Origin of the sequence: Micromonospora sp. NPDC052213 (assembly GCF_040679695.1) — a bacterium.
Lineage (GTDB): Bacteria > Actinomycetota > Actinomycetes > Mycobacteriales > Micromonosporaceae > Micromonospora.
This window is the reverse complement of sequence record NZ_JBFAVI010000002.1, coordinates 76703-130387: the sequence shown is the minus strand read 5'-3', so window position 1 is coordinate 130387 and position 53685 is coordinate 76703. Positions and strand designations below refer to the sequence as shown.

The 53685-nt window shown below is 74.6% G+C and carries 54 protein-coding genes, 1 tRNA gene and 1 pseudogene (1 of these 56 running past the window's edge); 35 read left to right on the top strand and 21 right to left on the bottom strand.

Annotated features, from left to right (window positions below; translation table 11 throughout):
* Positions 1-90 precede the first annotated feature (90 nt).
* Genes hisC through hppD form a run of 4 tightly spaced genes read right to left on the bottom strand, consistent with a single transcriptional unit; the run spans position 91 to position 4067 of the window.
* Entirely contained in the window at positions 91-1194 is a 1104-nt protein-coding gene (gene hisC, locus AB0L34_RS01370; RefSeq protein ID WP_363700911.1) for a histidinol-phosphate transaminase, read from the bottom strand.
* Positions 1191-2111, bottom strand: a complete 921-nt coding sequence (locus AB0L34_RS01365; protein WP_363700909.1) for an RDD family protein — start codon at positions 2109-2111, stop codon at positions 1191-1193. Before AB0L34_RS01365 ends, hisC begins: the two co-directional genes overlap by 4 nt.
* Before the next feature lie 22 nt (positions 2112-2133).
* Positions 2134-2850, bottom strand: a complete 717-nt coding sequence (locus AB0L34_RS01360) for an RDD family protein (protein ID WP_363700907.1) — start codon at positions 2848-2850, stop codon at positions 2134-2136.
* A gap of 11 nt (positions 2851-2861) precedes the next feature.
* Positions 2862-4067 carry a 4-hydroxyphenylpyruvate dioxygenase gene (gene hppD, locus AB0L34_RS01355; RefSeq protein WP_357463385.1) on the bottom strand — a complete coding sequence of 402 codons (1206 nt, stop codon included), beginning with the start codon at positions 4065-4067 and terminating at the stop codon, positions 2862-2864.
* Positions 4068-4225: 158 nt separating this feature from the next.
* Here hppD and AB0L34_RS01350 point away from each other — a divergent pair, with 158 nt between their 5' ends.
* The 3 genes from AB0L34_RS01350 (at position 4226) to AB0L34_RS01340 (ending at position 8012) form a co-directional block, all read left to right on the top strand.
* Positions 4226-4714, top strand: a complete 489-nt coding sequence (locus tag AB0L34_RS01350) for an Lrp/AsnC family transcriptional regulator (RefSeq protein WP_350706769.1) — start codon at positions 4226-4228, stop codon at positions 4712-4714.
* Positions 4715-4843: 129 nt separating this feature from the next.
* Entirely contained in the window at positions 4844-6277 is a 1434-nt protein-coding gene (locus AB0L34_RS01345; protein WP_363700904.1) for a PQQ-binding-like beta-propeller repeat protein, read from the top strand.
* A 67-nt stretch (positions 6278-6344) separates the two neighbouring features.
* Positions 6345-8012, top strand: coding sequence for a fumarate hydratase (locus AB0L34_RS01340; RefSeq protein WP_363700902.1), 1668 nt, complete (start codon positions 6345-6347; stop codon positions 8010-8012).
* Positions 8013-8076: 64 nt separating this feature from the next.
* On the opposite strand, the gene AB0L34_RS01335 is transcribed toward AB0L34_RS01340, so the two are convergent.
* Complete coding sequence (locus AB0L34_RS01335) at positions 8077-9804, bottom strand: hypothetical protein (protein ID WP_363700900.1); 1728 nt, start codon at positions 9802-9804, stop codon at positions 8077-8079.
* A 348-nt stretch (positions 9805-10152) separates the two neighbouring features.
* Between AB0L34_RS01335 and AB0L34_RS01330 the strand changes: the two genes are divergently transcribed.
* A complete protein-coding gene (locus AB0L34_RS01330) occupies positions 10153-11562 on the top strand; it encodes a class II fumarate hydratase (protein ID WP_363700898.1) in 1410 nt (469 codons plus the stop codon).
* A 248-nt stretch (positions 11563-11810) separates the two neighbouring features.
* On the opposite strand, the gene AB0L34_RS01325 is transcribed toward AB0L34_RS01330, so the two are convergent.
* Entirely contained in the window at positions 11811-12356 is a 546-nt protein-coding gene (locus tag AB0L34_RS01325) for a CGNR zinc finger domain-containing protein (protein WP_363700896.1), read from the bottom strand.
* A gap of 76 nt (positions 12357-12432) precedes the next feature.
* Between AB0L34_RS01325 and AB0L34_RS01320 the strand changes: the two genes are divergently transcribed.
* Positions 12433-13398 carry an EamA family transporter gene (locus AB0L34_RS01320; RefSeq protein WP_363700894.1) on the top strand — a complete coding sequence of 322 codons (966 nt, stop codon included), beginning with the start codon at positions 12433-12435 and terminating at the stop codon, positions 13396-13398.
* 134 nt (positions 13399-13532) lie between these two features.
* Here AB0L34_RS01320 and AB0L34_RS01315 read toward each other — a convergent pair whose 3' ends face one another.
* On the bottom strand, positions 13533-14447 hold the full coding sequence (locus AB0L34_RS01315; RefSeq protein WP_363700892.1) for a hypothetical protein: 915 nt from the start codon (positions 14445-14447) through the stop codon (positions 13533-13535).
* A gap of 260 nt (positions 14448-14707) precedes the next feature.
* Positions 14708-15355, bottom strand: coding sequence for a helix-turn-helix domain-containing protein (locus AB0L34_RS01310; protein ID WP_357463360.1), 648 nt, complete (start codon positions 15353-15355; stop codon positions 14708-14710).
* 63 nt (positions 15356-15418) lie between these two features.
* Between AB0L34_RS01310 and cysS the strand changes: the two genes are divergently transcribed.
* Together cysS and rlmB are read left to right on the top strand one after the other, a co-directional pair.
* Complete coding sequence (gene cysS, locus AB0L34_RS01305; protein WP_363700890.1) at positions 15419-16834, top strand: cysteine--tRNA ligase; 1416 nt, start codon at positions 15419-15421, stop codon at positions 16832-16834.
* Positions 16834-17967, top strand: coding sequence for a 23S rRNA (guanosine(2251)-2'-O)-methyltransferase RlmB (rlmB, locus tag AB0L34_RS01300; RefSeq protein ID WP_363700888.1), 1134 nt, complete (start codon positions 16834-16836; stop codon positions 17965-17967). The genes cysS and rlmB overlap by 1 nt, the downstream gene beginning before the upstream one ends.
* 75 nt (positions 17968-18042) lie before the next feature.
* Here the strand turns inward: rlmB and ugpC are convergent, their stop codons facing one another.
* The gene (gene ugpC, locus AB0L34_RS01295; RefSeq protein ID WP_350706790.1) at positions 18043-19134 is read right to left on the bottom strand and encodes a sn-glycerol-3-phosphate ABC transporter ATP-binding protein UgpC; all 1092 of its coding nucleotides are present in this window, start codon (positions 19132-19134) and stop codon (positions 18043-18045) included.
* A gap of 333 nt (positions 19135-19467) precedes the next feature.
* On the opposite strand from ugpC, the gene AB0L34_RS01290 reads away from it, so the two are divergent.
* From AB0L34_RS01290 to AB0L34_RS01270, 5 genes are all read left to right on the top strand, one after another.
* Positions 19468-19544: transfer RNA gene (locus tag AB0L34_RS01290), tRNA-Thr, on the top strand.
* A gap of 396 nt (positions 19545-19940) precedes the next feature.
* A complete protein-coding gene (locus tag AB0L34_RS01285; protein ID WP_350706794.1) occupies positions 19941-20345 on the top strand; it encodes an AraC family transcriptional regulator in 405 nt (134 codons plus the stop codon).
* A 35-nt stretch (positions 20346-20380) separates the two neighbouring features.
* A complete protein-coding gene (locus tag AB0L34_RS01280; protein WP_350706796.1) occupies positions 20381-20800 on the top strand; it encodes a VOC family protein in 420 nt (139 codons plus the stop codon).
* Positions 20801-21024: 224 nt separating this feature from the next.
* Entirely contained in the window at positions 21025-21798 is a 774-nt protein-coding gene (locus tag AB0L34_RS01275; protein WP_363700923.1) for an enoyl-CoA hydratase/isomerase family protein, read from the top strand.
* Positions 21799-21888: 90 nt separating this feature from the next.
* Positions 21889-23613, top strand: coding sequence for a serine/threonine-protein kinase (locus AB0L34_RS01270; RefSeq protein ID WP_363700885.1), 1725 nt, complete (start codon positions 21889-21891; stop codon positions 23611-23613).
* 96 nt (positions 23614-23709) lie between these two features.
* Here the strand turns inward: AB0L34_RS01270 and AB0L34_RS01265 are convergent, their stop codons facing one another.
* The 4 genes from AB0L34_RS01265 to AB0L34_RS01250 form a co-directional block, all read right to left on the bottom strand.
* Positions 23710-24153 carry an HNH endonuclease gene (locus AB0L34_RS01265; RefSeq protein ID WP_350706799.1) on the bottom strand — a complete coding sequence of 148 codons (444 nt, stop codon included), beginning with the start codon at positions 24151-24153 and terminating at the stop codon, positions 23710-23712.
* A gap of 258 nt (positions 24154-24411) precedes the next feature.
* On the bottom strand, positions 24412-25581 hold the full coding sequence (locus tag AB0L34_RS01260) for a hypothetical protein (RefSeq protein ID WP_363700883.1): 1170 nt from the start codon (positions 25579-25581) through the stop codon (positions 24412-24414).
* Between the two features lie 177 nt (positions 25582-25758).
* Positions 25759-27291: an FAD-dependent oxidoreductase gene (locus AB0L34_RS01255; protein WP_363700881.1), complete on the bottom strand. Its 1533-nt coding sequence runs from the start codon at positions 27289-27291 to the stop codon at positions 25759-25761.
* A gap of 148 nt (positions 27292-27439) precedes the next feature.
* Entirely contained in the window at positions 27440-27928 is a 489-nt protein-coding gene (locus AB0L34_RS01250) for an MSMEG_6728 family protein (protein WP_357462108.1), read from the bottom strand.
* A 112-nt stretch (positions 27929-28040) separates the two neighbouring features.
* Between AB0L34_RS01250 and AB0L34_RS01245 the strand changes: the two genes are divergently transcribed.
* Positions 28041-29831: an NAD-binding protein gene (locus tag AB0L34_RS01245; RefSeq protein WP_363700879.1), complete on the top strand. Its 1791-nt coding sequence runs from the start codon at positions 28041-28043 to the stop codon at positions 29829-29831.
* A gap of 40 nt (positions 29832-29871) precedes the next feature.
* On the opposite strand, the gene AB0L34_RS01240 is transcribed toward AB0L34_RS01245, so the two are convergent.
* Positions 29872-31110, bottom strand: coding sequence for an APC family permease (locus AB0L34_RS01240; protein ID WP_363700877.1), 1239 nt, complete (start codon positions 31108-31110; stop codon positions 29872-29874).
* A 10-nt stretch (positions 31111-31120) separates the two neighbouring features.
* Positions 31121-31888 carry a phosphatase PAP2 family protein gene (locus tag AB0L34_RS01235; RefSeq protein ID WP_363700875.1) on the bottom strand — a complete coding sequence of 256 codons (768 nt, stop codon included), beginning with the start codon at positions 31886-31888 and terminating at the stop codon, positions 31121-31123.
* 111 nt (positions 31889-31999) lie between these two features.
* Here AB0L34_RS01235 and AB0L34_RS01230 point away from each other — a divergent pair, with 111 nt between their 5' ends.
* The gene (locus AB0L34_RS01230) at positions 32000-33211 is read left to right on the top strand and encodes a DUF4032 domain-containing protein (RefSeq protein WP_350706813.1); all 1212 of its coding nucleotides are present in this window, start codon (positions 32000-32002) and stop codon (positions 33209-33211) included.
* A 58-nt stretch (positions 33212-33269) separates the two neighbouring features.
* Here AB0L34_RS01230 and nagA read toward each other — a convergent pair whose 3' ends face one another.
* From nagA to AB0L34_RS01215, 3 genes are read right to left on the bottom strand one after another with little or no spacing between them, the layout of a single operon-like run.
* Positions 33270-34379, bottom strand: coding sequence for an N-acetylglucosamine-6-phosphate deacetylase (gene nagA / locus AB0L34_RS01225; RefSeq protein WP_363700873.1), 1110 nt, complete (start codon positions 34377-34379; stop codon positions 33270-33272).
* Entirely contained in the window at positions 34379-35299 is a 921-nt protein-coding gene (locus AB0L34_RS01220; RefSeq protein WP_363700871.1) for an ROK family protein, read from the bottom strand. The genes nagA and AB0L34_RS01220 overlap by 1 nt, the downstream gene beginning before the upstream one ends.
* Entirely contained in the window at positions 35296-36225 is a 930-nt protein-coding gene (locus AB0L34_RS01215; protein ID WP_363700869.1) for an SIS domain-containing protein, read from the bottom strand. Before AB0L34_RS01215 ends, AB0L34_RS01220 begins: the two co-directional genes overlap by 4 nt.
* A 195-nt stretch (positions 36226-36420) precedes the next feature.
* Between AB0L34_RS01215 and AB0L34_RS01210 the strand changes: the two genes are divergently transcribed.
* From AB0L34_RS01210 to AB0L34_RS01120, 19 genes and pseudogenes are all read left to right on the top strand, one after another.
* On the top strand, positions 36421-37206 hold the full coding sequence (locus AB0L34_RS01210) for a DeoR/GlpR family DNA-binding transcription regulator (protein ID WP_350706821.1): 786 nt from the start codon (positions 36421-36423) through the stop codon (positions 37204-37206).
* Between the two features lie 151 nt (positions 37207-37357).
* Complete coding sequence (locus tag AB0L34_RS01205) at positions 37358-38368, top strand: ATP-binding cassette domain-containing protein (RefSeq protein ID WP_363700867.1); 1011 nt, start codon at positions 37358-37360, stop codon at positions 38366-38368.
* Positions 38365-39381 (top strand): ABC transporter permease subunit, encoded by a 1017-nt coding sequence (locus AB0L34_RS01200; RefSeq protein WP_363700865.1) that lies wholly within the window; start codon positions 38365-38367, stop codon positions 39379-39381. The genes AB0L34_RS01205 and AB0L34_RS01200 overlap by 4 nt, the downstream gene beginning before the upstream one ends.
* A gap of 285 nt (positions 39382-39666) precedes the next feature.
* Positions 39667-40125, top strand: a complete 459-nt coding sequence (locus AB0L34_RS01195) for a DUF3263 domain-containing protein (RefSeq protein ID WP_363700863.1) — start codon at positions 39667-39669, stop codon at positions 40123-40125.
* A gap of 191 nt (positions 40126-40316) precedes the next feature.
* On the top strand, positions 40317-41048 hold the full coding sequence (locus AB0L34_RS01190; protein WP_363700861.1) for a hypothetical protein: 732 nt from the start codon (positions 40317-40319) through the stop codon (positions 41046-41048).
* A complete protein-coding gene (locus tag AB0L34_RS01185) occupies positions 41045-41440 on the top strand; it encodes a phage holin family protein (RefSeq protein ID WP_363700859.1) in 396 nt (131 codons plus the stop codon). Before AB0L34_RS01190 ends, AB0L34_RS01185 begins: the two co-directional genes overlap by 4 nt.
* A gap of 22 nt (positions 41441-41462) precedes the next feature.
* On the top strand, positions 41463-42125 hold the full coding sequence (locus AB0L34_RS01180; RefSeq protein WP_363700857.1) for a DUF3618 domain-containing protein: 663 nt from the start codon (positions 41463-41465) through the stop codon (positions 42123-42125).
* Entirely contained in the window at positions 42094-42993 is a 900-nt protein-coding gene (locus AB0L34_RS01175) for a hypothetical protein (RefSeq protein ID WP_363700855.1), read from the top strand. Before AB0L34_RS01180 ends, AB0L34_RS01175 begins: the two co-directional genes overlap by 32 nt.
* Before the next feature lie 159 nt (positions 42994-43152).
* Positions 43153-43662, top strand: a complete 510-nt coding sequence (locus tag AB0L34_RS01170; protein ID WP_363700853.1) for a GNAT family N-acetyltransferase — start codon at positions 43153-43155, stop codon at positions 43660-43662.
* A gap of 271 nt (positions 43663-43933) precedes the next feature.
* The gene (locus AB0L34_RS01165) at positions 43934-44317 is read left to right on the top strand and encodes a hypothetical protein (RefSeq protein WP_363700851.1); all 384 of its coding nucleotides are present in this window, start codon (positions 43934-43936) and stop codon (positions 44315-44317) included.
* Positions 44318-44319: 2 nt separating this feature from the next.
* Entirely contained in the window at positions 44320-45588 is a 1269-nt protein-coding gene (locus AB0L34_RS01160) for an SRPBCC family protein (RefSeq protein WP_363700849.1), read from the top strand.
* 2 nt (positions 45589-45590) lie between these two features.
* A pseudogene (gene gvpJ, locus AB0L34_RS01155) lies at positions 45591-45800 on the top strand (gas vesicle protein GvpJ); the annotation flags it as partial.
* Between the two features lie 253 nt (positions 45801-46053).
* Positions 46054-46809, top strand: coding sequence for a GvpL/GvpF family gas vesicle protein (locus tag AB0L34_RS01150; protein ID WP_363700847.1), 756 nt, complete (start codon positions 46054-46056; stop codon positions 46807-46809).
* A gap of 3 nt (positions 46810-46812) precedes the next feature.
* The gene (locus AB0L34_RS01145) at positions 46813-47151 is read left to right on the top strand and encodes a gas vesicle protein GvpG (protein WP_363700845.1); all 339 of its coding nucleotides are present in this window, start codon (positions 46813-46815) and stop codon (positions 47149-47151) included.
* Positions 47111-47470: a gas vesicle protein gene (locus AB0L34_RS01140; RefSeq protein ID WP_357462088.1), complete on the top strand. Its 360-nt coding sequence runs from the start codon at positions 47111-47113 to the stop codon at positions 47468-47470. Before AB0L34_RS01145 ends, AB0L34_RS01140 begins: the two co-directional genes overlap by 41 nt.
* A 1-nt stretch (position 47471) precedes the next feature.
* A complete protein-coding gene (gvpJ, locus tag AB0L34_RS01135) occupies positions 47472-47840 on the top strand; it encodes a gas vesicle protein GvpJ (RefSeq protein ID WP_357462087.1) in 369 nt (122 codons plus the stop codon).
* On the top strand, positions 47824-48663 hold the full coding sequence (locus AB0L34_RS01130; RefSeq protein ID WP_363700843.1) for a GvpL/GvpF family gas vesicle protein: 840 nt from the start codon (positions 47824-47826) through the stop codon (positions 48661-48663). The genes gvpJ (AB0L34_RS01135) and AB0L34_RS01130 overlap by 17 nt, the downstream gene beginning before the upstream one ends.
* 40 nt (positions 48664-48703) lie before the next feature.
* Positions 48704-48961: a gas vesicle protein gene (locus AB0L34_RS01125; protein WP_363700841.1), complete on the top strand. Its 258-nt coding sequence runs from the start codon at positions 48704-48706 to the stop codon at positions 48959-48961.
* On the top strand, positions 48958-49392 hold the full coding sequence (locus AB0L34_RS01120) for a gas vesicle protein K (RefSeq protein ID WP_363700839.1): 435 nt from the start codon (positions 48958-48960) through the stop codon (positions 49390-49392). The genes AB0L34_RS01125 and AB0L34_RS01120 overlap by 4 nt, the downstream gene beginning before the upstream one ends.
* A 60-nt stretch (positions 49393-49452) precedes the next feature.
* Here the strand turns inward: AB0L34_RS01120 and AB0L34_RS01115 are convergent, their stop codons facing one another.
* Both AB0L34_RS01115 and AB0L34_RS01110 read right to left on the bottom strand, forming a co-directional pair.
* A complete protein-coding gene (locus AB0L34_RS01115) occupies positions 49453-49698 on the bottom strand; it encodes a flavin reductase (protein ID WP_357462083.1) in 246 nt (81 codons plus the stop codon).
* Complete coding sequence (locus AB0L34_RS01110) at positions 49695-49928, bottom strand: hypothetical protein (RefSeq protein WP_363700837.1); 234 nt, start codon at positions 49926-49928, stop codon at positions 49695-49697. The genes AB0L34_RS01115 and AB0L34_RS01110 overlap by 4 nt, the downstream gene beginning before the upstream one ends.
* Positions 49929-50336: 408 nt before the next feature.
* Here AB0L34_RS01110 and AB0L34_RS01105 point away from each other — a divergent pair, with 408 nt between their 5' ends.
* Both AB0L34_RS01105 and AB0L34_RS01100 read left to right on the top strand, forming a co-directional pair.
* On the top strand, positions 50337-51143 hold the full coding sequence (locus AB0L34_RS01105) for a helix-turn-helix transcriptional regulator (protein ID WP_363700835.1): 807 nt from the start codon (positions 50337-50339) through the stop codon (positions 51141-51143).
* Positions 51134-51325, top strand: a complete 192-nt coding sequence (locus AB0L34_RS01100; RefSeq protein WP_357696242.1) for a DUF397 domain-containing protein — start codon at positions 51134-51136, stop codon at positions 51323-51325. The genes AB0L34_RS01105 and AB0L34_RS01100 overlap by 10 nt, the downstream gene beginning before the upstream one ends.
* 109 nt (positions 51326-51434) lie before the next feature.
* Here the strand turns inward: AB0L34_RS01100 and AB0L34_RS01095 are convergent, their stop codons facing one another.
* A protein-coding gene (locus tag AB0L34_RS01095; RefSeq protein ID WP_363700833.1) for an AAA family ATPase crosses the window boundary here: on the bottom strand, positions 51435-53685 show its 3' portion. Its footprint extends 143 nt past the window's final position; the window shows 2251 of its 2394 coding nt (coding positions 144-2394); its start codon lies off the right edge, out of view; it ends in the stop codon at positions 51435-51437.

Here is a 53685-nt window from a genome sequence, read left to right as displayed (position 1 = left end):
GGGGAGGGCGGACCGACCCGGTCACCGCCGGGCGCCCGACCCGGCCGGCCGACGGGCGTCCCGCGGCCGGCCGGATCGGGGCGACCCGGCTCAGGCCAGCGCCGCCTCGGCGACGGCGAGGAAGGCGTCGTTCTCGGCCGGGGTGCCGATGGTGACCCGGACCCCGTCGCCGGGGAACGGCCGGACGATCACGCCCCGGGCCTCGCACGCCTTGCCGAAGTCCACCGCCCGGTCGCCCAGCGGCAGCCAGACGAAGTTCGCCTGGCTGCCCGGCACGTCCGGGACGAGCTTGCGCAGCGCCTCGGTCACCCGGTCGCGCTCCGCCACGACGAGGCCGCACCGCCGCCGAACCTCGTCGGCCTGGCCGAGCGCGGCGAGCGCGCCCGCCTGCGCGGCCATGCTGGTGGAGAACGGCGTGACGACCTTGCGCACGGCCGCCGCCACCGCCGGCTGGGCGACCAGGAAGCCGATCCGCAGGCCGGCCAGGCCCCAGGCCTTGGAGAGCGTCCGCAGCACGACCACGTTCGGTCGGTCGAGGTAGGTGAGACCGTCCGGCACCTCGGGGTCGGTGACGAACTCCCGGTACGCCTCGTCGATGACCACGAGCACGTCCTCGCCGACCGCGTCGAGGAACCGGTCCAGCTCGGCCCGGCGGACGGACGTCCCGGTCGGGTTGTTCGGGTTGCAGACCAGGATCATCCGGGTGCGGTCGGTCACCGCCGCCGCCATCGCGGCCAGGTCGTGCCCGTGCCCGGCGTCGTTGGGCACCCGTACGCTGGTCGCGCCGCTGGTCGCCGCGATGATCGGGTACGCCTCGAAGGAGCGCCACGAGTAGAGCAGCTCGTCCCCGGGCAGGCAGGTGGCCCGGACGAGGTGCTCGGCCAGCGCCACCGAACCGCAGCCGGTGGCGATCCGGTCGGCGTCCACGCCGTACCGCTCGGCCAGCGCCTCGCGCAGCGCGACCACGCCCATGTCCGGGTAGCGGTGCACCCCGGCGACGGCCTCGGCGACGGCCTCCACCACGCCGGGCAGCGGCCCGTACGGGACCTCGTTGCTGGCCAGCTTGATCGCCTCGGGGAGCCCGAGCTCGCGGGCCAGATCGGCCGGGCTGCGGCCGGGCACGTAGTTGGGCAGCGCGTCCAGGTCGGCGCGGGTCAGCCGCAGCGCCGGCTGGTGGCGTCCGGTGTCGGTCATGGGGTGTCTCCCGAGGGGTCGGTTCGGTCGTCCGGGTTGGTCCGGCGGGTGCGGGGGAGCTGGACCACCACGGTCTGCGCCCGCTTGTCGTGCAGGGCCTGGCGCAGCGGGTGGTCGAAGAGCGGGGAGATCGCGTCGACGAGCTGGAGCAGCAGGCCGAGGCCGCAGCAGTACCACAGCAGGGTGGGCAGGCCGAGGGTGTTCCACCGGCGCAGCGCCCGGCCGAAGCCGAGCGGCTCGTCGGCGGCCAACGGGAGCACCTTGATGCCCACCACCCGCTTGCCGAAGGTCTGCCCGCCGGCGGCCGTCGTCGGCACCTCGTACGCGAGCCAGAGCGCGGTGGCGATCAGCAGGATGACGACCTGGAGGCCGCCGGCCTGCTCGCTGGGCTGCGGCAGCCCCTCGGTGGAGGTGTCGCCGGCCAGCGCCCGCCGGAACACCTCCCGCCAGTACGGGGTGACCTCCTCGACCAGCCGCCACACGAACCAACCGTTCACCACGGCGTTCAGGGCGAGCACGATGGCGAAGTCGATCATTCGGGCGATCAGCCGGGCGCCGAACCCGGCCAGCGGGAGCCCGTGCGGTCGGGGCTCCGGCGGCCGTCCCGGCCAGTTCCCCGGCGGCCAACCGGGCGGCGGCCCCTGCGGGTGACCGTGGCCCCGCGGCGGCTGCCAGGGATGAGGCTGCCCGGGGTACGGCTGCCCGGGGTGGGGTTGCCGGCCCGCGGGCGCGCCCGGCGCGGAGACCGGTGCCGCGGGTGGCGTCGGGGCGGGCGCGGGCGGCGGCTCCGGCGGCGGTGGTCCCTCGGGCGGGGTGGCGTCGACGGGGATCGGCGCGCCGATCCAGCCCTCGCCGTCCCACCAGCGTCGGGTGTCCGGATCGGCCGGGTCGACGTACCAGCCCGGTTCGATGCTCACGGCCTGGCCTCGTTGCGCTCGCTCACGCAGACACCTTAACGACGACGGTGCCGGCGAACTTGTCGTGGAGGCACTGCTGCCAGGGCTTGTCCCACAGTTGCCAGAGCCCGTCGAGGTAGCTGAGGCCGGGGAGGAACACCGCGGCGACGTGCTGCACGGCGTACCGCTTGCCAGCCATCCGCCGGTCCAGCGTGGCGGCCGGGTCGAGCGGCACGACCCGCAGCTTCATCACCCGCTTGCCGAAGGTCTGCCCCGTGCGCTTCATGTACTCCACGTGGTAGAGCCAGTAGAGCCCGAGCATGAGCACGAACAGGCCCAGTTCGAGCAGGAGTATCGGCAGCATGAAGTCGGTCATGAAGGACCCGGGGTCCGGCTCGACGAGGGTGCCGTCCGGGTTGGTCCGGGTCAGCTCGCCCATCATGTTCCACCAGAGCAGCAGGATCGCCGGCAGGAAGAGGACCATCGCCACCAGCGTGCTCAGCCCGACGTCGATCAGCGCGGCGAGCAGCCGGTCGGCGAAGCTGGCGAGCGGCTGACCGCCGGGGCCGGTCGGCGGCGGCGCGGGGTGCGGGGTCCAGCCGGGTGGCGGGGCCCAGCCCGGCGGGACGTGCCCGGGTGGGGCGTACTGCGGTGGCACCGCGTACCCCTGGCTGGTCGGGCCGGAGGGCGGCGCGAAGCCGCCGGCGGCGGGCGTGGGCCCACCGGCCGGCGGCGTCGGGTACGACGGAGGCTGCGTCACGCTCGACAGTGTTACAGGTTGCCGCGCTTCTCCTGCTCGCGCTCGATGGCCTCGAAGAGCGCCTTGAAGTTGCCCTTGCCGAAGCCGAGCGAGCCGTGCCGCTCGATCAGCTCGAAGAAGACGGTCGGACGGTCCTGCACCGGCTTGGTGAAGATCTGCAGCAGGTAGCCGTCCTCGTCCCGGTCCACCAGGATCTTGCGGGCCTTCAGCTCCTCGATCGGCACCCGCACCTGGCCGATCCGGGCGCGCAGCTCCGGGTCGTCGTAGTACGAGTCCGGGGTGTCCAGGAACTCGACGCCGGCGGCGCGCATCGCGTCGACGCTGGCCAGGATGTCGTTGGTGGCCACGGCGATGTGCTGGGCGCCCGGGCCCTGGTAGAACTCCAGGTACTCGTCGATCTGAGACTTCTTGCGGGCGATCGCCGGCTCGTTGAGCGGGAACTTCACCTTGCGGGTGCCGCTGGCGACGACCTTGCTCATCAGCGCGGAGTAGTCGGTGGCGATGTCGTCGCCGACGAACTCGGCCATGTTCGAGAAGCCCATGACGCGCTTGTAGAACTCGACCCACTCGTCCATCCGGCCGAGCTCGACGTTGCCGACCACGTGGTCGACGGCCTGGAAGAAACGCTTCGGCTGGACGCCGGCGTCGATCATCGGCTGCCGGTCCACGATCGGCTTGCGGGCCACGAAGCCGGGCAGGAACGGGCCGGTGTAGCGGGACCGGTCGACCAGCGTGTGCCGGGTGTCGCCGTACGCGGCGATGGCGGCCAGCCGGACGGTGCCGTGCTCGTCGCTGACGTCGTGCGGCTCGACGAGGCCGGTCGCGCCCTGCGCGGTGGCGTGCGCGTACGCGGCGTCGACGTCCGGGACCTCCAGCGCGATGTCGGAGACGCCGTCGCTGTGCTTCGCGACGTGCTCGGCACCCTCGGCGTCGGGGCGGACCGCGCCGGTCAGCACGAACCGGGCCGAGCCGCTGGTCAGCACGTACTGGGCGTGGTCGCGGTAGCCCTGCTCCGGCCCCCGGTACGCCACGCACGTCATCCCGAACGCGGTGGAGTAGTAGTGCGCCGCCTGCTTGGCGTTGCCCACCAGGAAGTGCACGTGGTCGAGGCCCTTGACGGGGAACGGGTCGCGGCTGATGTCGTGGTCGACGGCGCCGACGAGCACGTCGATGTCGACGTCGTCGGTCCCGTGGGGTCGGTCGATCGCCTGGGTCATCGCGGTCTCCCTCAAGTACCGGTCGGCCTCGTGGCCGCCGCCGTGGTCGGTGCGGGTCGTTCTGCTGGTTCTGTGGCGAGGATCGCGGTGACCCGGCGCACTGGGCAACTGTCGGCGTGGACGCTGGTCAGGTTGCGCATTCAGTAGGGTGTTCAGCCATGAACGCTGGTCAGGCTGTACAGCTCGACGCCCTCGACGCGCGGTTGATCGAACTGCTCGCCGAGGAGCCGCGGATCGGGGTCCTGGAGTGCTCCCGGCGCCTCGGGGTCGCCCGGGGCACCGTGCAGGCCCGGCTCGACAAGCTGGTCGAGCGGGGGGTCGTCGGCGGGTTCGGTCCGGAGATCTCCCCGGCGGCGATCGGGTTCGGGGTGACCAGCTTCGTCACGCTGGAGATCAGCCAGCGGCACGGGCACGACCGGGTGGCCGCGCACCTGGCCGCGATCCCGGAGGTGCTGGAGGCGCACACCATCACCGGCTCCAGCGACCTGCTCTGCCGGATCGTGGCCCGCTCGAACACCGACCTCCAGCGGGTGATCGACCAGATCGTCTCGTACGAGGGCATCCGCCGCGCCTCGACGATCATCGCGCTGGCCGAGCAGATCCCGTACCGCACCCTCCCCCTGGTCCGCTCCGCCGCCCGGGGGTGAGGAAGGCGCCCCACCTGTGCCCGGGAGCGATGGCAGCGGGTCCTTCCCTACCGCACCCGCGCGGAGAAAGGGCGGCGACACGGCGGCGCGGGACGGCGGGAGCGCGGCGGTCGTCGCTACGGTGTGCGTGTGGCGAAGGCGGGCGGCCTCGGATGGCGTGGCGGGCTGCTGCTCGCGCTGATCGTGGTCGTCGTGCTCGCCGCGACCGGAGTGTGGAACCCGTTCCCCGGCGTGTGGGACTGGGTCGACCGCAGCGAGCCGATCTCCGAGCCGGACGTGGTCTGGCAGCAGCGGGTCGGCGGCACCCCGCGCAGCGTGACCATCGCGGGCGACACCGTGGTGGTCGAGCAGCGCACCCGGGTGGAGGCGCGCAGCCTCGCCACCGGCGACCAGCTGTGGGAGCGCAAGGCCGACTGGTCCGCGGTGGCCGGCGGCGACCGGGACGCGGTCGTCGTCGTGGGCAAGCTCCTGGTCAAGGGGTACGAGGTGCTCGACCCGACCACCGGCGCCACGCGGCGGCGCGACGGCGACGCGGTGGCCGTCTGGACGTACCGCAACCTGCTGCTCGACGCCCGCTGCGTCGACGCCACCGACTGCACGATCAGCGCCTGGGAGCCGCGCGGCACCGCCCCGGTGTGGACGGCCTTCGTGCCCGGGGTGCGCAGCGGGCTGCTCGGCGACAACCCGGGGCTGCTCGGCACCCGCCGGCTCGACGCCGTCCGGATCGACGAGGAGGTGGCGGGGCCGGAGGCGGTGCCGCCGCTGCTCGGTTTCCCCATCGACGGCCGGGTGCACGTGCTCGACACCGCCACCGGGCGGGTGCTCCAGAACGTCGAGCCCGGCCGGGACGAGCGGCTGTCGGTGGTCGGCGGCCGGCTCCTGCGGATCACCGCCCGATCCCAGGACGGCACCTGCTACTTCGCCGTCTCCGGCCGCGACCCGGCGACGGGCCGGGAGACCTGGCAGCGGGCCGGGGTCAACCTGCGCACCGCCGACAACGCCGGCTGCGTGCAGCGGGAGGACCCGCAGGGGGCGCGGAACGTGCTGATCGGCGTCGCCCCGGACGCCCGCGAGGCGGTCCTCGACGGGTACGACGGGCGGCTGCTGCTGGTGGCCGCCGCCGGGGAGCGGCTGCTCGCCGTCGACGACCGCAACGCCCTGGTCCGCCCCGCCGACAAGCGGGCGGTGGTCAGCCACGAGCTGGGCACCGGACGGGTCCGGTGGACCCGTCCCGCCGGTGCGAAGGCGGGCGCCGCGCTCACTCCGTACGCGGCCGTGCTCGCCGACGAGAAGCCGTCCCGGCTGGTGGCGCTCGACCCGCGTACCGGGCGGGAACTGGCGAGCCTGCGGACCGCGGCGAACGCCCTCGCGGTCGGCCCGAACGGCATGGTCATCGGCGAGGGACGGGAGATCGGGTACGTCCGCTTCGGCGGCGCGGCCGGCGCCCCGGCGGGGCCCGGCGACGGCCGCGTCCCCGGTCCCGGCGGCGTCCCGGGCAGCACGGCGGGGGTTCCCGGGCCGGCGGACAGCTGCGGCCCGAAGCGGGAACTCTGCCCCGGATGAGAGCGGCGTCCCAGGACCGACCCGGCGGGTGCAACTGATCGACCCTTCTGCCCTAGGCTTTCCGCTCATGAGCAGTGCCGCCGCGTTCTCGTACGCTCCCTTGCTGCCGACCGGTCCGGACCAGACGGAGTACCGCCTGGTCACCGACGAGGGCGTCGACGTCGTCAACGGCCCGGGAGGCCGCCGGTTCCTCACCGTGGAGCCGACGGCGCTCACCGCCCTCACCGCGGAGGCGATGCACGACATCGCGCACTTCCTGCGCCCCGCGCACCTGGCCCAGCTGCGGTCGATCATCGACGACCCGGCGGCCTCGCCGAACGACCGGTTCGTCGCGCTCGACCTGCTGCGCAACGCCAACATCGCGGCCGGCGGCGTCCTGCCCATGTGCCAGGACACCGGCACCGCGATCGTGATGGGCAAGCGCGGCCGGCACGTGCTCACCGACGGCAGCGACGCCGAGGCCGTCTCGCGCGGCGTCTACCAGGCATACACCCGGCTCAACCTGCGCTACTCGCAGCTCGCCCCGCTCACCATGTGGGAGGAGCGCAACACCGGCAGCAACCTGCCGGCGCAGGTGGAGCTCTACGCCGAGGACCCGGACGGCCACCCCGACGCGTACAAGTTCCTCTTCATGGCCAAGGGCGGCGGCTCGGCCAACAAGTCGTACCTCTACCAGGAGACCAAGGCGCTGCTGAACCCGACGCGGATGATGCAGTTCCTGGAGGAGAAGCTGCGGCTGATCGGCACCTCGGCCTGCCCGCCCTACCACCTGGCCATCGTCATCGGCGGCACGTCGGCCGAGTACGCGCTGAAGACCGCCAAGTACGCCAGCGCCAAGTACCTCGACACCCTGCCCACCTCCGGTTCGATGACCGCGCACGGCTTCCGTGACCTTGAGCTGGAGGCCGAGGTGCTGGAGCTGACCCGCAACTTCGGCATCGGGGCGCAGTTCGGCGGGCGCTACTTCTGCCACGATGTGCGGGTGGTGCGGCTGCCCCGGCACGGCGCCTCCTGCCCGGTGGCGATCGCCGTCTCCTGCTCCGCGGACCGGCAGGCGGTCGCCAAGATCACCCCGTCGGGCGTGTGGCTGGAGCGCCTCGAAACCGACCCGGCGCGCTACCTGCCCGACGTCACCGAGGCGCAGCTCGACGCCTCCGAGGTGGTCCGGGTCGACCTGAACCGGCCGATGGACGAGATCCGCGCCGAGCTGTCGAAGTACCCGGTGAAGACCCGGCTGTCCCTGACCGGTCCGCTGGTCGTGGCCCGCGACATCGCGCACGCCAAGATCGCCGAGCGGTTGGACGCCGGCGAGCCCATGCCGCAGTACCTGCGCGACCACGCGGTCTACTACGCCGGCCCGGCCAAGACCCCGGAGGGCTACGCGTCCGGTTCGTTCGGCCCGACCACGGCCGGCCGGATGGACGCGTACGTGGAGAAGTTCCAGGCCGCCGGCGGCTCGCAGGTGATGCTCGCCAAGGGCAACCGGTCCGCCCAGGTCACCCGCTCCTGCCAGCAGCACGGCGGCTTCTACCTCGGCTCGATCGGCGGCCCCGCCGCCCGGCTCGCCCAGGACTGCATCAAGCACGTCGAGGTGCTCGAATACCCGGAGCTGGGCATGGAGGCGGTCTGGAAGATCGAGGTGGAGGACTTCCCGGCCTTCATCGTGGTCGACGACAAGGGCAACGACTTCTTCGCCGAGGTCACCAAGCCGGTGCTCACCGTCGGCCGCCGCTGACCCCGACGTACGCGCCCGAGGGGCGCCGGGCGGTCAGCCCGGCGCCCCTCGTCGTTTCCGTACGTCAGCTCGCCCGGCTGGCGTAGAACGTGCCGCTGAAGGTCTCCGACACGACCCCGTCGCCGGTCCGGGTGTAGACGGTGACCCGGTGGATCCCGGCGGTCGTCGGGGTGTAGCCCACCGACGCCGAGCCGTCGGCGCCCGCCGCGACCGTCTGGGCGGGGAGCCCGTCGAAGGAGTAGACGAACTCCGTCACCCCGGGCATGCCGGCCTGGAGGACGAACGTCCCGGGCGTGCCGGCGACCGCTCCCTGGAACTTGTTGATCGGGTACTCGACGGAGCTGACCGTCGGCTTGGTCGCCAGGTAGAAGCGGTAGGTGCCCTCGCCCGACGGCAGGTCGCCGGCCGTCCGGCTGCGGACGTACACGTCGTTGTAGCCCGGCTTCGTCGGCGTGATCGTGACCGTGGCCGTGCCGTCGGCAGCCGCGGCGACGGTCTGCTCCGGCCCGTCGTTGAGCCGGTAGGTGTACTCGACGACGTCCTCCATGCGGGGCGCGAAGGTCAGGGTGCGCGGCTGGCCGTACCCGGCCGTCGGGTTGCCGTCGGTGATCGTCGGGCTGGTGGTGCGCACCCGGAACACGTAGCTCGTGGCGGGGGAGCGGTTGCCCGCGCGGTCCACCGCCTCGACGGTCAGCGTCGTCGGCCCGTCACGGTCCGGCGTGATCGTGACGGTCGCCGAGCCGCCCGGCGCGTCGGCGGCCACGTCGGTCGTCGGCTGCCCGGACAGGCTGTACCGGAAACGCACCGTGTCGGTGTCGCCGCCGGCCGAGAAGGTGAACTGGCCCGGGACGCCCGGGCCGCCGTACCAGCCGAGATCGTCGGGATAGTCGGTGGAGCTGACCGTCGGGGCTGCCGGCTGCTGCGTGTCGACGGTGAACCGGCACTCCGGTGACCAGGCGGAGGTGCCGCCGGCCCCGTCCGTGGCGCGGACGGCGAAGGCGTACGTCCCGTCGACCATCTGACCGGCCGTGACGTCGTACCGGAAGACCGACCCGGCGGCCTTGGCCGGGGATGTCCACTCGGTCCGCCGGGTCGGGTCGTTCAACGGCCACCAGGCGAAGGTGGCGGTCACCGGCTCGGTGTTCGACGGTACCGCGTCGGGGTCGGTGACCTTCGCCGCCAGGTACGGCGTGGTCGTGCCGATGTGCAGCTCGCCGGCGCAGGGGAACCCGTTGATTCCCAGGTCGACCGGTACGTCCGGCGGCGTGTTCGCCTCGATGGAGATGCCAAGCTCCCTGATCCAGCGGCCGTAGGGCAACTTGTCCTCGTGGTCTCCGGCGATCCGCGTCATGAAGGTGATCGAGGTCTGTCCGGCCTCGACCGCCTGCCGTACCGCCTCGGTGAGCGGCACTTCCAGCTGTCCCTGGCAAGGAGCGGTCGGCGCGATGTCGGCGATCTTCTCTCGAACCGCGGGTGACGTCTCCCAGGTTGGTGCGCTGGTCGGTACGTCGGTCCGCCACAGCTCGATTTCGCGCGGCTTCGAGCAGTCGTTGACCGCCGTCTCCTCGGTGACACCGAGGGCGCGGATGATGTGCTTGCCCTGGAACGGAGAGAGGTTGTAGGTGAAGTAGGCCCGCGAGGTGTGTTTGTCGTCGTCGGACTCCCAGGTGCCGACCGGCACGGTGCCGTCGGTCTCGGGAACAGCGGTCGACGGCTGGCGGGCGTCGGTCCAACTGCCGCTGGTCGGCAGGATGAACCGGCTCCCCCCGGCGGTTGCCGGCTCAGCGGTCACGACCAGGGCGCTGGTCGTGAGGAGGAGGGCGGCGAACCCTGCGGCCGGGAGGATTCGGCGCGCACGCCGGGCGGCCGGGCTGATGGAATTCTGTGGGGCGTGCAAAATGGAACCTCCGGGTTATCAGAAGTTCGACGATCATAAGTTCTTTGATTTCTTCGGGCGCGCTGTTTTCGGTCGGCCGCCTTCGCCGTCACCGCCGGCCTGCTGGTCACTCAGCGGACCGCCCGCGGTCCTGGCGGTGCGCGCAACTTCCGGCCTGCCCGTGAGCGCGGCGGCCGGCATTCCGGCGAGATGTGACGGAACGGTCAGCGCGATCATCTGCGGGTCGACGGCGAGCGCGGCAGGATGGTACGCGTGACGACTCCAGAGGCGACGGGCTACCGGATCGAACGCGACTCGATGGGCGAGGTGGAGGTGCCCGCCGAGGCGCTGTGGCGGGCGCAGACGCAGCGCGCGGTGCAGAACTTCCCGATCTCGGGCCGGGGCATCGAGCCGGCCCAGATCCGGGCGCTGGCCCAGATCAAGGGGGCGGCGGCCCAGGTCAACGGCGAGCTGGGCGTGATCGACGCGGACGTGGCCGCGGCGATCGCCGCCGCGGCGGCGCACGTGGCCGACGGCGGCTACGACGACCAGTTCCCCATCGACGTGTTCCAGACCGGCTCCGGCACCTCGTCGAACATGAACACCAACGAGGTCATCGCCACCCTGGCCAGCCGGGAGCTGGGCCGGGACGTGCACCCGAACGACGACGTGAACGCCTCGCAGTCCAGCAACGACGTGTTCCCGTCGTCGATCCACCTGGCCGCCACCGAGGCCGTCGCGCGGGACCTGCTGCCCGCGCTGGCCCACCTCGCGGAGGCGCTGGAGGGCAAGGCGGCGGAGTTCGAGACCGTGGTCAAGGCCGGGCGTACCCACCTGATGGACGCCACCCCGGTGACCCTGGGCCAGGAGTTCGGCGGGTACGCCGCCCAGGTGCGCTACGGCATCGAGCGGCTGGAGGGGGCGCTGCCCCGGCTGGCCGAGCTGCCGCTCGGCGGGACGGCGGTGGGCACCGGCATCAACACCCCGCTCGGCTTCGCCGCGAAGGTCATCGAGCGGCTGCGCGGCGCGACCGGGCTGCCGCTGACCGAGGCGCGTAACCACTTCGAGGCGCAGGGCGCCCGGGACGCCCTGGTGGAGACCTCGGGGCAGTTGCGCACGCTCGCCGTCGGCCTCTACAAGATCGCCAACGACATCCGCTGGATGGGCTCGGGTCCCCGGGCCGGCCTGCGCGAGCTGCGCATCCCCGACCTCCAGCCCGGCTCGTCGATCATGCCGGGCAAGGTCAACCCGGTGGTCGCCGAGGCGATGCGGCAGGTCTGCGCCCAGGTGATCGGCAACGACGCCGCCGTCGGCTTCGCCGGCTCGCAGGGCGACTTCGAGCTGAACGTCATGCTCCCGGTCATGGGTCGCAACCTGTTGGAGTCGGTCCGGCTGCTCGCCGCGTCGAGCCGCCTCTTCGCCGACCGCCTGGTGGTCGGCCTGGTCGCGGACGCCGAGGTCTGTCTGGCGTACGCGGCGGGCTCGCCCTCGATCGTCACCCCGCTCAACCGCCACCTCGGGTACGACGAGGCCGCCTCGATCGCCAAGGAGGCGCTGGCCAAGCAGGTCTCGATCCGGGAGGTGGTCATCTCCCGGGGGCACGTCGACTCGGGCAAGCTGAGCGAGACCCAGCTCGACGAGGCGCTCGACCTGCTCCGGATGACCCACCCCTGAGCCCCGCCGTCACCGGTCGGTTCCGCCCCGGTCGGTCCCAGGGCCGCGTCGGTAGGCCGGGCACTGTCGAGCTGCCCCGTCCACAGGACCGGGCGTTCCGTCCCGCCAGCGGTCGCACCGACGGGGCGGCTCGACAGCGTGCGCCGAGGCGCGCCGGGGCCGCTTCGTCGGCGAGCCCTGCGACCCCTCGGCCCGGGCCGCCGCGCGGGGCCGGCTCACGGCCGCTTCAGAGCCGCTTCGGTGCCGCTTCAGGGCCGGGGGCGGCCCTTGCGGGCCCGGTAGGCGGCGACGGCGGCGCGGTTGCCGCAGCCCGCGTCGCAGAACCGGCGGGATCGGTTCTTCGACAGGTCGACCAGCACGTTCGCGCAGTCGGGGTGGTCGCAGATCCGCAGCCGGCCCAGCTCGCCGTAGCGCACCAGGTCCGCCATCGCCATCGCCGCCTCCACGGCGATCCGGGTCGCCAGCGGCGCGTCGCGCGGCACGGCGTGGAAGTGGTACGGCTCGTCGTCGTGCGTGATGAGCTGCGGCAACGCGCGGTTCTCGCGGAGCAGCCCGTTGAGGATGGCGACGACCTCGTCGGTGTCGGCGTACCAGAGGCGGCGCAGCCGGGGGCGCAGGTCGCGTACCGACCGCAGTTCGGCCTCGGTGTGCTCGTGCCGCCCGGTGTAGCCGTGCGCGACGTAGAAGGCGTCCAGGGCGGCGATGTCGGGCAGCCCCTCGCCGTCCGGGCGGTCGGTGTTGACGAGTGCGGCGGCGGCGGTCAGGGAGCAGTCCGTGTCATGGGCGAAAGGCAACTTGACTCCTGTCGGGGTGCCGGCCTAGCGTCATGAGCATAGCGGCAGTTGACTCATGACAACTAGGAGCGGACCGATGCGCCAACCACCCGCCGCCGGGCTCGGTCTCGGCCTCGCCCTGCTCTCCGCCGTCACGTTCGCCACGTCGGGCACGTTCGCCCGCTCCCTGATCGACGCGGGGTGGTCCGCCGAGGCCGCCGTGGCGGCCCGGGTCGGCATCGCCGCGCTGGTGGTGGCGATCCCCGCGGCGCTGTCCCTGCGCGGGAAGTGGGACGTGCTGCGGCGCAACCTCGCCGCGATCGGCGTGTTCGGGCTGCTCGGGGTCGCCACCGCGCAGGTCTGCTTCTTCAACGCGGTCCGCTACCTGCCGGTCGGCGTCGCGCTGCTGCTGGAGTACCTCGGCATCATCCTGGTCGTGGGCTGGATGTGGCTGGTCCACGGGCACCGCCCCCGCCGGCTGACCGTGGCCGGCTCGGTGGCGGCGATCGCCGGCCTGTTCTTCGTCCTCGACCTGACCGGCACCACCGGGCTCGACCCGGTGGGTGTGCTGTGGGGGCTGGGGGCGGCCGTCGGCCTCGCCGGCTACTTCGTGCTCGCGGGCCGGGTCGACGCGGGCCTGCCCTCGGTGGCCATGGCCAGCGGCGGCATGGCCGTCGGCGCGGCCGTCCTGTTGCTGCTCGGGGCGGTCGGAGCGCTGCCGCTGCGGGCCACCTTCGGCGAGGTCACCTTCGCGGGGCAGCGCACCAGCTGGCTGCTCCCGATCGTCGGCCTGTCGCTGGTCGCCGCCGTGGTCGCCTACCTCGCCGGGATCGCCGGGACCCGCATCCTCGGGGCCCGCCTGTCGTCGTTCGTCGGGCTGACCGAGGTGATGTTCGCCGTCCTCATCGCCTGGCTGGTGCTGGGCGAGCTGCCGACCGTCGTCCAGCTCTTCGGCGGCGCCCTGATCGTCGCCGGCGTCGCGCTGGTGCGTGTCGACGAGCTGCGCGCGCCCCGGCCCGAGGAGCGCCCGGAGCCGCGCCCCACGGAGCCCTCCCTCTCCTGATGCGGGCTCGCGGGCGAGTCCGCATCGAACTGTACGCGCACGAGAACGGCCTGCCGGAGAAGCCGGACGCCGACGTGCCCACGGTGGCGGACTTGCCCGTCCGGTTGGCCGATCCCCGGGGATGACACGTCCGGTCAGGGCCGCCAACCCCGGGCGGCGAGCGCGGCGCGCACCTCGCGCAGGACGCCCGGGAAGTCGTGGCGCAGCCGCCGACCCGTCAGGTGCACCACGAGCCAGCCCGCGCCGACGAGCCGGGCGAGCCGGTTTAGGTGCCCACGATCGGCCCCGGCCTGCCGCGACTCGTCGAACGCGACGGCGACGCGGAGTGCCGGCCACGCCAGGTCGAGGTGCCAGCCGAGCCCGGACGCGAGCCGGACCGGGTGCCGGGCGACGGGGCGCGGCAGCCCGGCGAGCACCAGCCGCACCCGCAGCTCCGACTCGGCCGGCGACCGGGCGCCCGGATCCGCCAGGCCGAACACCCAGCGCGCCCGCCGACCGCCGGGCCGGGCGGCGTGGCGGCGGGCGAGGTCGGCGAGCGCGGCGCGGCTGGTGAGCCCCTCGGCGAGCAGCGCGTCGACGATGCCGACCGCGCGGAACGGCTCCAACCAGACCGCCGTCTCCCACGCCGCCGCGGTGGGATCCGTCCTCGGGGGTGGGCCGGCGGTCCTGAGGGCCGCCTCCGGTGCGGGCGGCGGCGACGCGGCCGGGCCCACGGAGTGCACGCGCAGGCCGCGCTGCGGGCCGAGCCGCGTCGTCCTCGGGACGAGCACGTGCACGTCGTCGGTGAAGGCCGCGGCGTGCCCGACGCCGTGCAGGCAGGCCGCCGAGGGGCCGGCGACGACCGCGTCCGGCGGGAGCCGCAGCATGGCGGCCCGGCAGGCCAGGGCGTGGTCCCGGGGCAGGCGGGCGTCGGCGTAGACGTCGTGCCGCAGGCGCAGCCAGGCCGAACTGCGCAACTGGTGCTCGGTGAGCAGCGCCTGGCGGACCGCGTCCGAGCCGCGGAAGACCTGCCAGGCCAGGGCCCTGGGCCGATGGGGTGCGGGTGGCATACGCACCAGCCTGCGCGCCGCCCGCCCCGCTCCGGCACCCCTGTGGACGACCGCCGCCGCGCCCCGAGGCGTCCCCTGTGGACAACCGCCCGCGTGGTCGCCGGATGTGGTAAGGGCCTGTCGGAACGGGGAACATCGCCCGCCGCGTACCCGTCGGCCGGGCCCGCCCGGCAACGACCCGGCTGCGACGACGCGTACGCCGAACCGTCGTCGCCGGCACGGACGCGCCGGGCCGGGCCGGGCCGGGAGGGCGCTGCCGGTCAGGACAGGGCGGTGGCGATGGCGGTGGCGGCGGCGAGGACCTGGGCGCCGACCGCCTCGGTGTCCAGCGGCGCCAGCGCCACCACCCCGACGCTCGCCTCCAGCCCCGGCACGCCGAGCACCGGAGCGGCCACCCCGTACGCCCCGGACTGGAGCTCCCCGGCGGTGCTCACCGGGCCGGCGGCGCCCGTGCGGCCGGCGAGGATGGCCCGCCCGGCCGCCCCGCGCTCCAGCGGGTGCCGCGCCCCCGTCCGGTACGCGACGTGGAACGCCGTCCAGGTCGGCTCCACCACGGCGAGCGCGACCCCCTCCCCGCCCTCGACCACGGTCAGGTGGGCGGTCGCGCCGGCCTGCTCCGCGAGGCGGCGCAGCGCGGGCAGCGCCCCCTCGGCCAGCAGCGGCTGGGCCCGCCGGGCCAGGTGCAGCACCCCGACACCGAGGCGCAGCCGGCCCTCGCCGTCGCGGCGCAGCATCCCGTGCGCGGTCAGCGCGCCCACCAGCCGGTAGACCGCCGCCCGGCCGATGCCCAGCCGGTTCGCCGCCTCGGTGACGGTCAGCCCGCCCGGCGCGTCGGCGACCAGGTGCAGCAACCGCAGCCCCCGGTCCAGCGTCTGCGCCGTCTCCCCGCCCCGCGCCGTCGTCTCCACGCCCAGCAGCGTACGACCCGGCTCCGGACAACCCGGGAAAGCGTGGACGGCTACCCTTGTACGGTGACGCTACGCCTGTATGACACCGCCACCCGATCGGTGCGGGACTTCGTCCCGCGGGAAGCCGGCAAGGTGGGGGTCTACCTGTGTGGTCTCACCCTCCAAGCCCCGCCGCACATCGGCCACCTTCGCTCCGGTGTCAACTACGACGTGCTGCGCCGCTGGCTGCTCGCCGCCGGCTACGAGGTCACCTTCATCCGCAACCTGACCGACATCGACGACAAGATCCTGGTCAAGGCGGTGGAGCGGGGGCGGCCCTTCTGGTCGATCGCGTACGCCAACGAGCTGATCCTCACCGAGTCCTACCGGGCGCTCAACGTGCTGCCCCCGACCTACGAGCCGCGGGCCACCGGGCACATCCCGGAGATGCACGAGCTGATCGCCAAGCTGATCGCCGACGGGCACGCCTACCCGGCCACCGACGGCTCCGGCGACGTCTACTTCGACGTCTGCTCCTGGCCGGCGTACGGGTCGCTGTCCAACCAGTCACCCGCCGACATGCAGTCGGCAGGGGACGCCCCCGAACGGGGCAAGCGGGACCCGCGCGACTTCGCACTCTGGAAGGGCGCCAAGCCCGACGAGCCGGCGGACGCCTACTGGCCGTCGCCGTGGGGGCGGGGCCGGCCGGGCTGGCACATCGAGTGCTCGGCGATGTGCTGGCGCTACCTCGGCGCCGAGTTCGACATCCACGGCGGCGGGCTGGACCTCACCTTCCCGCACCACGAGAACGAGATCGCCCAGTCGCAGGCGGCCGGGCTGCCGTTCGCCCGTTACTGGGTGCACCACGGGCTGCTCAGCATCGCCGGCGCCAAGATGGGCAAGTCGCTCGGCAACGCCCTCGATCTGGCGTACGTCGACTCGCTCGGGGTGCGCCCGGTGGAGCTGCGCTACTACTACGCCGCCGCGCACTACCGCTCCCGCATCGACTACTCGGAGGACGCGCTGCGCGAGGCGGCCGTCGCGTACCGCCGGATCGAGGGCTTCGTGCAGCGGGCCGCCGAGCGCGTCGGCGCCGGCCAGCTCGGCGAGCTGCCGGGTGCCTTCGCGGCGGCGATGGACGACGACCTGAACACCTCCGCCGCGCTCGCCGTCCTGCACGAGGTGGTCCGCGACGGCAACACCGCGCTGACCGGCGGCGACGATGTGACCGTCCGCACGGCGCTGGCCGCCGCCCGCGCCATGCTGGATATCCTCGGGGTCGACCCCCTCGACCCGGCGTGGACCGGTGGCGGCCGCGCGGACGACCTGCGCGGCGTGGTGGACTCCCTGATCGCGCTGGCCCTGGAGCAGCGCGCGCAGGCCCGCGGTCGCAAGGACTGGGCCGCCGCCGACGCGGTACGCGACCAGCTCAAGCAGGCCGGCGTGGTGGTCGAGGACACCCCCCAGGGCCCCCGTTGGACTATTGGAGAGCAGGACTGATGGCCGGCAACTCGCAGCGCCGTGGCCGGCGACTGACGCCGAAGGCGGGAGCCCCGAAGGGCTCCGGCGGCAAGAACAAGGACGCCCTCGCCGGGCGGGGCAGGACCCTGCCCGCCGACGAGCGGCCCTGGCACAAGGCCTACTCGGGCACCGAGAAGCTGCCCCAGCGCACCGCCTGGAAGCAGGACAAGGAGCGCCGGGTGGCGGCCGAGGAGGGGCGCGCCCCCAAGGTCGGCCAGCCCGGCACCAAGGACACCACCTGGGGCAAGGGCGGCGGTCGTGGCACGCCGGGCGGCGGCGGTCGTGGCACCGCCGGCCGGGGTGCCCGCCCCGCCGGCCGTGGCGGCCCCCGGGTGGCCCCGGGCCGCAAGTCCAACCCGGCCAAGGACGCCCCGGAGCTGCTGGTCGGGCGGAACCCGGTGCTGGAGTCGCTGCGTGCCCAGGTGCCGGCGACCGCGCTCTACACCGCGCAGGGCATCGACATGGACGACCGGGTCAACGAGATCGTCCGGACGGCCGCCGACCGGGGCATCGCCATCCTGGAGATCAGCCGCGCCGAGCTGGACCGGATGACCGGCGGGGTGCTGCACCAGGGCATCGGGCTCCAGGTGCCGCCGTTCGCGTACGAGCCCTTCGAGGACCTCGTCGCGGCGGCGCTGGAGCAGACCGCCCCGCTGCTGGTGGCGCTGGACGGCGTGACCGACCCGCGCAACCTCGGCGCGGTGATCCGGTCCGCCGCCGCCTTCGGCGCGCAGGGTGTCTTCGTACCGGAGCGGCGGGCGGCCGGGATCACCGCGACCGCCTGGCGGACCAGCGCCGGCGCGGCCGCGCGGGTGCCCGTGGCCCAGGTCACCAACCTGACCCGGTCGCTGAAGGCCTGCCAGGACGCCGGCTTCGTGGTGGTCGGCCTGGACGCCGACGGCGAGACCGACCTCTACGACCTGGAGGCCGCGGTCGGCCCACTGGTGGTCGTGGTCGGCTCCGAGGGCCGGGGGCTGTCCCGGCTGGTCGGCGAGACCTGCGACCTCACGGTGAGCATCCCGATGGTGTCCGACGTCGAGTCGCTCAACGCCAGCGTCGCCGCCGCGGTCACCCTCGCCGAGGTGGCCCGCCGCCGGGCCGCCGAGGGCTGAGCCCGCAGACACGGAACGGGCGGCCCGCCGATGGCGGGCCGCCCGTTTTCGCTTACGTCAGCTCAGCGCCGTACGTCAGATGCGGTTGCCGGTGGCCGCGTTGAACACGTGGCTGCGGCCCTCGCGCGGCTTGACGAACACGGTGTCGCCCATGTTCGGCATGGTGCGCCGGTCGGTACGGACCACGAAGCGCTCGTTGTTGCCCTCCAGCGCGGCGTGGCCGTAGACGTTGGCGTCCGAGCCGAGGTCCTCGACCAGCTCGACGACGACCGGCATGCCGCCCTCGGTCGGGCTGACCAGGTCGCAGTCCTCCGGCCGGAAGCCGACGGTCACCTTGCTCTCGCCGCCGTCGGCGCGGGCCGCCTCGACCTGCTCACGGGTGAGCGGGATGGTCAGGTCGGCGAACGAGGCGCCCCGCTCGCTCAGCGGCACGGTCTTGATGTTCATGGCGGGGGAGCCCATGAAGCCGGCGACGAAGACGTTGGCCGGGGTGTCGTAGAGCGCCCGCGGGGTGTCCACCTGCTGGAGGACGCCGTCGAGCATGACCGCCACCCGGTGGCCCATGGTCATGGCCTCGACCTGGTCGTGGGTGACGTAGACGGTGGTGACACCCAGCTTGGCCTGCAGCGACGCGATCTGGGTACGGGTCTGCACACGCAGCTTCGCGTCGAGGTTCGACAGCGGCTCGTCCATGAGGAAGACCTGCGGCTCGCGGACGATCGCCCGGCCCATGGCCACCCGCTGGCGCTGACCGCCGGAGAGGGCCTTCGGCTTGCGGCCCAGGAACTCCTCGAGCTGGAGCAGCGCCGCCGCCTCCTTGACCCGCCGGTCGATCTCGGCCTTGGAGGTCTTGCGCAGCTTCAGCGCGAACGCCATGTTCTCGTACACCGTCATGTGCGGGTAGAGGGCGTAGTTCTGGAAGACCATCGCGATGTCGCGGGCCTTCGGCGGCAGGTGGGTGACGTCCCGGTCGTCGATGTGGATCGAACCCTGGTCGACGTCCTCCAGGCCGGCGAGCATGCGCAGGCTGGTGGACTTGCCGCAACCGGAGGGGCCGACCAGGACGAGGAACTCGCCGTCGCCGATCTCCAGGTCGAGCTGGTTGACGGCGGGACGCTCGGTGCCCGGGTAGATCCGGGACGCCTTGGCGTAGGTGACCGTAGCCATGGTCAGGTGCTTCCTTTCACCGGCAGGAACGTGCCGGACGATCCGAGTGGAAGGAGCGGCCGGCGCGTGTGTGCACCGGCCCACGGGCGACGCGCCGATGATCGAGGTGTCATCCGTGTCACTGCACGGTAAACGGCTTTCCCCGACCTGCCAAGGCGCGGAGCATCGGATGGGACGGATGGCATACACATTCCGGGCACTCGGGCACGGGCGGACATCAATCGCCCCCGCTCTTTCGGTTGTCGGACCGACGCGTGGACGTTTCCGGTGCTCGCAGGGCCTGCCGAGCGGGAAATCCGGACGTCAGTCGCTATGCTGACGTCGACACCACGCGCCCCTGTAGCTCAGCTGGCCAGAGCACTCGCCTTGTAAGCGAGATGTCGCCGGTTCGATCCCGGCCGGGGGCTCCAATTCCATCAGGCATTCCTCGCCGGGCACTGTCGCGAGCCGGCCGGTTGACAGCAACGCTGACAGCAGCCGGGGTCATGACAGCCGCCCGTCGGGCTCGCCGAGCGCCTGACGGGTCGCCTCGGATGGCAGCGTGGAGCACTTCCCGCTCGACGTGCTCCCCGGTGACTTCGCCGCGTTGCCAGCCGTGAGCCCCGACCAGCTGCTCAGTCTGACGCGGTGGGCGTTGTCCTGGGTCCCGAGCAGTGATCTGCCCCTGGAGTACCAGGCCGAGTGGGACCGGGCGCGCCGGCGTCCCCCGAACCAGCTCCACGTCCGTCGGTTCCGTGCCCGCCGCGGGCGCCTCCGCCGGGCCGGCAGGGTCGGGCCACCCGGTGACCAGCGCCTATGCTGGGCCGGTGAGCAGGGCGGCCGAGGAGTCGAACCGGGCCATGCTGCGCGCCCGGGACGCCATGGACCGCGCGTACGACCAGCCGCTGGACATCCCGGCGCTGGCCCGCATCGCGTACGTCTCCGAGGCACACTTCATCCGCACCTTCCGGGCCACCTTCGGCGAGACCCCGCACCGCTACCTCCAGCGGCGGCGAGTGGAACGGGCGATGTACCTGCTCCTGCACTCCGACCGGGACGTCACCGACATCTGCTACGCGGTCGGCTTCTCCAGCCTGGGCACGTTCAGCCGCACGTTCCGCCAGATCGTCGGGGAACCGCCGTCGGAGTACCGCAGGCGCAGGGCCCCGGTCGCCGCGGTCGTGCCGAGCTGCTTCACCAAGGCGTGGACCCGACCCAGCAGTTTTGGATAAGCAGCAGGTCAGGGCCGCCCCGTAGCGTTCCCGGCATGACGATGAACGCGATCAGCCGCTCCCAGATCTACGTCCTCGACCAGGACGAGGCCCTCGACTTCTATGTCGGCAAGCTCGGCATGGAGGTCAACACCGACGCCGACCTCGGCTTCATGCGCTGGCTGACGGTCAACATCCCCGGCGACCCGGAGCGCGAGATCCTGCTGGAGAAGCCCGGCCCGCCGGCCCTCGACCCGGCCACCGCCGAGCAGGTCCGCGAGCTGCTCACCAAGGGGGCGCTGGGCGGGACCCTCTTCATGACCACCGACGACGCCCACAAGACGTACGAGGACCTGGTCGCCAAGGGGGTCGACATCACCGACGAGCCGATGGAACGCTCGTACGGGATCGACTTCGGCATCCGCGACCCGTTCGGCAACAAGATCCGCATCGGCCAGATGTTCCCCCGGGGCTGACTGGCGACAGGCCGGCATGATCGGTGGGCGCGCTGCGGCAGCACGCCTACCGATCGCAGGTGAGGAGACCGCCGAGACCGCCGGACTGGTCGCGGCGGCGCTGCCGCCTGCCACCCCGCGCGGACGGTCGCCGGGCTCCCGCCGTTATGGTCGCCGCACCGGCGCCGCCGACCGGGGCGGCCGGCGTCGCGGCGAGCCGGCGGCACGGTCGGGGCGAAGGGGTGGTGACGGTGGCGGACGCGGAACTCCTCGTCGAGGTGACCGGGGCGGTGGCGACGGTGGTGATCCACAACCCGGCGCGGCGCAACGCGATGACGGCCGGGATGTGGCGGCGGATGCCGGGGCTGCTCGACGAGCTGGAGGCCGACCCGGCCGTCCGGGTCCTGGTGCTCACCGGTGCCGAGGGCACCTTCTGCGCGGGCGCGGACCTGGGCGAGCTGGACGACCTGCTCGACGACGGCGACCTCGACACGGTGGTGGCCGCCGAGGAGCGGCTGGCCACCTTCGCCAAGCCGACCGTCGCCGCCGTCCGGGGCGCCTGCGTGGGCGGCGGCTGCCAGCTCGCGGTCGCCTGCGACCTGCGGATCGCCGCCACCGACGCGCGGTTCGGCGTGCCGCCGGCGCGGCTGGGCCTGGTGTATCCGGCGCCCACCACCCGCCGGCTGGCCCGGCTGGTCGGCCCGGCCGCGGCCAAGCACCTGCTCTTCACCGCCGAGCTGATCGACGCCGAGCGCGCGCTGCGGATCGGGCTGGTCGACGAGGTGCTGCCGGTCGACCGGCTCGCCGCCCGGGTGGACGAGGTCACCGCCGCCGTGGTGGCCCGGTCGCAGCTCACCGTGGCGGCCGCCAAGGAGATCATCGACGGCCGGGCGGACGAGGAACGGGTCGCCTGGTGGCACGGGCAGGTGCGGGCCAGCGGCGAGGCCCGCGAGGGCGTCGCGGCCGTCCACGAGCGCCGCCCGCCCCGCTTCGGCTGGACGCCGCCGGCCCGGGACTGACCGCCGCCGACCCTGCCTGGCCGAACCGCGCGCCGGACACGGTCCGCGCATGGGTGGTGCCGGGCGGTACGGTGGGGCAGGCTGTCCGCTGTGCAGCGTGATCAGTTGCTCGCGGGCCGCTACCGGCTGGGCGGGCGTCTTGGCAGGGGCGGCATGTCCGAGGTCTACCGGGCGCACGACGAGGTGCTGGAACGCGACGTCGCGGTGAAGGTGCTCGTGGCGGCGGACCCGTCGGCCCGACGGCGGATCCAGGCCGAGGCGAAGGCGGCGGCCAGGCTCTCGCACCCGAACGTCACCGCCGTCCACGACTACGGCGAGTCCCTCCTCTTCGACCGGTACGCGCCCTTCGTGGTCATGGAACTGCTCTCCGGCCGTACGCTCGCGCAGCGGCTCGCCGCCGGGCCGCTGCCGCCCCGGGAGGCCCTGCGGGTCTGCGCGGAGGTCGCCGCCGCTCTCGGCGCCGCCCACGCCGAGGGGCTGGTGCACCGCGACGTCAAGCCCGAGAACGTCGTGCTGACCCCGACGGGGGCGAAGGTGGTCGACTTCGGGATCGCCGCCGTCGCCGGCACGCCCGAAATCGACTTCGAGGGACGGCTGCTCGGGACCCCGGCCTACCTGGCACCCGAGCGGCTCGCCGCCGGCGAGGTGCTGCCCGCCTCCGACGTCTACGCGCTCGGCCTGCTCGTGCACCAGGCGCTGGCCGGCCGGCTGCCGTGGCACAGCGAGACACAGACCGGGATGCTGCGCGCCCACGCGTACGCCGAGCCGGGCCCGCTGCCGGAGGTCGACGGCGTGCCCCCCGAGGTCGGCCGCCTGTACCGGCGGTGCCTGGCCAAGGACCCGGGCGACCGGCCCTCGGCCGCCGAGGCGGCGCGCGTCCTCGCCGGGGCGCTCGCCCGGATGCCGTATCCGGAGGCGGGGCACGCGGACATCCCGGCGGGCTGCCGCGACGTGCCGACGGGGCACGCGGACGTGCCGGCGGACCGCGCGGAGATGCCGGCGGGGCGCCGGGGCGCGCCGGCAGGCTACCGGGGTGGGCCGGCGGGGCCGGTAGAAGCGCCGGCGGCGGGGCCTGGCGGCGGGCGTGACCCCGCCGACGCGGCGCCAGCCGGGACCGCGCCCGCCGCCGGGGGCGGCGTCCGCCCGGGGCGCCGGGGCTGGCGGTCGAGGCGGGGCTCGTGGGTGCTGGTGGCGGTGGGCGCGGTGGTGGTCGGCGTGGTGGTGGCCGGGACGCTCGGCGACCCCTCCGTCCAGTGGTCCGGCCCGCCCGACGAGCCCCGTACGGGCATCGGCACCGGCACGCGGGGCTCCACCGGGGTCGCCCTGCCGGTCACCGCCGACGCGCCGAGGCGGCCGGCCGCCCCCGACGCGGGTCCGCCGGCCGGGTCGGCGACCGCCGGGCGGTCCAGTCCCGGACCGGTCGCGCCCACCGGAGCCAGCCCGACCGCCCCGGCGCCGACCGGCGGCGTCGAGCCGTCCCCCACGCCGGGCCGGCCGTCCGGCGTGGACGTGAACTCGCGCGGCGGGGTGGTGACGGTCCGCTGCGACGGAAAGCTGGTCGAGGTGGTCGGCGTGACCCCGGCCGCCGGCCACCACGTCGAGGAGTACGCGCCGGGCCCGGCGCGGGAGGTGCGGGTCGAGCTGGTCGCCGCCGACCGCCGCAGTGTGATCACCGTGCGCTGCGCCAACGGCCGCCCGGTGCCCCGCGTCAAGGAGTCCCGGCTCAAGGAGTCCCGAACCAGGGAGTCCCGAACCAGAGAGTCCCGGGCCAGGGAGTTCCGGGTCAGGGAGTCCCGGGTCAGGGGGTTCCGGTAGCCGGGGCGGCGGGGCCGCGCCCCGGGGAGGGGCCGGCGGGCGCCGCGCCAGGGGTCGTACCCCCGACGCGGCCCCCCGTTCCCGCCGGCCGGTCCGTCACCGCCCGGCCAGCGCCGCCCAGCTCGGGGTCGCCGGCTCGCGCCGCAGCGGCATGCCCGCCTCGGCCGGCGTCCGGTCGCCCTTGCGCTGGTTGCAGTCGTAGCAGGCGGCGGTCGTGTTCCGCCACGTGTTCCGGCCGCCGCGCGAGCGGGGCAGGATGTGGTCGATGGTGCCGGCCGACCCGCCGCAGTACGCGCAGCACCGCCCGTCGCGGCGCAGCACCCCGGCCCGCGACCACGCCGGCCCGGCGCTGAACCGCCAGCGGGTCACCACGTAGCGGACGAGGCGGACCACCCGGGGGACCGGGAAGACCCCGATCACCCGGTCCGGTTCGGCCTCGTGGATCTCGGCGACCCGACGACAGAGCATCCGGATCGCGTGCTGGACGGTGACCCGGTGCAGCGGGCCGAGGTCGGCGTTGACGACGAGGACGGCGTCCACCGGTGTCTCCCTTCGTGGCGGTGACGATCTGGACGGGCCGGACAGCGAAAGAGCCGCCCGGTCCGGGGTGCGGACGGGCGGCTCGACGGCGTGCGGGCACGCGTCAGTCGGGCCGGCCGCCCTCGGGGCCTTCGGCTCGGCAACCGCCGCCACCCGCCGACGATGCCGGGCGCGCCGGGCCGGGCAGCCACGACGGCACACAGGTGACGTGCGACATCGACATGGACGGCTCCCGCGGCGGTGGTTGACCTTGCGGGATCACGGTAGGTCGGCGGGCGAGAGACGGGCAACGGATTTCGATCGAGCGGTCGTCTCGTCGGGGCGGCGCTGCCGGCGGGCCCGGCCGGCGGCCCGCGCGGCGGTCAGCGGCCGGTCGATCCGCAGCGCCATCCGTACCGTCAGCTCGCTCTCCAGCAGCGGCCGGTTGACCTCCCCGGCGACCGCGAGCGCCGGCCCGGAGACCGTGCGCCAGATCGCGGCCGTCCCCGCGCCCAGCCCGAGCAGGGCCACGGCGGCCCGGGTCGCCGGCGAGCCGGTCGCCGCGAGCGCGCTCACCCCCACCACGGCGAACAGCACCGCGAGCAGCGGTACGAGCACCGGCCAGAAGATCCCCCGGGCGGCCTGCACCACCAGCCGCCGGTCCCGGATGATCAGGTTCCGGGCGACGACCGCGTAGTCCTCCTCGTCCAGCAGGTCCCTCGGGTGCAGGCCGCCGGTGAGCACGCCCCGCCACAGGTCGCCCTGGTTGCGCAGCTCGCGGGCCAGGTCCGGCAGCCCCGCCTCGGTCGGGTCGCCGACGCCCGCCCGGGTGACCGCCGACGCCCACGCCGACAGTGACCGGCGGACCACCGCGGCCGAGTACGGCGGCAGCACGGTGGCCAGCTCGTCCAGCCAGCGGCTGAGCTGGATCTGCCGGCCGCCGAAGCGCCCCGCCACCTGGTCGGCGTCGCCGTGCCGCGCCGTGTCGGCCAGCGAGCGTCCCAGCCGGTACGCCAGCCCGACCCGGTGGTTGGTGGCCATCGTCCAGCGCAGCACGTCCACGTTCAGGTCGTCGAGGGCGAGCAGCAGGTCGTCCCCGGCTCCGCCCGTCATCCGGTCCCGCGCCCCGGCCGTGGACGGCGCGGGAGCGCCGCGCCGGGTCAGCTCGGCGATCTGGCCGAGGGCCACCTCCACCCCGTCCAGGTACATCTGCATGCGTCGCCGCCCCGACATCTCGGTCAGGTTGGACAGCTTCGCCGGCGCGCCCGCCGGCCGGTCGTCTCCGGCGTCGAGCAGCTCGGCGGTCTGGGCGTGGTGGTACGCGTCCGCCATCCACCACCCGAGCCGCAGGGCGGTCACGATGCAGGCCCGCTCGTCCCGGATCAGCGGGTACGCGTCGTCCCGCGGTACGTCGGCGACGAGCGGGCCGTCGTCCCCGCGCGGCGGCATTCCCGCAGACCTCCCGGCTCACCCCAGACGATCAGCCTAGGCGAGCCGAGCGACCTGTTTGCCCGTTTTCGTCACCCTCGCCGCCCGCCGCCCGCCGCCCGCCGCCCGCCGCCCGCCGCCCGCCGCCCGCGTGCCCGTCACCCGCCACCCGTCACCCGGTGGCCGTCGCCGTGGTCGTCACCGTCTCCCGGCGAGCAGGCCCCGGGGCCGGATCGAGCGGACCGGCTCGGCCGCGCCGCCCTCGGCCCGCAGGACGTGGTTGGCCGCGACGATCCCCGTCGCCGCCGCGCGTTCCATCAGTGCGCTCGGGAAGTCGGTCCGGATGCCGTCGCCGGCCAGGTAGAGCCCGTCGGCGTCGGTGCGCACCCCCGGCCGCCACGCGTGGCTGCCCGGGGTGAACGCCGGCGCCTGCGCCGCCACCCGGGCGCGCACCTCCCGGACCCGCAGCCCGGCCGCCTCCGGCCAGAGCGCGGTCAGCTCGGCCCGCATCCGCTCGGCCAGCTCCGTCGCGGGCACGCCCGGCTCGCAGGCGTACGCGTGCAGCTCCAGCACCGAGCCGCCGGTGCGGGCCGCCCAGCGGCGGGGCTCGTCCTCCAGCCGGTGGTAGAGGGTCACCGAGTCCAGGGTCGGCTGCCGGGACACCCCGCTGAACACCGCCCGCCCGGCGGCCACGTCCCCGTCGCACCAGTAGCGCGCCACCGCGTACGGCGGACCGGGCCGGCCGAACGCGGGCATCCGCTCCACCAGCGCGGGCGCGTGGTCGACCAGGCCGGGCGAGGCGGCGACCAGCGCGGCCAGGGCGGGCGGGTCGACGGCGAGCACCACGTGCCGGGCGGCGTACGACGCGCCGTCGGCGGTGGCCACCCGCCACCCGGCGCCGTCGCGGGTCAGCGCGGTGCCGAAGGTGCTGGTGCGCACCCGGCCGCCGTGCCTCTCCACGTGCCGGGCCAGCGGCTCCCAGATCGCCGTCGCGTAGTCCTCGTCGGGGCAGTCGAACGCCAGCCCTTCGGGGTTGCCCAGCAGGTAGAAGTGGAACTGCGCGATCATCTCCGCCGCCGACATCTCCGCCTCGTGGTTGAAGAACGAGTGGGAGAAGACCTCGAAGAGCATCGCGCGGGCCCGGTCCGGCAGCCGCAGCGAGGTGAGCAGCTCGTCGGCGGTGGTGTCGTCGAACTCGGCGTAGGTGCGTACGGGGTCGTAGGTGAGCAGCGGCAGCGCCGCGTCCCGGTCCATGCGGCGCAGGTCGCCCAGGCGCAGGCTCGGGCTGCGCAGCAGCAGGGCCAGCAGGTTCGCCGGAGGAGCGGGCGGCAACCGGCCGAACTCCTCGGCCGGCCAGCGGGCGCTCAGGACCGGGTAGCCGGGGACCGGCCGGAGGAAGCCGAGCCCCGGGTCGGCGCGGCGCAGGATCGACCGCCAGTTGTAGTACTGCCGGAAGAACGCGTGGAAGCCGTGCTCGTTCGTCTGTCGCGTGCCGTCGGCCAGCGTCTCCCGCCAGGCCCCGAGCCGGCCGCCGAGGGTCGGCGCGGCCTCCAGCACGGTCACCGCCACGCCGCGCTCGGCCAGCACCACCGCCGCCGACATGCCGGCGATCCCGCCACCGACCACCACCACCTCGACCGGGCGCGGCACGCGGGGGGCGCCACCGCCGCCCGGGTCCACCTCGTGCTGGCGTACGCCGAGGAGCCGACCGACCACTTGCGACAGCGCCATGTGCACCTTCCCGCCCCCCGGGGACCCTCCAGTCTGCCCCGTGCGGCCGGGCGGAACGGTCCCTTTCCTGCACCGCAGGCGTCTGACGAGGTGCCCTTCCCTTCACCGTGGCGGGAGGCAGCGCCTCACCGCGGCGGGAGGCAGCGCCTCACCGCGGCGGGAGGCAGCGCCGTTCGCGGTCGGAGGCCGGCCAGACGTACTCCAGGTCGGGCGGGACGTCGTCGCCGAAGATCGGGCCGTAGTGTCCGGGGTCCTTGCGCAGCAGCGACGAGCGGTGGCTCAGGTGCAGGTCGTCGCGGCCCAGCCAGGGCGGCAGCTCGCCGGCCTCGGCCAGCTCCGCCTGGGTGCGGACGCGGGTCAGCCCGCAGGCGGCGGCGAGGTCGGTGGTCATCGTGGTCGCGCAGGTGTCGGCCCGGCCGGGCTCGCACCAGACCGCGCACACGTCCAGCCCGTACCGGGTGAGGGCCTCCTCGTACCCGGCCCACATCTTCACCGCCGGGTGGTTGCGCCAGCCGTACGTGGGGCGGGTCAGCCCGCGCAGCACCTGGATGGTCTCCACCCGCTGCTTGCCCAGCCGCTTCTGGTCCAGCGTCCGGGCGCTGGCCAGGAAGTCCGGGTACGGCAGGAACGTCTGCATGCCGCTGGTCTACCCGCCGAGGGGCTGCGGAATCTGTCCGACGCGGCGGGACATGCCCGACGACCAGCATTCATGATCGCGGGGCTGCGCGGGGCGCGACCGGCTGACTACGATGCGGCGCATGGCGGAGCCCCTGCTGGATCGTGCGCGGCGGGCGGGGCGTCGGCTCCGGGTCAACGGGGACGCGCGGGCGCACTACGTGGTCTGCGGGCGGGACGCCCTCGCCTACTGGGTGGTGCGGGCGCTGCTCGCCACCGAGTTGCAGGCGACGGGCCGCGTCCGGATCACCCTGGTGGTGCCGGAACGACCGCGCTCCGACGAGCCGGACGGGCGGGACCTCCAGGGCGTCGAGGTGGTCCGGGCCGACCGGCTGGACGAGGTCACCTTCCAGCGGGCCGGGCTGGCCGGCGCCGACGGGCTGGCCCTGCTGCACCAGGACGACGTCGGCAACATGCACGCCGCGCTCTGCGCCCAGGAGGTCGAGCCCCGGCTGCGGCTGGTGGTGCGAATGTTCAACACCGGGCTCGCCAACGGGGTGCGGCAGATCTTCCCCGACTCCGCGGTGCTCTCCGACGCGTCGATGGCCGCCCCCGCCTTCGTGGCCGCCGCGCTCGGCGAGGTCGCCCCGACCCACTTCCGGCACGGCGGGCGCACCCTCTACGTGGCCCGCCGCGACGACGTACGCCCGGGCGACGTGGTCTGCGGGGTGGCCGACACCCACGACCCGCAGCAGGTCCGGGTGCTGCCCGCCGAGGAGTCCGCCGCGGACGTGGTGCTCGCCGAGGCGACGGGGGCGCCGCCCGGCACCGAGCTGGCGGCGCGCCGGCTGGTGCGGGCCCGGCGGCGTCGCCGCCCGCTGACCGTGCTGCTCCGCGCGGTACGCAGCTTCGCCACCCGCAAGATCGGCATCGCGGTGATCACGCTGCTGGCGGTGATCGGGGTGCTCGGCTGGCTCAACGGCAGCGCCACGCACGCCGACTGGGGCGACTCGCTCTACCTCACGCTCGTGACGGCGCTGAGCGGGCAGGACCCGGATCCGAACAAGCCGGTCGCCCAGCAGGTCATGCAGGTGGTGCTCAACCTCGCCGGGCTGGCGCTGATCCCGCTGATCACCGCCGTGGTGGTGGACGGGATCGTCAACGCCCGGCTGGCGTTGCACTCCGGCCGGATCCAGCCGGAGCGGTCCCGGCACGTGGTCGTGGTCGGGCTGGGCAACGTCGGCACCCGGGTGATGGCCCAGCTCTGCGACTTCGGCGTCGAGGTGGTGGCGATCGACAAGCTGCCCGAGCCGCGCGGTGCGGCGCTGGCCCGCCGGCTCGGCGTGCCGCTGATCGTGGGCGACGCCGCGCTGGAGGAGACCCTCCAGGCGGCCTCCGTGGGCACCTGCCAGGCGCTGGTGGTGGTCTCCACCGACGACGAGACGAACCTCCAGGCGGCGCTGAACGGCCGGGCGGTCAACCCCGAACTCCAGGTGGTGCTGCGTCTCTTCGACGGCCACTTCGCCGAGCGCGTCCAGCAGGCGTTCGGCATCGGCGTCTCGCGCAGCGTGTCGTACCTCGCCGCGCCGTCGTTCGCCGCCGCGCTGCTGGACCGCGCGGTGATCGCCACCATCCCCGTCGGCCGGCACGCGCTGCTGGTCACCGAGGTCTCCGTCGCCGCCGGATCGTCGCTGGACGGGCGGCCGCTCGCCGCGGTCGGGCGGGCCGAGAGCGTACGCCTGCTCGCGCACGCCCGGGCCGGTCAGCGCCTCGACTGGGCCCCCGACCCACGCCTGGTGATCGTCGCGGGGGACCGGCTGACGGTGGTGGCCCGCCGGGCCGGCCTGAACGCCCTGCTCCGCGAGGCGGCGCCACCCCCGCCGGAGGATCCCGCCGCGCCGGCGCCCCGGCAGCCCGAGGAGTGACCGTCCGGTCCGACGGTCCGGCGTTCCCGGGCTCGGCGGGTCAGGCCCGGCGGGGGCGCAGGGCGTACCAGGCGGCGCCGACGGCGAGCACGGCGAAGCCGGCGAGGACGCTGGACAGCGGCAGGTTGACGGCGAGCAGCAGACAGCCGGCCAGCCCCAGCACGGCGAGCGCCCGCACCGGGAGCCGCCGCCCCGGGTCGCGGCCCAGGGTCAGCGCGGCCGCGTTGGTGATCGCGTAGTAGACCAGCACGGTGCAACTGGAGAAGCCGATCGCGTCCCGGACGTCGCCGAGCGCCACGACCAGCACCACCACGGCGGCCACGGCCAGCTCGGCGCGGTGCGGCACCCGGCGGACCGGGTGGACGGCGGCGAGGGCTCCGGGCAGGTCGCGGCGGCGGGCCATCGCCAGCGCGGTGCGCCCGACCCCGGCGAGCAGGGAGAGCAGCACGCCGGTCACCGCCACGGTCGCCCCGGCCCGGACCAGCCAGGCGAGGCCGGGCAGCCCGGCGGCCGTCACCACGTCGGCCAGGGGCGCGGCGGACGCGGCCAACCGGTCGGCCCCGAGCACGCCGACGGCGACCACCGCCAGCACCAGGTAGATCGCCAGCACCACGCCCAGCGCCAGCGGCACCGCCCGGGGGATGGTCCGCTCCGGGTCGCGTACCTCCTCGCCGAGGGTGGCGACCCGCGCGTACCCGGCGAAGGCGAAGAAGAGCAGCCCGGCGGCGGTGAGCACGCCCCGCCCCGAAGTGTCGAGGTCGCCGAGCCGGGCCAGCGAGACGTCGCCGCCGACCGCGCCGGCCACCGCGACCAGGGCCAGCACCGCCAGCACCACGCCGACCAGCACCTTCGTCGCGGTCGCGGTCTTGCCGATGCCGCGCAGGTTCACGGCGGTCACCGCCAGCACCGCGCCGACGGCGACGAGCCGGGCCTGCCCCGGCCAGAGGTACGCCCCGATGGTCAGCGCCATCGCCGCGCAGCTCGCCGTCTTGCCGACCACGAAGCCCCAGCCGGCCAGGAAACCCGCGAACGGGCCGAGCCGTTCCCGGCCGTAGACGTAGGTGCCGCCGGACTCGGGGTGGCGGGCCGCGAGCCGGGCCGAGCTGGTCGCGTTGCAGAAGGCGACGAAGCCGGCCAGCACCAGCGCCGCCAGCAGGCCCGCCCCGCCGGCCGCCGCCGCGGCGGGCGCGAAGACCACGAAGACGCCCGCGCCGAGCATCGAGCCCAGGCCGATGACCACCGCATCGGGTACGCCCAGCCGGCGCGCCAGTTGATCCACAGCGGGCACCCTAGGGGGTCGAGATGAACGGCCGGTCCCAGTCGCGCGGCGCTCCGGGCAACGGCAGGTCGTCCCAGGGCACCCGGTGCAGCACCCGGTCGAGGACGAGCCCGAGCAGCAGCCCGGCCACCGAGTCGGTCAGCCAGTGCCAGCCCAGATAGGTGGTGGTGCACAGCACCACGACCGGCGGCACCACCCGGACCACGGTGACCAGCCGGGGCGGCATCGTCCGGCCGTAGGTGCGCAGCAGCGGGGCGAGTAGCAACGCGATGACGCCGTACCAGAGGATCGCGTTCGCGACGTGGCCGGAGGGGTAGGACTGGGCGAACCGCAGCGGCAGTTCGTCCTGGAACAGCGGGAGGGTCTGCTCGGGCGGAAGGAACGGCTCCTTGACGCTCGCGCTGGGGGCGGGCCGGGCGGTCCACACCTTGAGCGGGCCGATCGTGAGATAGCTGAGGAGGAAGGCGAGCACCGGCGGCAGCACCGGGCGCAACGATCTCAGCCGGACCGCGAGGAGCACCCCGAGACCGAGTGCGATCAGCGTCAACGGGGTGCCCTGACCGAGGTAGTTGAGGACCACCGCCGTCAGACGGGCGGCGGTGGGCCGGTGCGCCTCCGACCAGTCGGCGACCGCGCGGTCGATCCCGAAGAACCGTTCGGCGGTGAGCGCCACGGTCAGCCCGACCAGGGCGGCGAGCAGGAGCGCGTCGAACCACCAGCCGGCCGGCCGGACCGGCCTCAGCTGTGCTCTGGGCCGTACCGTCGTGGTCTCCCGCACCCGGACCACGCTACCGGCCCGGCGCGGCGGCCGGCCGGCGCGGCCGGGGGCGGCTGTGTGCCGAGCCACGAAGGGAGGCGCTCGGCCCGGACGACCGTCAGACTTGTGGCCGTGCGGATCACCTCGGCCCTCGTCGACCCGGCGCTGCTCGACCTTCCCTGGTCGACCCCGCTGGAGCAGTGGCCTGCGCAGCACCTGGTGGCGCTGCCCCAGGGCATCTCCCGGCACATCGTCCGGTTCGTCCGGCTCGGCGGCTACGTCTACGCCGTCAAGGAGACCGGCGAGCGCGTCGCGGAGCGCGAGTACGACCTGCTGCGCGCCCTGGAGCGGATCGACTTCCCCTCGGTGGAGGCGGTGGCGATCGTCGCCGACCGGCAGACCGACGACGGCGAGCCGCTCGACCCGGTGCTGATCACCCGGCACCTGCAGTTCTCGCTGCCCTACCGGGCGCTCTTCTCGCACACCCTGCGCCCGGAGACGATGGGGCGGCTGCTCGACGCGCTGGCGGCCCTGATCGTCCGGATGCACCTCACCGGCTTCTTCTGGGGCGACTGCTCGCTGTCGAACACCCTGTTCCGCCGGGACGCCGGCGCGTTCGCCGCCTACCTGGTGGACGCGGAGACCGGGGCGCTGCACCACTCGCTCTCCAACGGCCAGCGCGGCGAGGACCTGGAGATCGCCCGGGTCAACATCTTCGGCGAGGCGCTCGACCTCCAGGCCGCCGGGCTGCTGCACGAGTCGATCGACCCCGAGGTGGTCTGCGAGGAGGTCGTGCAGCGCTACGAGCGGCTGTGGCACGAGATCACCTACGAGCAGCAGGTCGAGCGGGAGGCCCGGCACGACATCGAGGGGCGGATCCGCCGCCTCAACGAGCTGGGTTTCGACGTCGCCGAGGTGGCCATGTCGACCATCGACAACGGGCGCTACCTGGTCCGGCCGAAGGTGGTCGACGCCGGGTACCACACCCGGCGGCTGCTCCGCCTGACCGGCCTGGACGCCGAGGAGAACCAGGCCCGGCGGCTGCTCAACGACCTGGACGCCTACCGGGCCGAGAGCGACCTCACCGACGAGCAGCAGGCCGCGCACCGCTGGCTGACCGAGGTCTTCGAGCCGGTGGTCCGGGCGGTCCCGGCGCACCTGCGCCGCAAGCTGGAGCCGCAGGAACTCTTCGCCCAGATCATCGAGCACAAGTGGCTGCTCTCGGAGCAGGCCGGCCGGGACGTCGGCATGGCCCCGGCCGTGCACTCGTACCTCTCCGACGTGCTCGTGCACCGTCCCGACGAGCAGGCCGTGCTCGGCGTCGAGGTCCCCACCGCCGGCTGACCCGCCGGCGGAACCGGGCGTGGCCGTCCGGGCACCGGGCCGTCCGGGCACCGGGCCGTCACTCCACCCAGGAGCCGCCGCGCATCACCCGGACCACGTTCAGGTCGTCGTCGAGCACCACCAGGTCGGCCCGGAGCCCGACCTGGAGCGCGCCCAGCCGGTCGCCGAGTCCGATCGCGCGGGCCGGCGTGGTCGCCGCCATCCGCACGGCGTCCGCGATCGGGATGCCGGCCGCCACCGCGTGCCGCAGCGCCTCGTCCATGGTCAGGGTGCTGCCGGCGATCGCGCCGTCGCGGGCCAGCCGGGCCACCCCGCCCGCCACCGTGACGGCCTGGCCGCCCAGCTCGTAGTCGCCGTCGGGCATGCCGGCGGCGGCCATGGCGTCGGTGATGAGGGCGGCCCGCTCCGGGCCCGCCGTCGAGGTGGCGAAGGTCAGCATCCCGTCGTGCAGGTGGACGCCGTCGGCGACCAGCTCGCAGACCACGTTCGGGGCGTCGAGCAGGGCCACCACCGGGCCGGGCTCGCGGTGGTGCACCGGCCGCATCCCGTTGAACAGGTGGGTGCCGACGCTCGCGCCCGCCGCGACGGCGGCGCGGGTCTCGTCGTACGTGGCGTCGGTGTGGCCGACCGCGGCGACCACCCGGTGCGCGACGAGCAGCTTGACCGCCTCCAGCGCGCCGTCCCGCTCGGGGGCGAGGGTGACCATCCGGACGGCGCCGTCGCCCAGCTCGATCAGCTCTGCCAGCTCGTCCGTGGACGGGTCGCGGAGGAAATCGGGGTTCTGCGCGCCGCAGCGGGCCGAGGAGAGGTACGGCCCCTCGAAGTGGATGCCGGCCAGCACCCCCTCGGTGACCAGCGGCGCGAAGGCCGCGGTGGCCGCGCGCATCAGCTCGAACGGCGAGCTGACCAGGCTGGCCAGCAGGGTCGTCGTGCCGTGCCGCAGGTGGAAGTCGGCGGCCTGCCGGGCCTGCCCGGCGTCGCCGGTGGTGAAGGTGTGCCCGCCGCCGCCGTGCGTGTGCATGTCGACGAAGCCGGGCACGATCCAGTGCCCGTCGCGTACGGACGGGTACTCGGCCACCGCCGTGATCCGGCCCCCGTCCAGCTCCACGCAGCCCTGCCGGATCACGCCGGTCGGGGTCACCACCTTGCCGTTCACCCGCGTGGCCATCACTTCTCCAGACTGTCGAGGGCGAGCAGGGCGGCGCCGAGGCAGCCGGCCTCGTCGCCGAGGGCCGCCGCGACCAGGCGCGGCTCCCGGTGGAACGTCATCCGCTCGTGCAGCGCGGCCCGCAACGGGTCGAGCAGCAGCGCGCCGGCCTGCGCCAGGCCGCCGCCGAGCACGACGGTCTCCACGTCGAAGAGGGCCTGGCCGGTGGCGAGGCCGTCGGCGAGCGCGTCGACGGCCTCCCGCCAGACGTCCGCCGCCAGCGGCTCGCCGGCCGCCGCCCGGTCGGCCACGTCGGCGGCGGTCGCCGGGACACCGGCCAGGGCCGTGTAGCGCCGGCCGATCGCGGCCGCCGACGCCACCGCCTCCAGGCAGCCGGGACGGCCGCAGCCGCAGGTCGGCCCGCCGGCGCGTACCTGGACGTGGCCGATCTCCCCGGCGGCGCCGTGCGCGCCGGTGACGGCCGTGCCGTCGACCACGTGCGCCGCGGCGATCCCGGTGCCGATCGCGACGAAGAGGACGTGCGCGGAGTCGCGGCCGGCGCCGAGCCGCGCCTCGGCCAGGCCGCCGGCGCGCACGTCGTGGCCGAGCGCCGTCGGCAGTCCGAGTCGAGCGCGTGCCAGGTCCCGCAGCGGTACGTCCCGGAAGCCCACGTTCGCGGACCAGACCGCGACCCCGCGTGCCTCGTCGATCACGCCGGGCACGGCGACGCCGAGCGCGACCGGGGTGAGCCCGTCGGCGCGGGCCTTGCCGGCCAGCCCCTCGGCGACCGCCAGGATGGTGTCGACCACGGCGTCCGGGCCGCGCCCGGCGTCGGTGGCGTGCCGCTCGGCGTGCAGCACGGCGCCGTCCGGCCGGACCAGGGCGCACTTCATCCCGGTGCCGCCGACGTCCAGCGCGACGACGACGTCGCCTGCGTTCATGCGAGAACCACGGACCGGCTCAGGTGCCGGGGCGCGTCGGGGTCGAGGCCCCGGCTGGTGGCGAGCGCGACGGCGAAGCGCTGCGCCAGGATCAGGTCGGCCATCGGGTCGACCGGCGTACGGCCGGCGGCCCAGCTGCCGAGCACCGTACGGCAGCCGTGGGTGCGGCTGTGCACGAACGCCGCGCCGGTCGCCGCCACGTCCTCGGGCAGCCCGTCGGGCAGCTCGCCGAACGCCCAGACCAGTCGGCCGGGAGCGGCGATCGAGATCGGGCCGTGCCGGTAGTCCATGGCCGGGTACGCCTCGGCCCAGAAGGTGGCCGCCTCGCGGCACTTCAGCGCCGCCTCCTGGGCCAGCCCGACCGTCCACCCCCGACCGAGGAAGGTGGCCTGCTCGATCCGGGTCGGCTCGATCGGCAGCGGGGCGCGCACCGCCACCTCCGCGTCGGCGGCGAGCGCGGTGATGTTGTCGCCGAGGTGGGCGCGGAGCAGGGCCAGCGCGGTGGTCGCGAAGCGGGTCTGCACCACGGAGCGCTCGTCGGCGAACGGCATCGGCACCGCCGCGTCGGCCAGCGAGGCGGCCGGGGAGGCGGGGTCGCCGACCAGGACGGTCGTCGGCACCCGCCCGCGCAGCGCGGCGAGCAGCTCGGTGACCTCGGTGGTGGTGCCGGAGCGGGTGATCGCGACGAGCCGGTCGTAGCGCCGCCCGGCGGGGAACTCGGAGGCCTGGAAGGCGTCGGTCTCGCCCTGGCCGGCCTGCTCGCGGCGGGCCGCGTACGCCATCGCCATGAACCACGACGTGCCGCAGCCCACGACGGCGACCCGCTCGCCCTCGCGGGGGAGGTGGTCGGCCGCGGTGGCGGCGACCCGCGCCGCCTCCCGCCAGCAGTCGGGCTGGCTCGCGATCTCCGCGTCGACGTACGACATGAGAACTCCTACGCAGGGGAGCGTTGCGCAATACGGCTCGTTAAAGCCGTCTTTCGCGCGTTATTCTGCGCGAACTCGGCTGGCCGTGGCAACCAGCCCCGTCATCGAGCAGGACATGGTTTTGCGCCCTCGTAGTTTCGCGCACTACTGTGCACGCAATCAATCACCGACCGCGCAGTAACTGGAGGCCCTGGGGTGGACCGCTACGCCAGATGGAACGCCCTGCTCGAAATGCTGACCGACAGCGGCCGGGTCAGCGTCGAGGAGGCCGCCGAGCGGCTGGACGTCTCCCAGGCCACCATCCGACGCGACTTCGATCAGCTCGCCCAGCAGCAGATGATCACCCGGACCCGGGGTGGCGCGGTCGCCAACGGTGTCTCGTACGACCTGCCGCTGCGCTACAAGACCGCCAAGCACTCGGCCGAGAAGCAGCGGATCGGCGCGGCCGCGGCGGCGCTGGTCTCGCCGGGCACCGTGGTGGGCCTCAACGGCGGCACCACCAGCACGGAGGTCGCGCGGGCCCTCGCCGTGCGGCCCGACCTGAACACCAGCGCCGACGGCGCCCAGCTCACCGTGGTCACCAACGCGCTGAACATCGCGAACGAGCTGCTCGTCCGCTCCCGGATGAAGGTCGTGGTGGCCGGCGGCGTGGTCCGCCCCAAGTCGTTCGAGTTGGTCGGCCCGCTGGGCGGGGCGCTGCTGCGCGAGGTCACCCTCGACGTCGCCCTGCTCGGCGTCGACGCGATCGACCCCCAGCTCGGCGCCGCCGCCCACCACGAGGGTGAGGCGGCGATGAACAACCTGATGGTGGCCCGGGCCAAGCGGGTGGTGATCATCGCGGACTCGTCCAAGCTGGGCGGTCACGCCTTCGCCCGCATCTGCCCGGTGGACCGGGTGGAGACGCTGGTCACCGACTCCGGCGCCAACCCGGACGTGGTCGCGGCGTTCCGCGCCGCCGGCGTCACCGTCATCTGCGCCTGAGGGGTCAGGAAGGGGTGTCTTCCTGACCCCTGTGCACGGAAAGGCCCCTTCCCCTTCACCCGATCGGCGTGGCGATGCATACCGGGTATTGCGCACGGCTGCATACCGCGTATGGTGTCGCGTGTCATACGCCCATCGGGGGAGGTGCAGCTTGCCAGCTGTCCTGGAGATCGAAGGTCTCCGCAAGACGTACAAGAGTCGTCGGCGCGGCACCCGCAACGCGCTCGACGGCTTCGACATGCGGGTCGAGGTGGGGCAGGTGCACGGCTTCCTCGGCCCCAACGGGTCGGGCAAGACCACCACGCTGCGTACGCTGCTCGGCCTGATCCGGCCCGACGGCGGCCGGATGGCCATCCTCGGCCACGAGGTGCCCGAGGCACTGCCCGCCGTCGCGGGCCAGGTCGGCGCGATCGTGGAGAGCCCGCAGTTCTTCCCGCACTTCTCCGCGCGGGACACGCTGTCCCTGCTGGCCGGCGCGGGCGACGTGCCGCCGCGACGGATCGACGAGGTGCTGGAGCTGGTCGGGCTGCGTGACCGCGCCGGCGAGCGGGTCAAGACGTACTCGCTGGGCATGAAGCAGCGGCTCGCCGTCGCCTCGGCCCTGCTGAAGAACCCGAAGCTGCTGATCCTCGACGAGCCGGCCAACGGGCTGGACCCGGGCGGCATCCGGGAGATGCGCACGCTGATGCGCACCCTCGCCGAGTCGGGGATGACCGTGGTGCTGTCCAGCCACATCCTCGGCGAGATCCAGCTGATCTGCGACTCGGTCACCATCATCTCGCTGGGCCGACGGGTGGCCTTCGGCCCGGTCGAGGAGGTGCTCGCCCAGCACTCGTCCGGCGCCGTCCGGGTGCGGCTGGAGGCGGTCGCCGACCTGCCGATCGCCGCCGAGGCGTTGACCCGCGCCGGGATCCGGGTGGACGGCCAGCCCGACCACCTGATGCTCGCCGGCGTCGACAAGCCGGCCACCGTGACCCGGCTGCTCGCCGAGCAGGGCCTCTACGTCAGCGAGCTCGCACCGGTCGCCGCCGACCTGGAGAGCGTCTTCCTCGACCTGACCGCCACCGCGCCGGTACCCGGCCAGCACCGGCAGGTCGACCAGTCCACGAAGGTCGGCGGGGCGGGGCAACCCGGTGCCGCCGGAGGAGGGTGGGGCGCGTGAGCCTCTACCGTACGGAGCTGCGCCGGCTGGCCAAGCGGCGCTTCACCCGCTGGATGAGCCTGCTGGGCCTGCTGGTGCTCGTGGCCGTGGTGGTCGGGGTCTTCCTCACCAACGAGAAGATCGACGCCGCGGCGCTGGCGAAGGCCGAGCGCGCCGCCGAGCAGCAGTGGCAGCAGGACGTGGTCCGCAACGAGCAGTACCGCGCCGAGTGCGAGCGGGCGAAGGCAGCCGGGACGAGTCAGGCGGGCGGCTTCCCGGACGACTGCGCGATGATCCAGCCGCCGCCCCGGGAGGCGGTCGAGTCCCGGTGGTTCCTGCCCTCCACCTTCGACTTCCGGGAGAACTTCGGCTTCACGCTGCTGCCGCTCGCGGCGATCCTGGCGCTGGTCGGGTTCGTGGTCGGCGCCTCCTTCGTCGGGGCGGAGTGGAACACCGGCGGCATGATGAACCTGCTGCTGTGGCGGCCGAAGCGGCTGACCGTACTGCTGACCAAGCTGGCGGCGCTGCTCACCGGGCTGCTCGCCCTGGCGGTGCCGACGACGGCGCTCTGGTTCGGCAGCTTCTGGCTGGTCGCCACCTTCCGCGGCAGCACGGAGAAGATGACCTCCGGTGTCTGGCAGTCCTTCGCCCTCACCGGGCTGCGTGGGGTGGTGCTCGCCCTGATCACCGCGACGATCGGCTTCGCGCTCGCCTCGCTGGGACGGCACACCGCCATGGCGCTGGGCGGGGCGATCGGCCTGATGGTCGTCGGGCAGTTCGGCCTCGGCATCCTGCTGCAGATGGCCGGGGTGCAGTTCGCCGAGGCGTGGCTGCTGCCCACCTACGCGGCGGCGTGGATGCAGAAGAAGGTGACGCTGGAGGACTGGAACGCCTGCCAGGCCACCTACTTCGGCGAGTGCAAGCCGGAGACCCTGGACATCACCTGGCAGCACTCCTCGGTGTTGCTGGCGGTCGGGTTGACGGTGATCCTCGGTGCGGCGCTCTGGGCGATGCGCCGGCGGGACATCTCCTGATCCCGGCGGTGCGACCGGCGGCTCTCCCCGGCCCCGGTCGCACCGCCCGCGCGGGCCGTGGACAGGCGGTCGCCCGGCGACCCGCCGCGCAACCCCGATCGGCCTGGTGACGATCGGCAGCCGCCGCCGCTGGCGGTGGGCGTGCGGGGGCGGCGGACACGGGGCGAACCGGTCCGGTCACGTTGCGGCACCGTCGTCCGATGCGAACCGGGTCGGCCCTGGTTAGGCTGGGGTCCCCCCGGTCGGCGTCGTGGTGTGCCGCCGGCCTGCCCCATGAGGAGCGCCATGCAGCCCGCCGACGCCGCCCCGGCCGCCACCGAGCCGTCCACGGCGGACCGGGCGGACGCGACCGGCGAGGCGCGCGACGCGGGCACCCTCGTCCCCCAGCCCCGGTCGGGCTCCGACCCCGGCGTTCCGGCCGTGCCGCAGCCCCGCACGGCGGCCGGGCCGGGCGCGGGTGCGGCCGGGACGCCGCCCGGCGAGACCGACGCGCCGGCGGACGACCGGCCGGCCGGCGGGCTCACGGAGCGGGAGCGGGGCATCCTCGCTTTCGAGCAGCAGTGGTGGCGGCACGCCGGCGCCAAGGAACAGGCCATCCGGGACACCTTCGGCCTCTCCGCCACCCGCTACTACCAGTTGCTGAACGCGCTGCTGGACAACCCGGCCGCGCTGGCCGCCGAGCCGGTGCTGGTCGGCCGGCTGCGCCGGCTGCGCTCCTCCCGGGCCCGCAACCGCCGCCGCTGACCCCTGTCCCGCCGCGTGGTCGGTTCCGTCCGGGTCGGGCGTCCGGTCCGGTTTTCCCTCCTGCCGGGACCGGCGGAACGGAATGCCGACGAGCCGCGCGGGTAGGCGGCTGACGAACCCGCCGCGTCCCGCGGTTGGTTCACGTTCCGGGTCGTGACCCTGCGGCCCGGGGCCGACGGAGGGAGCGGGCGATGACGGGAATCAACCCGAGCCGGCCACCGGACGGTGCGACCGGCACCGGGCAGCAGGCCCGGCAGCAGGCATCCCGGGTCGGGCACCACGCGGCCCAGGCCGGCGGGCAGGTCGCGCACGCCGCCGCGGAACAGGGCGGACAGGTCGTCTCCGAGGCCCGGCGACAGGCGCGGAACCTGACCGGTGAGGCCGGTACGCAGTTGCGCGACCAGGCCCAGGCGCAGCAGCGGCGGGCCGCCGACGGGCTGCGCGGCATCGGGCGCGAACTCGGCTCGATGGCGGAGCGGAGCGAGGACTCCGGGATGGCCGCCCAGATGGTCCGCCGCGCCGCGGACGCCGCCCAGCAGGCGGCCGGCTGGCTCGACGAACGCGAGCCCGGGGCGGTGGTCGACGAGGTGCGGTCGTACGCGCGCCGGCACCCGGGGACCTTCCTGGCCGGCGCGGCCGTGGCCGGGGTGCTCGTCGGGCGGCTCACCCGGAACCTCACCGCCTCCGGCGACGGGGCGCGGGGCGCCGGTCAGCCGTCGACGCCGATGCCGGGCGCCGAGCCCGGGACCGGCGGGCCGCAGCCGTACGAGCGGGCGGTCGAGGCGCCGTACACGGCCGAGGAGGCGTACCCGCGTACCGAGGCGTACCCGCGCGAGGAGGCGTACACGGGGATGGCCCGGGTGCGCAACGCCTCGCCGCCCGGCCGGCCGGGGCCGGACATCCCGGGCGGGGTGGCGCCGTGAGCGCCCCGGAGAAGGAGCGGACCCAGGCGTCGGTCGGCGACCTGCTCGGCGACGTGACCCGGGACGTCTCCACGCTGGTCCGCAAGGAGATCGAACTGGCCAAGGCCGAGCTGCGCGAGGAGGCGACCCGGGCGGGCAAGGCCGCCGGGATGTTCGGCGGTGCCGCACTGGCCGGCTTCCTGACGGTGCTGTTCGTGTCGTACGCGCTGTGGTGGGGGCTGTCGAACGTGATGGACCAGGGCTGGGCCGCGCTGATCGTGGCCGTCATCTGGGCCGCGGTCGCCGGTGGCCTGCTCGCCAACGCGCGGACGAAGATGGCGCAGCTCCGCTCGGTGCTGCCCAGGACGAGACAGACCGCACGGGAGATGCCGAACGCGGTGCGAGGCCGGTGAACCAGCCGGGAGGGAGCAGATCATGTCCAACGATCCGGACCGGATCCGGTGGGAGATCGAGAACACCCGGAACGAACTGAGCAGCGACGTCGACGCGCTGGCCGACAAGGTCAACCCGCGACGGGTCGCCGGTGAGCGCGTCGGGCAGGCCCGTGGCGCGCTCACCCGGGCCAGGGAGAAGGTGATGGGCGTGCAGTCGGACGGGCACGGCGCCGGTCAGCGCATGTCGCACGCGACCGAGTCGGCGCGGGCGTTCGGGGAGCAGTCCCGCGAGCAGATGTCGCACGCGGCCATGTCGGTGCGGGACGACGCCCGTTCGCTGGGGCAGCAGTCCCGCCAGCAGGCGCAGGGCAACCCTCTCGCCGCCGGCCTGATCGCCTTCGGCGCCGGACTGCTGGTCTCGTCGCTGATTCCGCCCAGCCGGCCGGAACGGCAGTTGGCCGGGCAGGCCAGGGGCAAGGTGACCGAGCACTCCGGGCAGCTGCGCCAGCAGGCGAGCCAGGTCGGCCACCAGATGCGCGACAACCTGCGCGACAACATGCGCGAGCCGGCGCAGCGGGCGGCGCAGGCGGTGGGCTCCACGGCCGTCGGGGGCGCGTCGGCCGTACGGGAGCAGGGCCGGTCGGCCGCCCACCAGGTGCAGGGGCAGGCGCATGCGGCCGCCGACGACCTCCGTCGCCGCTGAGGCGACCCGGGTGGTCGGGGCGGCGCGGACGATGCGGGTACGCTCCGCGTCCGCGCCGCCACCCGGCCGGCCGGTCAACGAGGACCTGGTCTTCCGGTTCGGGCCGCTGGTCGGCGTGCTGGACGGCGCCACCGTGCCGGAGGGCTTCGACACCGGCTGCGTGCACGGGCCGTCCTGGTACGTCCGGCACCTCGCGGCCCGGCTCGGGCTGGCCGAGGCGATCCGCCCGACGGCGACGCTGACCAGCAACCTGGCGGCGGCGATCCTGGCCGTCCGGTCCGACCACGGCGACGAGTGCGACCTGGGCCATCCGGGCACCCCGTCGAGCACGGTCTGCCTGTTGCGCGACGGCGGCGACCACGTCGACTACCTGGTGCTCTGCGACAGCCCGCTGGTGCTGGAGGCCGGCGGCCGGGTGAGCGTGGTCACCGACGACCGGCTGGACGCCGCGATGGCGGAGTTGCGGGCCACGGCGGCGGCGGTGCCGGCCGGCCCGGCCGACCGGGCCACCCGGCTCCGGCAGGCGGTCGCCGTGCAGCGGGAGCGGATGAACCGGACCCACGGCTACTGGGTGGCAGCCGCCGACCCGGACGCGGCGTTCCACGCGGTGACCGGGACGCTGCCGCTGCGCGGGCCGGGTGCCGTACGCCGGGCGGCGTTGCTCAGCGACGGCGCGTCGGCCGTGGTGGAGCAGTTCGGTCTCCTCGACTGGGCGGGGCTGCTGGACGTGGTGAGCGCCGACGGCCCGGGCGCGCTGGTGGACCGGGTACGCGCGGCGGAGCGCGACCACCCGGACCGGCTGCGCCGGCACAAGCCGGCCGACGACGCCTCGGTGGTGCTCTGCGAGTTCGACACCGACGCCCCGTGACCCGCGCGGGACGGGCGGCCGGGGGCGCCGTGGGTGCCGCCGACAGCGGAGCGTGAGGTGGAACACGATGCGGTCCGACCGGCCGGTACCTTCCGCCGGACCGCCAGTCGGAGTTCGATGGGGTGGACTTGGGCCGGTGGGGCCGGCAGACTGCGGCACGTGGCGGGAACGGTCCGGTTGGAGCCGGTGGACGAGCGGAACCTGGAGCCGTTGCTCTCCGTAGCGGCTGCCGAGGCGGAGCCCGGCGACGTGATGCCGCCGGTGGAGGCTCCGGCGGGCTGGTCGCACGCCCGCCGGGAGGCGTTCCGCGAGTTCCACCGGGCGAGCTTCGCCGGCCTGAACGGCCCCACCGGGACCCAGATGTACGCGATCCTGGCCGGCGGCGAGGTGGTCGGCATGATCCGGATGAGCCGCCGCGACGAGCCGGGCGCCGTCGAGACCGGGATGTGGCTCGGCCGGTCCGCCCGGGGCCAGGGCATCGGCCCGGCCGCATTGCGTGAGCTGTTGAACGAGGCGGCGGCGGCCGGAATGCGGCTCGTGGTCGCGGAGACCACCGTCGACAATCACGGGGCGTTGTCGGTGCTCTCCAAGTGCGGGGCAAAATTGCGCGAGGGTAACGGCAAAGTGCACGCCGAGATATGCCTCGATTCGACGCCGCCCGCTTTGTGACGACCATTCGTCAGGTCTTTCCTTTCTGAGGTTCTCGCTGCTCGTAGCGGTCCGACTGCCCGATTTGCGCGATTGGCGAGGGCCGTGCCGTGGGCTCCGGAAATGGTTCCGGGAAAAGGCGGAAATGTTTCGCCGATAGGCCACCGGGTACTGCCCGCCGGGTCCGATTGAACGGGACACCTGATTGCGGTCCGGCACGTGCTGATCCCCGGCGGCCATTTTCGACCGCTGCCGTCAGGTGTCTGCCGCTCCGGGGAGCGAAGGAGAACTGATGAACAGCGGAGCACGAATCGGGCTCGCGGTGGGCTTCGGCTACCTGCTCGGCCGCCGACGCAAGTTGCGTACCGCCCTCGCCCTGGCCGCCGCGGTCGCGGCCGGCCGCGCCAGCCGGGAGCCGGGCGGGCTGCTGAAGGCGGGCGGCAACCTGTTGCAGTCGTCCCCCCAACTGACCAACCTCGGCCGCCTCGGCGGCCCGCTCGCCGCCGCCTCCAAGGCGGCCGCGACCGCCGCGGCCGGCAGCGGCATCGACGCGCTCAGCGGCAAACTGCGCGGCTCGGCCGACGCGCTGCGCCGCAAGGGCGGCGCCGCCGCGCCCGACGACGGGTCGGACGACCGGCCGGACCGGGACACCGACGCCGACCAGCGGGGGCGGTGACCATGGCGGACACGACGAACCCCGGCGGCCTCGGCGACAAGGTCCGGGGCCAGCTCGCCGGCGAGGCGCGGAACCTGGCGAGCGCCATCGGCGAACGTGCCGTGCAGGTGGTGACGGAGCGGATCACCGGCGCGACCGGACGCCTCAGCGACTACGCGAAGCAGGGCGGCGGTCCTGGCCTGATCGCCGCCGCGACGGGTGCGCAGAAGCTCGCCGAGGGCGGGTCGCCGGTGAAGGCGTTGGTCCATGCCGGGCTGGCCGGCGGTAAGGAGAAGGTGATGTCGGCTCTCGGCCGGAGCGGCAAGGGCGGCAAGGGCGGCGGGAAGAAGCTCAAGGTCACCAACATCGTGGAGGCGATCGAGGTCGGCGTGCCCGTCCGGGTCGCGTACGACCAGTGGACCCGGTTCGGCGACTTCCCGAGCTTCATGAAGAAGGTCGAGAACGTCGACACCGAGGCGGACGAGAAGCTGACCTGGAAGGCGCAGGTCTTCTGGTCGCACCGCACCTGGGAGTCGACCATCGTCCGGCAGATCCCCGACAAGCTGATCCACTGGCGCTCGAAGGGCGAGAAGGGCTCGGTCGACGGCACGGTCAGCTTCCACGAGCTGTCGCCCGACCTGACCCGGATCCTGGTCGTGCTGGAGTACCACCCGCAGGGGCTCTTCGAGCACACCGGCAACCTGTGGCGCGCGCAGGGCCGCCGCGTCCGGCTGGAGCTGAAGCACTTCGTCCGGCACGTGATGACGCAGACCGTCCTCGACCCCGACTCGGTGCAGGGCTGGCGGGGCGAGATCGAGGACGGGCAGGTGGTCAGGGACCACGAGACCGCCCTGCGCGAGGAGCGGGAGGAGCGCGACCGGCAGGAGCAGGCCGAGCGGGAACAAGCCGAGCTGGAGGAGCGCGGGCGGCGGCGACCGGAGCGCGAGCGAGGCCGGCGCGAGCCCGAACCGGAGCCGGAGGAGGAGGCCGAGGAGGCCGCGGAGGAGCCGCGCGCGGAGCGCCGGCCCGCCGAGCGTGGCCGCCGTCGGCCGCCGCTGCGGCGCCGTCCGGCCGAGGAGGAGTACGAGGACGAGTACGACGAGGGCGACTACGACGAGTACGAGGAGGAGCCGGAGGAGGAGCAGCCGCCGCCGCGTCGCCGCGCCCCGGAGCGGGCCCGCCGCCCGCAGCCGCGCGAGGAGCCCCGGCCCCGCGAGGAGCCCCGACCGCGACGCGCCCCGGAGGTGCCCCGCCGGCCCGTGGTCCGCCGTCGACGGGAGGAGCGGGAGTGACGATCGCAACGAGTGAGGACCAGGCCGGCGGCGCGCTGGAGCGCGGCGGAGCGGGTTCCAACCTGGCCGACGTCGTCGAGACGGTGCTGGACAAGGGCGTGGTGATCGACGCGCAGGTGTCGGTCGCCGTGGTCGGCATCCAGTTGCTGGAGATCAACGCCCGGATCGTCATCGCCAGCGTGGAGACGTACCTGCGCTTCGCCGAGGCGGTCGACCGGTTCGACATCACGCCGAAGGGCCAGAAGGGGCTGCCCGACCTGGTCGAGGGTGCTTCCGGGGCGGTCGGCGCCCGCAAGGCGGCGTCCGGGATCGGCAAGACCGTCGGCGCGATCGGCGGTGCGGTCCGGGACGCCGTCGGCGAACTCGGCTCCGACGACCGGGATCGTGATCGCGACCGCGACCGGGATCGCGTCCGGGATCGCGACCTCGACCGACCCCGGCGGCGCCGGGACGAGGAGCGTTGAGATGGCCGAGGAGACCGGACTGTTCATCTACGGCATCGTGCCCTCCGACGTGGAGCCGACCCCGGACGCCGCCGGCATCGGCGACCCGCCCGGAGAGGTGGCCGCGATCCGGCACGGTGAGCTGGCCGCGCTGGTCAGCGAGGTGAGCCTGACCGAGCCGATCGGCCGGCCGGCGGACCTGACCGCGTACCAGGAACTCGTGGACGGCACGGCGGCAATGGCCCCGGTGCTGCCGGTGCGTTTCGGCACGGTCGTCACCGGCCCCGACGCGGTGGCCGACCTGCTGGAGGCGCACCACGAACGGTTCGCCGCGGCCCTCGACGAGTTCGAGGGGCGGATCCAGTACGTCGTGCACGGCCGCTACCACGAGCCGGAGCTGATCGCGGAGATCCTGGCGGAAAACCCGGCCGCGGCCGAGCTGGCCGACCAGGTGCGCGGGCAGCCGGAGGCGGCCACCCGGCCGCAGCGGATCCGGCTCGGCGAGATCATCAGCCAGGCGGTGGAGCTGCGCCGCGAGGCGGAGAACCGGCAGCTCGTCGACGCTCTCGGCCCGCTCGTCGTGGCGAGCGCGCCGCGACCGCCGAGCAACGAGTTGGACGCGGCGAACGCCGCCTTCCTGGTCGAGCGAAACCGGGAGGACGAGTTCGTCGCGGCCGTCGAGGAGTACGCCGAGCAGCGCCGGGAGATGCTGCGCACGCGCCTGCTCGGCCCGCTCGCCCCGTACGACTTCGTCAGCGCCCACCAGTTGGTGGAGTGACCGGTGGACATTCTCTGGACGCTGCTGACCCTGCCGTACGCGCCGGTGCGGGGGGTGACCGCCGTGGTCAAGGTGATCGCCCGGGAGGCGGAGTCCCGGCAGCGCAACCCGGTCGACGTCCGGCGCGAGCTGGAGGCGCTGGACGCGGCGGAGGCCGCCGGGGAGATCACCGCCGCGGAGCGGGACCGGGGGCAGCAGCAGGTGCTGGAGCGGCTGACCGGCGCCGCCCGCCCCCGCCGGCGGGCCGGCGCGGAACGGGCGCGGCGGGTGCCGCGCGACGGCGGCGAGGGAGGTGAGCGGCATGGCGGACCGGATCCGCGGCGACGGCGGCCGGGCGCGTAGGAACGAGCCGGACGACCGGTACGACGACGACCGGTACGACGACGAGGAGGAGTACCTCGAACCGATCTCGGCCGCCGAGGCCGCCCGAGAGGGGATGCGGCAGATCGTCGAGCTGACCGGCCGGGACCCGGTGGGGACCACCTCGCTGAAGTCGGTGCGGGACGGCTGGCTGGTCGGGGTGGAGGTGATCGAGGACCGCCGGATCCCCGCCTCCACCGACCTGCTCGGCCTCTACGAGGTGGAACTGGACCTGGAGGGCGGCCTGCTCGGCTACCGGCGGGTGCGGCGCTACCAGCGCGGGAAGGGCGAGGTGGGCTGAGATGACCGTGCAACCGCCACCGGTGGTGCAGAACTCCGGCCAGGTCCTGCCGGCCGGGCACGAGCCGGCCAACCTCGGCGACATCCTGGAACGGGTGCTCGACCGGGGCATCGTGATCGCCGGCGACATCCGGGTCAGCCTGCTCGACATCGAGCTGCTGACGCTCAAGCTCCGGCTGGTCATCGCCTCCGTCGACACGGCACGGCAGATCGGCATCGACTGGTGGGAACACGACCCGTGGCTCAGCTCGCGGGCGAGGCCGCCGGTCGAGCCCGGCCCGCGGGACCCGGAGCAGGTGGAGGCGGAGCGCCGCCCCCGGGTCGCCCGGCGGGCCGCCCGGAGGGAGGAGTGGGATGAGATCGACGGCTGACCTCGCGTCCGCCGGCCCGGCGGCACACCTGGACGCCGGGGTGTGGCTGCACGGCGTGACGCGGGAGGCGGACCCAGCCCTGCTCGCCGTGACCGCCGGGATGGACGGCGCGCCGGTACGCGCGGTGCCGGCCGCCGGGCTGGTCGCCGTGGTCAGCACCGCGCCGCTGACCGAGTACGGCGAGGAGGCGCTGCGCCGCAACCTGGAGGACCTGGCCTGGCTGGAGCGCGCCGCCCGGGCGCACCACGCGGTGGTGGCCGCGCTGTCCCGGGCCGGCGCGGTGGTGCCCGCCCGGCTGGCCACCGTGCACCACGACGACGCCCGGGTGGCGGGCCAGCTCGCCGCCCGCCGGACCGAACTGACCGCCCTGCTCGACCGGCTCGCCGGCCGGGACGAGTGGGGCGTCAAGGGCTACGTCGTGCCTGGCGCCACGCCCCGGGCGGCGGAGCCCGAGGGGTCGGGCGGGGCCGGGGCGGCGTACCTGCGGCGGCGCCGGGCCCAGCTCACCGCGCGGGAGGAGGGGCAGCGGATCGCCGCCGACGCCGCCGCCGCCGTGCACGCGGCCCTCGCCGGGCACGCGGTGGCCGCCCGGCGGCACCCGCCGCAGGACCGCCGGCTCTCCGGCGCGCCCACCGCCATGGTGCTCAACGGGGCGTACCTGGTCGGGCAGGAGGCGCTCGCCGCCTTCAGCCGGCTGGTCGACACGCTCGCCGGGCGGCACCCGGAGATCCGGTTGGAGCTGACCGGGCCGTGGCCGCCGTACTCCTTCGCCGAGGAGCGACCACCCGAGCCCGCGCTCACCGTGCGGGAGCCGGCGTGCTGACCGCCCGCCGCGCCGCCGCGCCGACCGCCCGGGGGCCGGCGTGGTGACCACCTCGCTCGCGCCGAGCAGCGCCGACGACCCGCTGGCCTACCGGCCGGTGGCGCTGGTGGACCTGCTGGACCGGGTCCTCGCCACCGGCGTGGTGATCAGCGGCGACATCACCATCGCCATCGCCGACGTCGACCTGGTCCGGATCTCCCTGCGCGCCCTGGTCGCCTCCGTCGGCGCGCTCGCCCCGCCCGAGCTGCGGGACGCCGCGGTGGAGGGGACTGTCGGGTCGCCGGGGGCACTGGCATGACCGCCCCGGACGGCGGCCCGAACGCCCCGCGCGGCGCGGGGAACACCCGGGGCGGCGGCATCGCCGCCTCAGGTGCCGGGACCCGCCGGGACGAGGCCGCCGAACTGGCCGCCGCGCTGGGCGACACCCGGTGGCAGCCGCCCCGGGTGACCCCGCTGGACCGCCGGCTCGCGGTCGACCGGGACTCCGTGGAGCGGGGGCTGGCCAGCCTCGTGCTCACCGTGATCGAGCTGCTGCGGCAGCTCATGGAGCGGCAGGCGCTGCGCCGCGTCGACCTTGGCGACCTCACCGAGGAGCAGGTCGAGCGGATCGGCACGACGCTGATGGCGCTGGAGGAGCAGATGACGGGCCTGCGCGAGTACTTCGGCCTGGCCCCCGAGGACCTCAACCTCGACCTGGGCCCGCTCGGCCCCCTGCTGCCCACCGACTGACACCGCCCGCCCCGGCTCGGGCTCCCACCAGGGAAGGAGGCGGACGGGTCGGAGGGCCGGTCACCGGGGGCGGGCCCAGCCGGTGAAGCGCTCGGCCAGCCTGTCCGACGGCGTCCCGCTGTCCGGACCGGCGAGCTGTCCCGCGGCCTCGGCCTGCAAGGTCGCCAGGTAGACCAGCAGGGCGGTGCGATCCTGCCGGTACTCGGCGAGGAGGCGCAGCTTCGCCGGCGAGCAGGGCCAGGCGATGCCGCAGGCGGTGCACCGCCAGGTGGGGCGGGACGGAAGGTGTTCGGGGCGGCGGGTCACAGCGACCGCACCTCCACGGGCTGGACGCGGTCGACGCGGACCAAGGCGTACCGCTCGCGGACGGCGAGCGATCCGTCCTCGCGGACCTCGCGGCCTTTCAGCTCGGCCCATGTCGCGCCCTCGAACTCTCCGCGACTGATGACCTCGGAGATGTGCAGCGTCAGCGGGCCGGTGCCGAAGCGATAGGAGTCCTCGGGGACTCGGATGACGTGACCGACGACCAGGCTCACCACTGGCCCCCGTTCGCGCGCCACTGCTGGGCGCGGGTCAGGTTCCCGGCGCGACCGGGGTCGTTGGTCGGGAAGACCGTGGTCGGAGCCGTCGCCCAGTTCGGACGCTCGTTGGGTGGAACCCGACGCGGAAGAGGGGACGACGTCGGCGCGGGCTTGCAGCGCCAGAACCGAATTAGCACGACGAGGGCCTCCTTGATCTGTTGGAGGGGGCCGCCCCAACCTCCGTCGAAGCGGCCCCACGACTGGCACGACCGCCGGGCCTCGGGTCGCCTCCACCGGCCGCGCCGTCCGTCCTTCCACCCTGGACGCCGGGCCCCTACGCTCGGAATAGTCACCGCCCGGTTGCGGAGCGCAGCGGCCCAGTTCAGGGCGGGTGGGGAACGGTGCGGAAAGTCGTGGAGGGGCGTGGAAACCGTGGGAATCTCGCCGTCTGAGTACCTGCTTCGCGAGCTACGGCGACGCCGCACATCCGCCGGGCTGACACAAGCCCAGTTAGGCGAGCGGGTCTTCTGTTCGGACTCCCAAGTGAGTGCGATCGAGACCGGAGCGAAGCCACCGACGCTGGCCTACCTGACGGCCGTCGACGGGGCGCTGGGCACGGAGGATTACTTCGCAACGCTCTGGAACGAGCTGGTGAAGGGTGATGCCGCGCCCATCTGGCTGCGCGAGTGGATCGAGATAGAGCGCGAAGCGACGGCGCTCCGCTGGTACGAACACGCCTTCGTGCCCGGTCTACTTCAGACCGAGGGATACGCCCGGGCGACCTTCCGTGCGGCGCGTGTGCCCACATCTGAGCTTGACCAGCGCGTCGCGGCACGGATGGAACGGCAAGCCGTTCTCGCTCGCGACCCGGGCCCGCAGCTCTTCGTGGTCCTGGACGAGATGGTCGTCCGGCGCGCGTGTGGTGATGCGCGCGTGATGGCCGAACAGCTCGAACACCTGATGACGTGCGCTGAGCAGCCACATATCCAGTTGCACATCGTTCCGACGTCCGCTGGCATGTACTCGGGCCTGGCCGGCGCGTTCATTCTCGCCGATCTACCGGACGGATCACGTGCGGGCTACGTGGACAATCAGCTAGCGGCGCAGATCGTGGAGCAGCCGGCGGGGATTGCTAGCCTGGGACTGTCGTGGGACGCGGTCCGAGGCGGCGCTCTTCCGCTCGGCATGACCCTCGACATACTCAAGGAAGCGGCAAAGACATGGACATGACGGGTGCTCACTGGCGGAAGTCGTCCCGCTCCTCCACCAACGGCGGGGCCTGCGTTGAGGTTGCCGACAACCTTCCCGGCGTCGTGGGCGTCCGGGACTCGAAGGATCCGGCCGGTCCGGCCCTCACCTTCCCGCTGACTGCCTGGCGGGCCTTCGTCGCCCAGGTCGCCGAGCGGGTCTGACCGACCGCAGACGCGCGAGCGCCCGTCCCTACCCGGGGCGGGCGTTTCTCTTCTTCTAGATGCAGCGCCAGGGCGTTCGAGTATCCGGATGGCGCACCGAGAGTGTCGGTCAGCCGGCGCGCTTCTCCGCGTACGCCGCGAGCCAGGCGACCTGGGTCGGGTCCAGGGACGGGCGGACCCGGGAGCGGGCCGTCGCCACGTGCGCGGCGGTGACCGTGGAGGCGGTCAGTGACTCCCGCATGGCCGCCAGCGCCGCCTCCCGTACCAGTGCGGCGCAGTCCGCCGCCGAGAAGCCGTCCAGCTCCGCGCCCAGCGTCGCCAGGTCCACCTCCGGCGCCAGCGGCACGTTCCGCGACGCGGCGCGCAGGATCTCCGCCCGCGCCGGCCCGTCCGGCGGCGGCACGTAGACCAGCCGTTCCAGCCGCCCGGGTCGCAGCAGCGCCGGGTCCACCAGGTCGGGCCGGTTCGTCGCGCCGACCACCACCACGTTGCGCAGTGCCTCCACCCCGTCCAGCTCGGTGAGCAGCGCGGCGACCACGCGGTCGGTCGTACCGCCGTCGCTGGCCTGGCCGCGCACCGGCGCGAGCGCGTCAACCTCGTCGAGGAAGACCAGCGTGGGCGCGGCCTCGCGGGCCCGGCGGAACAGCTCGCGGACGGCGCGCTCGCTCTCGCCCACCCACTTCGACAGCAGCTCCGCGCCCTTGACCGAGAGCACGTTCGCCCGGCCCGACCCGGCCAGCGCGGTGACCAGGTAGGTCTTGCCGCAGCCCGGGGGGCCGTAGAGGAGCACCCCGCGTGGCGGCTGCACGCCGAGCCGGGCGAAGGTGTCCGGGTAGGTCAGCGGCCAGAGCACCGACTCGGTCAGCGTCTCCTTGACCTCCGTCAGGTCGCCCACGTCGTCGAGGGTCACCGAGGCCAGCTCCAGGGTGGACGCCGCCATGGTGGTCGGCCGGACCACCTCCAGGGCGGCGGCGAAGTCGGTCATCGCCACCGTCGGCGTCTCGGCCGACTTCTGCCGCAGCGCGGCGCGCACCCCGGCCTCGCGCACCAGCGCGGCCAGGTCGGCGGCGACGAAGCCGGGGGTACGCCCGGCGACCTCGTCGAGCCGTACGTCCTCGGCGAGCGGGACCTGCCGGGTCAGCACGGTCAACTGGTCCCGGCGCAGCGCCGGGTCCGGCAGCGGGACGCCGATCCGCAGCGAGAGCAGGTCCGGGGCGCGCAGCGCCGGGTCGACGGCCTCGGGCCGGCCGGTGGTGCAGACCACCGCCGCGCCGGCCCGGACGGTCTCGGCGACCACCTGGCGGAACACGGTGGCGACCGGTCCCGGCCCGTCGGCCGGGGCGAGCGCCTCCACGTCGGTGACCAGCAGCACCGCCGGCCCGCCGGCCTGCGTCTCGGCCGCGGCCGCGCGCAGCCGGTCGGCGGCGGCCTGGTTGGTCAGCGCGGCCAACTCGGGCGCCCAGAGCGGGCAGACCCGGGCCCCGACCCGGGCGGCCACGGCGCGCACCAGCGCCGCCTTGCCGGAGCCGGCCGGCCCGGCGACCAGTACGCCCAGCGAGACGGTGGTGCCCAGCCGGCCGAGCACCTCGCGGTGGTGGAAGCCGAGGTCGAGCAGCTCGGTCAGCTCCTCGGCCTGGGACCGCAGCCCGGGCAGCTCGTCCACCGAGGGCACGGCCTCCTCGTCCGCCTTCGTGGCGCCGTCGCCCGCGCCGGCCCGGCTCGTGACGTCCGCGGTCACCGGTTCACGCCGGGCGGCGGGGCCACCGGTGCCCAGGTCGGCCGCGCCGACGTGCGCCGGCCCGCCCCCCGGTCCGCTGCCGGGTCCGGCGGCCCGGCCGGGGCCTGCCGCGCCGGCGGCCTGACCGGATTCGCCCGCCGCGCCGGCGGCCCGGGCGACCGGCGAGCCCGCCGTGCCGGCGGAGCCGTGGGTCGCCGGGCCGTGTTCCCAGCCGACGACGGTGTCCATGGTGACCAGGGAGCCGGTGCCGGGCTCGGCGGCGACCACCGTGAGCAGGGTGCTGGTCCAGGCATAGCCGACGCTGTTGGAGAGGCTGCGTCGGGCGGCCTCCACCAGGCTGCGTACCGAGGCGTCGGGCAGGACGTCCTGCGGCAGCAGCGACACGTCGTCCCCGGTCGTCACCACCTTGCCGAGCAGGGCCAGCCGGAGCATCTCGGGGGAGACCACGGCGGCGACCGGCGCCGGCCCGGCGAGGACCACGCGGCGGGCCGCGGCGACCGGGAGCGGGCTCACCGTCACCTGGTCGCCGTCGCGGACGCCGAGGTTGCCCAGCATCAGGTCGTCGGCGTGGAGCAGGGCGGTGCTCGCGGCCGGGTCGGCCGCGACGATCCCGGCGGTCACC

Excerpts from the sequence above, each read along its gene's own strand:
- AB0L34_RS01330 (WP_363700898.1), top strand. The coding sequence starts at position 10,153 with ATGGTACGCGTGACGACTCCAGAGGCGACGGGCTACCGGATCGAACGC.
- AB0L34_RS01130 (WP_363700843.1), top strand. The coding sequence starts at position 47,824 with ATGAGATCGACGGCTGACCTCGCGTCCGCCGGCCCGGCGGCACACCTG.
- AB0L34_RS01180 (WP_363700857.1), top strand. The coding sequence starts at position 41,463 with ATGTCCAACGATCCGGACCGGATCCGGTGGGAGATCGAGAACACCCGG.
- AB0L34_RS01250 (WP_357462108.1), bottom strand. The coding sequence starts at position 27,928 with ATGCAGACGTTCCTGCCGTACCCGGACTTCCTGGCCAGCGCCCGGACG.
- ugpC (WP_350706790.1), bottom strand. The coding sequence starts at position 19,134 with ATGGCTACGGTCACCTACGCCAAGGCGTCCCGGATCTACCCGGGCACC.
- gvpJ (WP_357462087.1), top strand. The coding sequence starts at position 47,472 with ATGACCGTGCAACCGCCACCGGTGGTGCAGAACTCCGGCCAGGTCCTG.
- AB0L34_RS01220 (WP_363700871.1), bottom strand. The coding sequence starts at position 35,299 with ATGAACGCAGGCGACGTCGTCGTCGCGCTGGACGTCGGCGGCACCGGG.
- AB0L34_RS01175 (WP_363700855.1), top strand. The coding sequence starts at position 42,094 with ATGCGGCCGCCGACGACCTCCGTCGCCGCTGAGGCGACCCGGGTGGTC.
- AB0L34_RS01215 (WP_363700869.1), bottom strand. The coding sequence starts at position 36,225 with ATGTCGTACGTCGACGCGGAGATCGCGAGCCAGCCCGACTGCTGGCGG.
- AB0L34_RS01190 (WP_363700861.1), top strand. The coding sequence starts at position 40,317 with ATGACGGGAATCAACCCGAGCCGGCCACCGGACGGTGCGACCGGCACC.
- AB0L34_RS01340 (WP_363700902.1), top strand. The coding sequence starts at position 6,345 with ATGAGCAGTGCCGCCGCGTTCTCGTACGCTCCCTTGCTGCCGACCGGT.
- AB0L34_RS01255 (WP_363700881.1), bottom strand. The coding sequence starts at position 27,291 with ATGGCGCTGTCGCAAGTGGTCGGTCGGCTCCTCGGCGTACGCCAGCAC.
- nagA (WP_363700873.1), bottom strand. The coding sequence starts at position 34,379 with ATGGCCACGCGGGTGAACGGCAAGGTGGTGACCCCGACCGGCGTGATC.
- AB0L34_RS01320 (WP_363700894.1), top strand. The coding sequence starts at position 12,433 with ATGCGCCAACCACCCGCCGCCGGGCTCGGTCTCGGCCTCGCCCTGCTC.
- AB0L34_RS01150 (WP_363700847.1), top strand. The coding sequence starts at position 46,054 with ATGGCCGAGGAGACCGGACTGTTCATCTACGGCATCGTGCCCTCCGAC.
- AB0L34_RS01350 (WP_350706769.1), top strand. The coding sequence starts at position 4,226 with ATGAACGCTGGTCAGGCTGTACAGCTCGACGCCCTCGACGCGCGGTTG.
- hppD (WP_357463385.1), bottom strand. The coding sequence starts at position 4,067 with ATGACCCAGGCGATCGACCGACCCCACGGGACCGACGACGTCGACATC.
- AB0L34_RS01195 (WP_363700863.1), top strand. The coding sequence starts at position 39,667 with ATGCAGCCCGCCGACGCCGCCCCGGCCGCCACCGAGCCGTCCACGGCG.
- AB0L34_RS01120 (WP_363700839.1), top strand. The coding sequence starts at position 48,958 with ATGACCGCCCCGGACGGCGGCCCGAACGCCCCGCGCGGCGCGGGGAAC.
- AB0L34_RS01315 (WP_363700892.1), bottom strand. The coding sequence starts at position 14,447 with ATGCCACCCGCACCCCATCGGCCCAGGGCCCTGGCCTGGCAGGTCTTC.
- hisC (WP_363700911.1), bottom strand. The coding sequence starts at position 1,194 with ATGACCGACACCGGACGCCACCAGCCGGCGCTGCGGCTGACCCGCGCC.
- AB0L34_RS01280 (WP_350706796.1), top strand. The coding sequence starts at position 20,381 with ATGACGATGAACGCGATCAGCCGCTCCCAGATCTACGTCCTCGACCAG.
- AB0L34_RS01165 (WP_363700851.1), top strand. The coding sequence starts at position 43,934 with ATGAACAGCGGAGCACGAATCGGGCTCGCGGTGGGCTTCGGCTACCTG.
- AB0L34_RS01260 (WP_363700883.1), bottom strand. The coding sequence starts at position 25,581 with ATGCCGCCGCGCGGGGACGACGGCCCGCTCGTCGCCGACGTACCGCGG.
- AB0L34_RS01100 (WP_357696242.1), top strand. The coding sequence starts at position 51,134 with ATGGACATGACGGGTGCTCACTGGCGGAAGTCGTCCCGCTCCTCCACC.
- AB0L34_RS01140 (WP_357462088.1), top strand. The coding sequence starts at position 47,111 with ATGGCGGACCGGATCCGCGGCGACGGCGGCCGGGCGCGTAGGAACGAG.
- AB0L34_RS01160 (WP_363700849.1), top strand. The coding sequence starts at position 44,320 with ATGGCGGACACGACGAACCCCGGCGGCCTCGGCGACAAGGTCCGGGGC.
- rlmB (WP_363700888.1), top strand. The coding sequence starts at position 16,834 with ATGGCCGGCAACTCGCAGCGCCGTGGCCGGCGACTGACGCCGAAGGCG.
- AB0L34_RS01245 (WP_363700879.1), top strand. The coding sequence starts at position 28,041 with ATGCGGCGCATGGCGGAGCCCCTGCTGGATCGTGCGCGGCGGGCGGGG.